The following is a 57,671-nucleotide window of genomic DNA, read 5'->3' as shown; positions in this document are numbered from 1 at the left end:
CGTGCCGCAGGCTTTGACTTCTTTTTGCAGGTGCAAACCAACCCCCTCACCATGCCCGTGGAGGATTCCACCATCCTTTGGCGATCGCCTCCAATTAAAGTCGCAACGGTGGACATTCCACCCCAGACCTTTGATAGCCCAGCTCAGATGAGCTTTTGTGAGAACCTCTCCTTCACACCCTGGCATGCGCTACTGGAACAACGTCCCCTGGGCAGCATGAACCGCGCTCGTCGTCAGGTTTATCAACAGACAGCCGAGGTTCGACACCAGCTCAACCAGGCTCCCCTGGAAGAACCTGGACCTGACACCTTTTCACCCACCCTTCTCTCCTTGGACAGCCCTGCTACGGCTGCCAGCAACCAATAGAAATTTCATTGGTTTTCGGAAACTGTTGTAAATATAGAGCAAACTTGCGGCGATCAAAGCTGCGCGGATCGAGTCGCGATCCGGACCGATCCACCGCCTGATGGGTTGTAATTCGATCGTCCGACACCCCAGTCTTAGCAATCAGCCAAGCCAGAGATGCATACTGGCGGTCCGTATAGCCGCTGTGGGTGCGACCATTGTGGTTGCCATCCGGCGGCGTTTCAAAGGAAATATGGTAGGCAAAATTATTGACAGAGGCGGAAAACTTGGGATTGGTTTGCGTGGTTTCTGGCCCGTTGGGACTGTTAAATACAGAATTTCCCGCACCAAAGGCGCGCTTATCGGGCGGCACCAGATAAAAAATGGATCCATCTCGCTTGATGAGGGCATGGTAGCTGGCTTGATCCGCATCATTGTAGTGAGCGGTCTGAAAAAACCGCACCGTTTGCCAGCCTGACACCACGGTTTCGTGGAGCACAATCAGCGGCGGACGGGCAGCGGATCGGCCCTGAGCATCTAAAAGGAATCTCTCCCCAAAATTGGTGGGATGGGCCAGAGCCACCTGTTCTGGCGGTTGATAGGTTTTGACCCAATCCGGAGTGTACTGAGGCCAGGATACGGGCTGTAGCGCAGATCGGAACCGATCTAAGGACAAGGTTCCAGGCTGAAAGCGAATATCGGGATCAGGGTCGGGATTGGGCTGAGCCGCACAGCCTGGGGCTGGAATCCCTGGTGGAGTGTACCACTGTCCAGCACTGGCAACGAGGGTTGGAGGATGCTGGGCCAACACCGGCTCCGTAACCCGGAGGGGATGACGCCAAGGGCTGAAAAGAATGAGAGCGCATACGCTAAGGCTCAGACCCAGGAGCAAGCTCTTTTTCATGCAAATTGACCCGATTAAATGGAAATACCCTACCACACTTAAAAATCCAAGGGGCTAAGCCCCCCTGATTCCGTTTGATTTTGCCAGATTGACTCCGATTCCGCAGCCCGCGGCTGAATTGCTGGAGTCTCTGGGTAAGGCGACGGCACCAGCTCGAGTTGACGCTGAGGCGCCTCTCCGGGTTTCCGATTGCGCCGTTTGGAAACATTTTCTTCAGTCGTGCCCTGGGCAATCACTTCATACAGCAGGGCCAGCTTGCTGTCCTGCTGACCTTTCCGCAGCACACGTCCCAAACGCTGCACCGCTTCACGTTTTGACCCTGTTCCCGAAAGAACAATGGCCACGCGAGCCTCCGGCACATCCACCCCTTCATTGAGCACCCTCGAGGTGACAATCGTGGGATAGTCGCCCTGCTTAAAGGACTCTAGAATCCGATGACGCTCCTTGACTGGGGTTTGGTGGGTAATGGCCGGAATCAGAAATTCCTGGGAAATGCGGTAAACGGTGGCATTGTCATCGGTAAAAATCAGCGTTTGCGCAGGGTAATGCTGATGGAGCAAATCTGCCAGGATGCGTAGCTTACCAGCGGTTCCAAAGGCGATGGCCCGCGCCTCCCGGTGGGCTAGCATTGCACGTCGGCCAGCTGGGGACCTTGCGCTCTGACGCACAAAGTTTTGCCACCCCTGCAAACTCCCCAAGAAAATCCCCTTGTCTCGCAAGAAGGTATTACGGAGTTCAATGAGCTGATCGTAGCGATCGCGCTCCTGGGAGGATAGAGTCACCGCAAGCTTAATATGGCGATGCTCTGCCAGAACTTGCCCCGACAGCTCCTCTGGGGTTCTGCGATACACCTGAGGACCAATCAACCAATCTAGATCTTGATGTCGACCGTCGCCTCGCTCAGGCGTTGCCGTTAGCCCTAGACGGAAGGGAGCAATGGCATATTCCGCAATCACCCGATTAAAGTCACTGGGCAGGTGATGACACTCATCAAACACCAACAGGCCGTAGCGGTTGCCCAGGGACTCCGCATGGATTGCCGCGCTATCGTAGGTCGCCACCAAAACCGGTGCGCGATCATGGGATCCGCCCCCCAACAGTCCCACCTCCACCCCAGGAAAGGCATCCAACAGATTCGCATACCATTGGTGCATCAGATCGAGGGTCGGCACCATAATCAGCGTGCTTCGCTGCGTGGCCTGCATCACCATTTGGGCCAGATAGGTTTTTCCCGCCGCTGTGGGCAGGACCACAACACCTTGCCCCCCCTGACGCTGCCAGGCACTCAAAGCTTCTAGTTGATGGGGATAGGGGCGGTGGGATTGAGTTTGGGCCAGGGTCAGCACTTGATAGGCCCGCGCCTGATCTTGATAGGCCACCTGCCCCTGATTGAGCGCCTGAATCAACCCGCGATATTGAAGGGCCGGAACCCGAAACTTTTCAATGCGATCATCCCAGGTCGCAAAATCAATCCACTCCTTGCCACGGGGGGGAGGATGCAAAATGAGTGTGCCTCGATCAAAGGAAAGCAGGGGAGTGCGAGCCATAGCTTCAGTAGCGCTGCGCCATTATCCTATATCCGCCAGACTTCCCGGCCAGATGTCCTTATAGTAATGGGCAAGGCAATGGCGGATCACCTCATGATGATAAAAGGCCAGGGGCATCGCCAAGGCCTCGGAGAGTTGGAACCATTTTGCCTCAATCACCTCATCCACACCCACCTGCGGATTGAGCGCCGGCAGATCCTGAGTTTCTGGGAGAAAAAACATCAGCGGGAATCTCAGGGTCACATTTTGACGATTGCGCGGTAGGGTCAAAACGTAGTAGGGCTGATCGAGGGATCCTTCAAAGCGATACTTCGATTGCAAATCTGGAATATTCAGGCCCATCTCTTCCCAAATCTCCCGAATCACTGCCTCTCCCGCCGTTTCGTCATAGTCCAGATAGCCACCCGGCAAGGCCCATTTTCCACATTCGTCGGGTAACCCATATCCCCTTAATCCCAGAGGGACATAGGTCTGTTCACCTTGGACCAAGAACAGGGCAGGCAGTACCGTTACGCTGCGACTAATCCACAGCTGCTCTCCCCCAACCGCAATGCAGCGATTTTGCCGATTGTTAAACTTCATCCCTAAAGGTCTCCCGCCACCCGGCCAAACTCCTATGATTATGAGGGATGAACGAGACCAGGGAAAGCGTAGGGTCCCCCCCCTGTGGGCCTAGGCCTTAGCCCCATGGCTCAATCTCCTTCCCCACGATCTCTCAAGCTTATGCGCAACAGACATGTCCTGCTCACTGGCGGCTCCGGTGGCCTGGGCCAAGGCGTCACCCCGCTTTTGCTGGCCCAGGGTGCCCTGATTACCTTGCCCTACATCAATCAAACGGAAGTGGATCAGCTCCGGCAATTGCTAGCTCCCGCGGAGCTAGCTCGCATTCGCTTTGTCGAAGCAGACCTCAGCCATGAGGGACAAGTACAACAGCTTGTCGATTCAATGTCCCATCTGGACGTCCTCGTTCACCTCGTGGGCGGGTTTTCCATGGGCAGCACAACTGAGTATGGCCTGGACCAATGGCATGCCAACCTTCAGATCAACCTCACCACCACCTTTTTACTGTGTAAGCACAGCCTGCGGCGCATGCAGAGTCACGGCTATGGCCGGATTGTGACCGTGGGATCGGGCGCTGCCCAGTCTCCCCCCGCTCAGATGGCGGCCTACAGCGCAGCGAAGGCAGGGGTTGTGGCATTTACCCAGGCGATCGCCGCCGAGACAAAAGGCACTAACATCACCGCCAACACGGTGTTGCCCAGCGTCATTGACACCGCTGCCAACCGAGAGGCTCTGGGGCAAGCGCAGGCAGATCAGTGGGTCACCCCTCAATCCCTGGGACAAGTGATTTGCTTCCTTGCCTCTGAAGCGGCCCGGGATATTCGCGGCGCAGCAGTTCCTGTCTTCGGCAACGTCTAGGTCAACGCGGTTCAAAAAATAGATCCGGCCCAAATCTAAAGCCCCTGATAGATTTTCTTTATTCAAACGGCGTTATTTCAATATTTTTTTGTATCTAACCCCACCCCTCTCTCCTGAAAATCTCAAGCCCTTCCCAGGAGAAGTCCGATCTGAACCCGTGAAAAAGCCCTCCTTACTATCAATTCTTCCAGAAAATCCCCTTTTATTCTCCATCTACTCTCCAACCACTTCAATAAAATTGGCTAGTCCTGGATAACTCAACATTGTGTGCCTCTCACTCCTAGCCACGCATAGTCCGCTCCCCAATCCCTTAATTCAACCTTTGTTGATTGTCGATTCCAGCTCTGCCCGAATCTGTAACCTGATTACGATATGATGATTGGGGCTAGGTTTGGCTTTGTCGTTTTAATTTGAAGAATTAAAGAGGATAGGACGCAGTGGTTAGAGTAGCAATCAACGGTTTTGGGCGAATTGGACGAAACTTTATGCGGTGCTGGTTGCTGCGGGAGAATAGCAACCTAGAAGTGGTGGGTATCAATGACACTTCAGATCCAAAGACCAATGCTCACTTGCTGCAGTACGACTCCATGCTGGGCAAGTTAGATGCCGACATTGTTGCTGGACAAGATACCATCACCGCGAACGGTCATGTTGTCAAGTGCGTTTCCGACCGTAATCCGGCCAATCTTCCCTGGAAAGAGTGGGACATTGACCTAGTGATTGAGTCCACGGGTGTGTTTGTTACCAAAGAAGGTGCCAGTAAACACCTGGAAGCAGGTGCCAAAAAAGTGTTGATCACCGCTCCGGGTAAAAACGGGGTGCCCATGTATGTCTATGGCGTCAACCACGAAGCCTACGACCCCAGTGAAGCCATCATTAGTAATGCCAGCTGTACCACGAACTGCCTAGCACCTGTGGTGAAAGTGCTCCATGAACAATTTGGGATTATTCAGGGCATGATGACCACAACTCACAGCTATACAGGGGATCAGCGGATCTTAGATGCCAGCCATCGAGATCTGCGTCGCGCCCGCGCAGCAGCGATTAACATTGTGCCAACCTCGACGGGAGCCGCTAAAGCAGTGGGGGCTGTGATTCCTGCCCTTCAGGGCAAACTCAACGGCATTGCCCTGCGCGTTCCCACCCCCAACGTGTCCGTTGTGGACTTTGTTGCTCAAGTCGAAAAACCCGTAATTGCTGAGCAAGTCAACGAGGCACTCAAGATTGCGGCGGAAGGCAATATGAAAGGCATTATTCATTACAGCGATATTCCCCTGGTATCCAGTGACTATCGCGGGCACGATGCCTCCTCCATTGTGGATGCGGACTTGACCCTCGTTATGGGCAGCAATATGGTGAAGGTTGTAGCCTGGTACGATAACGAGTGGGGCTACAGTCAGCGTGTTCTGGATCTAGCGGAGCTGGTTGCTCAAAAGTGGTCCTAGGATCAGTTTTTCTCGAAAGTTCGGAAGTTCAATCCACTTAAGCAGAAAACCTTATGGTTAAAAAAAGAGCGGTGAGTCACCGTTCTTTTTTTAACTCATTCTCTGCCGCAGACCAAACCTTACCCCGGCCTTGCCCAGTCCTCTCTATCCCTGGACCTCTCTTCAGGAGGTTTCGAGCCAATCGTAAATTTGACTGAGCTGATCGAGGGTCAAAAACCCATAGTTCCATAACACAATGGGAAGGGGTCCAGGATCTTGCTCCCGATGTTTAAGCGCAAGACTGATTGAGGCGTGGGAAACCTGGAGATGGGTTGTTAAAAATTGCAAGAGTTGCTTTTGCTTACCTGTTTCCATAACCATACCCCCTAGGCGCTAACATAACCTTTACGTTGTAAGCGTCTTCTAGCTAGAAGACGCTTGATTCAGGCACCACGACTCATGGGAACGATGGGGACCATCGGGCTAAACCCCATACTCCACGCCTTGCCCCTGCTGTCATCCCGTTTCCGTCAGCCAAAGGGCAGTGCCAAACCAAACTTTTAGGTCACTCCTCAAGGGCAAAAATCCCAGGCTTTTAAGCTCTTGCAGCCAAAGTCCAAACGCTCCTCAGCCGACTTGCGATTTTCGCCAATTTTTAATAAAGCAACTTTACGCGAAACTTTTACCAAAGCGGCATTTCTTTAGATTTATTTATGCTGAAACCGCAGATTTACGGCAAGCCTGAATTATTTTCCAGGAAAAAATAATTTCTGTGGGCTGGTTCCTGAGCTTGTCCTTGTGGCTGCGCTGGAGATACACTTCCTACCAGGTGGGATCGGAAAACAGCTGTACCGTCACTTTTTTGTGCCCCGCCGGAACCGCGGTAATACAGGCACAGACTTCACCAATCTCGGTTAGTTCCACCTCACAAGCATGACAAGATCCCATAAGACAGCCCGTCGGAATTGCAATGTCGGCCCGTGCCGCAACCTCCAGCAGCGGCTCTCCTACCTCCGCTTCCACTTGAACATTGTCAGGTAAAAAACAAACCGTAACTGTCATAGCTCATGCTTGAGAGCGTTCAAGGCAGCCCAGCGCTGATCCACGGGGCTATTGCTTCCGGTAGAAGGCGTGGGGCTGCTCAACCCTTCACAGTTACCATCACAGAGCTTCTGGAAGGGCAACTCTAAACAGAGCTGCTCGTAGAGCCAGAGGTCAGGCTTAAAAAATCCGGCTGGGTCTAAGGTCTCCACTAAATCTTCCAGGGGCACTTCGACCTCTACCCCAGGGACAGCCTTCGCAGCGGTTGATTCTAGCCAAATCAATTCGGAGGTCTCAACCTTGAGACGATGATTGTACTGCTGTAGACAGCGATCGCAGGTCAAGGTCACAATGGTGCTAGCCTGGGTTACCACCTCCAAAAAGGTACCGCCATGGGTCACCTTCACCCACCCTTTCACAGGCGTTAAGGTTTCCAGATCGGGAAAAAAGGTCTCAACGGTAACCGATTCTGTCTGATCGGGAGCTTGCAGAAGGCGGGGAAGATAAATTGAGTAATCCATCAGGATAATTGCACTGGACAAAGCACGAGGCGGCGATCGCGATCTTGCCCCCGACTGACCGTTTCTAAATCTTGATCTTCAACAAAGAGCGTGTGTACCAGCTTGCGCTCCACGGAGGACAGCATGGGCATCACCACCTCCTGCTGAGTCTCGCGGACCTGCTCAGCCGCTTGATGGGCCATCTCCAAAAGCTGTTCATAGCGGTTCGCGCGATACTGGTGGGCATCCAAGGTAAAAATGTGCTCGGGAGACTCCGGATCAGGATTAAAGGTGGCATTCATCAACACCTGTAGCGCCTCCAAATGCTGACCGCGATCGCCAATCAACTGCTCCACAATCTCAGGCGACAGATGATCGGTGGAAATCTTAAACCAAGTTCCCCCAAAATCTTGAAAGTGTTCTTGGCAAACTTTGGGTTTCTCTTGCACCACGCTTGCTTCAATCCCCAGACGGGATAGCACAGACTCTAGCCAGCTCTGGGCTGCTTCGATAGTGGACGAATCAGAGGTCATGATGAACGACGCTTCGCACGATTTTTACGCTTTTTCTTAGAGGCTGACTTGGGGGCCACTTTTTTAGGAGCAGGTCCCTTGGAGGCGGAAGGAGGTGTATTGGCAGACACTTCTTGAGCTTTTACGTCAATGGTTTGATGCGCAGCCTCCGAAGACCCCTGTCGCTTTGCCTGCTCTGCGGCTTGGACCTCGGCCAAGGCTTCCTGAAATCGTGCCTTAACCGATCCAAATAGTCCCCCCCCTTCCTCACTAGGGCGAGCCGCATCGGCGGCGGCAGTCCTAAAACCAGAAGGCTTCGCATCAGAAGCTTTCGGAACACTGGATCCGGTTTCTAAGGCAAAAATTTCGTTCTCTTTGGAAATTGTTTTAGTCTTGGCCTTTCGCTCCTCTTCATCCAGAATTTTTTGCAAATTTTCCGGCAAGGGCTCGCGGGCAAGAATCGCAGACTGAACCGTTTGGAAAATATTCCCAATCAGCATGTAGAGAAGCACACCCGAGGGCAGGGGGAAAAATAAAAACATTCCCGAGAAGATAATGGGCAAATACTGATTAACCGCTTGCTGCTGTGCATTGTTAGCAGCCTGCTGCTGCCCGGTCAGAAGCTGGTTAATGTACAGGGAAATCCCGAAACCCAAAACCATGAGCAGAATATCCCAATGGATGGCATCCACATTGAGCTTCGGTCCCGCCTCGGTCTGGGTGATTAATTCTCCATCAATGGCACCGACGCGACCCAGAGCTTTGATGAACAGAAAGCCGTTTTCGGCAGCAATACCGGGAATTTTTCCCTGGATCGTGACATCTCCAGGCTGAAGCGTTTGAAGATGACCTGATTCATCTAGAGAGACTCGATCTTGGCCTTTCTGTACAGTCCAGGTAGGCTGAATGTTGACATCGGGATGCTCAGCCAAAAGCGCCGACAGCGGCTTACCAGACACCGTTTGATAGTCCAGGGTAGCAGCCTGGCCCACCGCTAAGCGATTGCCCTTATCTAACACAGCCGCCACCGGATAATGTTCCCCGTCGGCCACATAGATACTCTGGGGCTTCGTCGAAAATGGCTGCGCTTCGATTTGAGCCACCTTCTCCGGCGGCAAAATTTGCAAATTGATACTGTAGGTCGAGGCTGCAAAGGGCGATCCCCGCAAGGTTGCAAACAGCGCAAACAAGACGGGCATTTGAATCAACAGGGGAAAGCAGCCAGCCAGGGGATTTCCAAATTCCTGAATCAGCTTTGCCTGCTCCTCTTGCAACTTCACCGGGTCGCTTTTGTAACGCTCACGGATCTCTTGCTGACGCTTTTGCATCACGGGCTGAGCCACGCGCATGCGCCGCATGTTGCGAATTTGACCCGCGCTAACCGGATAAAGGGCAAAGCGAATCACAAACGTCAGCGCCACAATCGCTAGACCATAGCTAGGAATAATTCCATAGCAAAAGTCCAGAATAGGCAGCATGACGTTGTTAGAAAGAAATCCAACTCCAAAATCCATGCGCTTTTACAATACCCCTGCCTTCAACAACATTATTTAATCACTGCTCGGTCATCTAGGCCGCTGCACCCGCTGCTTTACTGGGAGACTTGATTTTGTCTTGAATGTAGGCGGCCACCTCTCGAAACTTGGGTAAGGCCTTCAGTTCCAGGCGATTCCCATCCTTTAAGGTCAATACCATATCTCCCCACAGGCCAATTCCCCGCGGTACGGTCACAATCTTGACGATCTCAGAGTAAATAACATCGGAGCGATCGCGTCCGAGCCATCCCCCTGTAATCGTAACCCGTCGATTTGTAATGCGGTAGCGAAGCCAAAGGGCTCGGACAATTGCCCCCACCGTTAGCGGCAGGCAGATAACGGTGAACCCGAGCAAAATATTGACGATTAAATCGCCCCAGTGAGGCGGCCCCTCGAAGTAAACCTCTTCCTTAATCCCCATGCAGCAGCTCCGCATTTGTAAACAACTGTTTCAATTGTCGCAGAAATTCTGAATAGTCGCATTGGGTGGCAGCCGACCTTGCCACAATCACCAAATCTTGCCCCGGAGAGAGAGAGGGTAAATAAGATCGACAGGCAGACCGGAGCCGGCGCTTGATGCGATTTCGGACAACCGCACGTTTACTCACCTTAGCCCCCACGGCAATGCCAATGCGAGTGGGCTGTGCGCCGTCCGCCCGCTCACAGGTACAGAGTGCTAAGCCGTCTGCCCGGAAGCGCTTTCCATGCTTGTAAACATGGGAAAAATCGCGAAACCTTCGAAGCCGATTTGCCTTTGCCAACACGAACGTTGCCGGTTAAGGGGAAAAATTACACGGCCAAGCGAGCCCGCCCCTTTCGACGTCGAGTTCGAATCACCCGTTGACCAGTTTTTGTGCGCATCCTAGCCCGAAAACCGGAGGTTCTTTTGCGTTTACGGTTGGTACCGCCAAGCGTACGTTGAGTCATAGTCCTTCTGTGATACTGTGCCGTCTCCGGTGCTTTACGCCCCCCGGAGACAAGAAATGGTGGCTAAAATTTGCCCAAATTTACATTGTAGGACAAGTCCGGAGTTCATTCAAAGGCAGAATGAAATGGTTTGAGAATCGAAAAATAAGCCATGACTTTCCGTACTCAGTCCAGAGTCCTCCATTAGGATAGCAATACGGTTTTTAAGGCTCCCGAGTCAGGATGCCCCCTTGACCGAGGTTCTGTATGGAATTCTGGTCTATGGGGATACAAGAGCACCCACCGGACTCATTTTCACGCTTGGTCATTGAGGTAAATTGTGGATATTTCTCTGGAAGATCTTTGGAATCAGGTGCTAGACAGGCTTCAAGGTCAGCTTAGTCGTCCCACCTTTGAAACCTGGATCAAAACCGCAACGGCGGAGCAGCTAGAGGATCAGCGTCTGACGCTGAAAACACCCAATCCCTTTGCTAGAAACTGGATTCAGAAATACTATGTCAAAACCATTTCCGACGCTGTGCAGGAAATTTTAGGCTATGGGGTAGACATTCAAATTGATATTGCCCAAGAGGCCGAGACTCTCCCGGAACAGGCGGAGGCCTTGACCACGATTCCCACCCCGATTCGTTCCCCTCAGGTGGAGGCCAGCGAATTGACTCAGCCAGGGGATTCTCCCTCCAGTCTCCCAGCCACAGCCACCCCAGCCAAGCCGGCTAAGCCCCAAGCCCTCAATCCCCGGTATGTTTTTTCTCGCTATGTGGTGGGTCCCAACAACCGCATGGCCCATGCAGCCTGTTTAGCGGTAGCCGAATCTCCAGGACGCGAGTTTAATCCGCTTTTTCTATGCGGGGGTGTTGGATTGGGAAAAACGCATTTAATGCAGGCGATTGGACACTATCGCTTGGAAATTTGCCCCACCTCCAATATTTTTTACGTTTCAACCGAGCAGTTTACCAATGACTTAATTTCTGCCATTCGCAAAGACAGTATGCAGGCCTTCCGAGAACACTATCGTGCCGTGGATGTCATCCTGGTCGATGACATTCAGTTTATTGAGGGCAAAGAATATACCCAGGAGGAGTTTTTCCACACCTTTAACACCCTGCACGAGGCCGGAAAACAGGTTGTGTTAGCGTCGGATCGTCCGCCCAGTCAGATCCCCCGCCTTCAAGAACGATTGTGTTCTCGGTTTTCCATGGGACTCATCGCAGACATTCAACCCCCGGATCTCGAAACCCGCATGGCCATCCTCCAAAAAAAGGCGGAATACGAAAACATCCGGCTGCCTCGGGAGGTGATTGAATATATTGCGGCCAATTACACCTCTAACATTCGAGAACTAGAGGGAGCATTAATTCGAGCCGTGGCTTACATCTCAATTTCTGGCTTACCCATGACCGTTGACAATATTAAGCCGATGTTGGCGCCAAACACCGCCAAAATTACGGCTTCTCCCGACACTATCATCCATGCGGTCGCCGATACCTTTGGCATTGCCGTCGAGGATTTAAAGGGGAATTCTCGTCGTCGGGAAATCAGTCTTGCCAGACAGGTGGGCATGTACCTGATGCGGCAACACACAGACCTGAGCCTGCCCAAGATTGGGGATGAGTTTGGGGGCAAGGATCACTCCACTGTTATCTACAGCTGCGAAAAGGTGTCCGAACAGCAAAGCAAAGATACCGAGCTGGCTCAAACGCTCAGGCAGCTCAGCGATCGCATTAACCTGGCTAGCTCAGCCGACCCGGCATGACCGGCATGACCACAGTTCTCCTGTACTGACTTGGCGCTGTAAACTAGTACAGGAGAACTGTGGAAAACTCTGTGGAAAACTCTGTGGAAAACCTGTGGAAAACTGAGGATGCCTGTGGAAAAATTAAACTTTATTCACAGCCTGTGGAAAACCTGGCCTGTTTTTCCACAGGTTTTCCACAGGGGGTCAGCGGTTCAAAGCATTGATTTTATTGAAGTTCAGATCTTTTTCCACATTTTCCACAGGACCTACTACTACTACTATCTTTTAAATTTAAAAATCGGATTCTTAGTTTAAAGGGGTGAGGTGGGGTTAAAAACGCTTCTGCCCAAGCTCAGCTCTCGGGAAGAGCCGCAAAATTTCAAAACCCATAGGGAAAAACCGACATCAACTCTGAAAAAGATCAAACCGTTCCCCGGCGCGGCGGTTGAATTTTCCACAGGTTTCGCTTGCTGTGGGACGGTGATGATGCTACTGTAGGAGTTCCCAAAACCGCTTAATCCTCTTCGCTTCGTAATGAAACTGGTCTGCGCCCAAGATGCGCTGAGTGCAAAGCTCGCTCTGTTGAGTCGAATCGTCCCGAGCAATCCTTCCCATCCTGTCCTTGCGAATGTGCTCCTGCAGGCGATGGAGGGGCGTTTAGGACTCACGGTGTTTGACCTGAGTGTGGGAATGCAGGTGTGGATGTCTGCTCAGGTGGAAGGTGAAGGATCCCTGACTGTCCCTGCTCGATTTTTGAACGACATTGTGTCTCGATTACCCAACCAAGAGGTTGAAATTGAAACAACTGATAGCAGCGTAACGCTGGCCTGCGGCACAGGGCAGTATCAGATGCAGGGGCTGCCGGCGGATGAGTTTCCGGCGCTGCCGAATTTGGAAGAGGCAGGACCGGTTCAGCTTGAGGCTGCAACGCTGCTGGATGGTCTACAGACGACTTTGTTTGCGGCCAGTACGGATGAGAGCAAGCAGATTTTAACGGGACTGCATTTTAAGGCAAGGGAGCGAGATTTAGAGTTTGCCACAACGGATGGTCACCGACTGGCCATTACCCGCTGCGTTGATACCCCCGTCTCATCCGAAATTTGCATCACCATCCCGGCTAAGGCGCTGCGTGAGCTGGAGCGCATGCTCACTCGCCATCCCACCACTGTGACCATGCGCTCCGATAGCGCTCAAGTGGTGTTTGACTGCGCGACGGAGCAGGGCGTTGAACGTCTCAGCTGTCGCCTTCTGGAGGGCCAATACCCCGCCTACGAGCAGCTGGTTCCTCGTGAGTTTATTCGTGCCATGAGCGTAGAACGGCAACTTTTGATTAGTAGCGTTGACCGTATTGCTGTACTGGCTGCTCGTAAAAACAACATCATTCGTCTTAAGTTAGATCCTGTACATGATCGTCTGGCGATTTCAGCGGAAGCGCCAGAGTTTGGTAGTGGCGAAGAATACATTCCCGCTCAGATCACAGGGGATCCCTTAGAAATTGCGTTCAATGCAAAATATCTCAGTGATGGTCTGAAAGCGATGAATAGTACAGAGATTCAGGTTCAAATGAACTCTGAGACCATGCCGGCCGTTTTGACACCCTTATCTGGCCCTAAAATGACCTATTTGATTATGCCGATTCAAATTCGCAGCTAGTCCTCTTCTGCTAATGGGGCCTGCCCTCCATTGCTGCAGGAGATGGCCGCATGTTGATATTCATGACCTTTGCTTGGGCCTGCGGGTTCCATTGGGTAAGATAGTGATTAGGGATGTTGAAAAAAAGCTGATCTTTCCCCCACCCTTACTCATGATCTAGGTGCCAGCGGCAACTGGTATGATTCCCCTCACCATGATGCTCAAACTCCTTGGTATTAGCATTGCTCTCTTCGGATTCAGTGGCCTGCTTCCGGCTCAGGTTCACTCTCCTGTGCTAGTCAATAATCTGTGGTCAGAGGGCACTTCCTCCCAGAGGGGAGTAAACGCCACCGGGAATTTCTCTAAACTTCAAACGTCGCCCCTACAGTCCACCCCACAAAGGTCCTCCACCCCACAAAGGTCTACCGTGTTGGCAGATGTTCCGCCCTCCGATGATTGTTACACGCCCGATAATCGCACCTCTTGCTCCTCAATGAGCGGATTGTGGGGGTAGGTGGGTCGGTTGATTAGGAAAGCCGTTGAGTTCTTTTAGAGTATAAAGGGGACGGCCCTGAACTTCTTCATAGATGCGGCCAATGTAGGCTCCAAGAATGCCAATGCAAATGAGCTGGACCGCGCCGATGAAGAAAATTGCAATGGTGATTAAGGTAAAGCCGATGAGCCGATCCGATTGCTGAACAATGCGCCAGTATAGCGTTAGGGCCGCCATCACTATGGCTGCTCCCGCCGCAAACAGCCCGAGATAGGTCGATAGGCGTAGGGGCAGGGTGGAGAACGCTAGGATGCTGCTGATGGCTAGGGAAAGCGATTTGCGCAGGGTGTATTTGGCTGTTCCTGCGAAACGATTGGGTCGATCAAAGGGAACGGCTGTTTGGGGAAAGCCAACCCAGGCCCGTAGACCGCGAATATAGCGATGTTTTTCCGGCATTTGGTTGAGCAGCTGCACTACATCGCGGTCCATGAGGCAAAAATCACCGGTATCTGTGGGAATGTCCACCTCAGTGAGCTGGCGCAGAAGTCTATAAAATAAGAAGGCTGTGCCCTGTTTGATCCAGGAGTCGTCTCTGCGTCGCCGTTGTGCGTAGACGACCTTGTAGCCCTGGCGCCAGTGATCAATGAGGACGGGAATGAGCGTTGGTGGATCTTGTAAATCCCCGTCCATTACAATGACGGCCTGACCTTGAGCAAACTGTAGACCTGCAGTGACGGCAATTTGGTGCCCAAAGTTACGGGCGAAGCTCAGATAGCGCAGGTTTGGGTTGTGGTGCTGAAGCTGTCGGAGGATTGCCAGGGAGCGATCGCGGCTGCCGTCATCGACAAAGATAATCTCGTAGGCGTCTGGCCTTGGCCCGAGGACGGCTTGAAGTTGCTGATGAAGCGCAAGGAGATTATCGGCTTCGTTATAGATGGGAATAACAATGGAATAGGTTAGGGGAGCCACAGGAGATTTCAGGGGGGCCAGACGGATCGGCGTCGGAAAGAAAGAAAACAACGTCCTCCGGTTCCGCAAGGAGCGCAGGCCTGAGGTCGTGTCCCGGCGAAATTGATTATAGTTGCCTCAGACTAGAAAAAAATATCGTGTCCCCACCCTCCCGACAAAAAGAAATTTTTGATGTTCTGCTGCGCCATGGCTGGAGCTATATGCAGCAAGTGTTGTCCCTTGGTAAAACCGACCAGCCAGAGCTGCCAACGCCGACTGTGCTGCGAAATATCCTCACGGACCTAGGTCCGGTGTACGTCAAACTCGGGCAGCTTTTAAGTACCCGGCCAGACTTGCTTTCCCCAGATTACATCGAAACGCTCAGCCAGCTTCAGGCTAACGTTCCGCCCTCCCATTGGTCTGAGGTGGAAACTCTACTCCAGACCGAACTGGGTCACCCCCTGGAGACAATTTTTAAGACTATTCAGACCCAGGCGATCGCTGCAGGCTCTATTGCCCAAATTCATCAAGGAACGCTCCTCGATGGCAGCACGGTGGCGATTAAGATTCAGCGCCCAGGCTTGACGGCCTTAGTGGAACGCGACATTGCCTTGATCACGCAGGTGGCCCAGCTTCTCTCAGGGACTGACTTTGGGCGGCAATATGACGTGGTGGCCCTAGCGGCAGAATTTAGCTCAGCGCTGCGGGCTGAACTCAACTTTACCTTGGAAGCGACCTACACAGAACAACTGGGCCAGAACCTGCGATCGGGCAAATGGTTTGACCCCAATAAAATTACAACGCCCAAGGTCTATTGGAACCTCACGACCCCCAGGATTTTGACACTAGAGTGGTTAGAAGGAACGTCCCTGTTGACAGCGGGAGACAAGGGGGCGCTTGAGCCTGAGCAACGGGCACAAATTTCGACCCTGCTGGTGCGGGCGTTTTTCCAACAGTATCTGGTGGATGGCTTTTTCCACGCAGACCCCCATCCAGGCAATTTATTGCTGCTGCGTGATGGCCGCCTGGCAATTCTAGATTGCGGCATGATGGGGCGTTTGGACAGTCGAACCCAGGCGGCGCTGGTGGAGATGGTGCTTGCAATCATTAACCTGGATGCCCAGCGATGCATGCAGATCACCCTGGATCTGGCTGAGCCAATGGAGCCTGCCAACTTGGCATCCCTTGAATGGGAATACCATCGACTGCTACGAAAATATGTCAACTTAAGCTTGACGCAGGTGAATACGAGTCAGGCCTTTTACGAAATTCTTCAGGCAGCCCGTCGTAATCACCTACGCTGGCCCAGCAATATTGGCCTATTTGCCAAGTCTTTGACCAATCTAGAGGGAACAGGTCGGTTATTTTATCCCGAAATTAATGTGGTTGCAGAAGTGCGTCCCTTGATGAACGACATGTTTTGGCGGCAGCTGGTTGGTGATGATCCCCTGCAATCTGTGTTGCGAACGGGGCTGGAATTTAAAAATTTATCGCTCCAGTCGCCGCGTCAGCTTAGTTTTTTGCTTAATCGACTGAGTTCTGAAACCCTAAAATTTAACCTCAATATTGAGGATATCAATGGGTTACGCCGCAGCCTAGATAGCTCCGCAAACCGCCGATCCTTTAGCACTGTTGTGGGGGCCTTGGTGATTGGTGCTGCCATTGTGTCCACCAATGCCACAGCGCCGCAGTTTCAAATCTTGAGCAATATTTTATTTGGTGCCGCGAGTTTCCTGGGAATGTGGTTGGTGGTGACGATTTTACGCTCGGGGCAGCTGAAGTAGATTGGGCTAACCTCCCTCTGGCGCCAGATTGCCAGGGTTGTTGACGGTGGCGAGGCGGAATATCCGTGAATGTACGGACGCAGGGGTAAATCAGGCCACAGCATAATACAGTTGCCTGAGCATTGTGTTGATTTATCCCCTTCAATGACTACCGTACTCGTTGCCGATGATAGTCGGGCCGCCCGAGAAATTCTGATTGCTCTGCTACGTTCCAGCAACTTTCAGGTTGTAGAAGCCTGTGACGGTAGAGAGGCCAAGCAGCTCATTGAAGCCAATCGCCTTGATTTGGTGATGACCGATGTGGTGATGCCTGAAATGAATGGATATGAGCTTTGTCGTTGGATTAAGCAGCACGCGGCCCTGCTTCCCGTAATTTTTTGCTCGGTGAAGGGAGAGGCCTTTGATCGGCATTGGGGGCATAAGCAAGGATGCGATGCCTATATTTGCAAACCCTTTGAATCCGATCTGGTTTTGCGCACTATCCATCAGGTGCTCCAGGGACCTGGCAAGGCGTCCTGAGGGAGTCTAATCCAGAAATGGGAGCGAGACCTGCAATCCCTTCCTCCGTGTTTTCCGGGCGGGAATAGATTCATATTCCGTTACAATAGCTGACATGACTGTCCTTCTCCTTGCCAGCGTCAGCTTTGTTTCCTGGTTTGTCAGTTTATTGGCCGGTGGCGGTAGCCCCCTGTTATTGATTCCCCTCGTTTCTTTTCTGTTGGGGCTGCAAGCGGTGGCACCGGTGATTACCGTTGGGTTACTCATTGGACACCTGCAGCGAATTTACTTATTTCAGGAGGAGATTAACTGGGAGAGTACCTATTGGTACATGCCAGGAGCGATCGCCGGTGCTGGGATTGGTGCCTATGTGCTGAAGCAGATTCATTGGGATGGATTGCAGATTATCTTGGGGCTGGTTCTCGTGGGCATGGCGCTTTACCATTGGTGGGGAAGATTACAGCCGTCTTGGGCTGTCCAAGCCTGGTTGTTTTTGCCGATGGCGCTGGTGAATGGAGTTGGATCAAGTCTGATAGGTAGCACGGGACCGCTCACGAATCCGGTGTACCTCCAGTTTGGTCTTCAGAAGGAAGAATTTTTGGCCACCAAGTCTTTGCATACGTCCGTTCTCCATTTGGCCAAAATTTTGTCCTACCTGCTTCTGGGGCTGCTGCAGCCAGACTACTTTTATTACGGTATGGTCATTGGAGTCGCTAGCTTTCCCGCAAACTGGTTAGCCAAAAAAGTGCTAGCCCAAATGAGTGCTGAGCACTTTACAAGGGCGGTATTTGTTCTCATGGCGGTGACGGGGGTTTGGATGGTGTGGGACCAGTGGCGGGGACAGCTTGCGGTCTAACTCGCGCTCCATAATGATGAAGGCGATGAAGGCCGTCCTGTTTCGGCGGAGAGATGAATTTTCACTATACTGAGGAGCTGTACTGTGCCTAGTTTGTCAACCCCGCAGTCTGATCGATTGCAGTGGATTGTTCTAAATCCCCACCCCGGTGCCTCGGAGCGAGAGGGCGCGGACGTTTTGGAAGGCTTGAGTCAAACTCCCAAAACCCTGCCTTGCCGATACTTTTATGATGATTTGGGATCGCTGTTGTTTGAGCAAATTACAGAGCTGCCGGAATATTATCCAACGCGGCTGGAGCAGCAGATTTTGGAGCATTCAGCGGCCGCGATCGCTCAGAGAACCGGCCCCTGCGATTTAATTGAGCTAGGGAGTGGCAGTTCCCGCAAAACCCGCCTGTTGCTAGATGCCTATTGTGAAATTGATCCTCATCCCACCTACTACCCAATTGACGTAAGCCGGGGGATTCTTAAACAGACGGCCCATCGCCTACTCACGCAATATCTCAGCCTGTCAGTCGTCGGCCTGGCGGGAACCTACCGCCAGGCCTTGGAGCATCTGCCTGCGCCTGACCAAAAACCACGCCTCTTAATGTTTTTGGGGAGTACCCTGGGGAACCTAGATACCCAGCGCCTGGGACAAGCCCCCTCGGAGCAGGATGTCTTTTTTCAACAGGTGACATCAGCCCTGAATCCAGGGGACTATTTGTTGCTGGGGGTTGATCTACAGAAGCCGGTCACGGTTCTAGAGCGCGCCTACAACGATAGTCAGGGAATCACCGCTCAATTTAATCTGAATATTCTGCGCCACCTCAACCGTGCCTTTGCTGGAACGTTTAATCTGGACCAATTTACCCACTGCGCTCGCTACAATCCCCTTGAGCATCAAATTGAAATGTATTTAGAAAGTCAGCGTCAGCAGGACGTTTGGCTCCGTACCTTAGATTTCACCCTCACCCTTCAGCCGGGTGAGCAGATTCGAACCGAAATTTCGCGGAAGTTTGAAGTGGAGGCCCTGACGGCAACGCTGCTCCGGCATCATCTCCAACGGGTCAACCTTTGGCAAGATCAACAGGGCTGGTTTGCGGTGCTGCTGTTTCGCTACCAGGGTTAGTCTTGGACCCAGGGGGGCGCAATGGGATAATAAAAGAAATTTTGACCGTTGCAATCCTGCGATTGAGGGATTATGGCTGATTCGCTCCTGGAACAATATCAAGCGCTAATTGCAGAATTTGTGGAGATGACCTTAAACGGCAAGTTTGCCTCAAAAGGTCAGGTGGCGCGGACCCTGAAAACTCGTCTGGAACCTGGCAGCGGAGAGTTGTTTGAGCGATCGCTGCAAGGGGTGACCCAGCAAGCGGACCAAGCCGTTACCGCCGCTGCTGATGAGATCAAGCAGGCTAAGGCGCTTCGGCGGCGGCGTGCCCTCAAGATGATCCAGGAGGCCTGGTCGGAGGTCCATCAAGATTTCATCGCGGATCATCTCCAGGCGCAAATTATTCGGCAGCTGATCCGCACTGAGCCAGAGGCAATGCTGCGGCAGTTTCTGATACTGATCGATCCCAATTTAGAGTCGCAGCTCAACCGCGATCAGCTTCAGCAGCTGGCCAAGATGATCCTGGCAAGGGGGGAATCGCATCCTGAGGCCCAGACCCTTGACCAGATTGGCAAGGGGGTCACCCAAGCCCTCCAGCGCTGGAGTGAACTGGAGGCGGATTTGCTGGGATGGATTTACGAAACGGCTCAGGGGAGAATCGGCTTTGGAGGTGCCCCAGGAACCACGGGGCCATGGGTCTACTGGCAAAAGCGGCTCTCCCCCTCCTGGGTCAAGCAGGTGCTGGGAACGCTGAGTATGCAGCAATCTCTGGTGGAGTGGCTAGAAGCCCAGCCCAAGGTTGACCTGGCAGATTGGGTGGAGATGGGGTTAGTGTTTCAATGGTTACAGCGAGGGCTGATTGCTTGGTTTGATCGCCAGGCGTACGATCCCAAAGCCGGACCAAGGCTCTCCATTTCGGTCTACCTAACCTTTGCGACCCTGTGGGCGGAGTGTGCCGAGGGCTTTCGTCAGGCAACTCTGCTGAGCCCCAGTACCCGCGATTGTTTGGCCGAGGCCTGTGTTCTGTGCTCGTTGCAGTTGCTTCGGGCCTTTACACGCCAGCCTTACTTTCCTCTCTATGGAGGGATCTTTGCTGCCTTTAGTGGGGGTTACTTAAAACAAACCTTGGATTATCTAGATCTGCCGTTGAAATGGGTCGAAGGGGTGCAGGAAAAGGCGCGGCTTTTAACGCTGATTGGGACTTCTCAACAGGTACTTGGACAACTGCCGTCGGCCATTGCGTTCCATCGGCAAGCCCTAGAACTGGCCCAACAGACCCAAGATAGTGCCTGTGAGATTGCTAATCTGAATCATCTGAGTCGAGTTGCCCTGGCTCAGCAGGAATTTCCTGAGGCCATAGACCAAGCGCAGCGGGCGCTACTGGTGAGCCGGGAGCGAGGCGATCGCCAGGGCCAAGCCCACGCCCTAGCTAATCTCGGATCCAGCGAGGTCGCCCAGGCCCAGCAGCAGGAGCGATCTCAGGGGTACGATCAGGCCATGGCCTACCTGGAACAGGGGCTGAAATTGGCTGAGCAAGATGGTGATCGTCCGAGTGAAGCCCTTTGCTGTCTCCATCTCGGCCTGGCCTATCTTAACCAAGGCCAGGCTGAAGTCGCGCTGCGCTATCTGACTCAGGGACTAAACGCAGCCAAACAGGTGGGCGATATGGCCCGATTGGGACAGCTTTACACTCAGCTTGCAGAAGCTCACTATGCGGTGGGGCAGATGGAGGCTGCCGTTTGTCAGGCCGTCTTGGGCATGTCCCTTCTGAATCAGATCCAATCCCCTCAATGGCGACAGGCTGCGGGATTGCTGTCTGTGATCCAGGGCAAGCAGCCCGATCACTTTTTGCAGGATTTACAGAAGGCCCAAGCAGACATTAAAGCCGTCATTGGCATTGATGGCTACGATGCGGTCTTAGATCTCATTGAACAGTATCGTAAGTCTTGACATCCTCTCCCTCTGACCTCTCAGGGACAGAGAGAGCTTCCTGGGGTCGCCCCAAAGATTTCCTGCTTCAGTGCCAGTGGACTAGAATTCATGACTGAACTCCCCGTCACCCCGACTCCACAGGCATTTTCTATTCCCCGTTGCCCACGGGTACAAACCACTTGAGCCGCAGCCATGTCGCTTGGCTTGATTGACCCACATTCAAGACAGTGAGAGATTCTGATACTCAAGTCTTTTTTGACTTCGGCACCACAATCAGGACAGTCTTGACTCGTCCCTCTTGGGTCAACCTTGCCGTAATACACCTCTCGCTTGAAGCACACCCCAGGCAGGATTTGATGAGTGAACTGTCCCCATCCTGCATCCAACGGATACTGACCCAGCATTCCTTTGGCCATAATCCGGAAGTCCAGATCTTCCCCGAAAATCATCCCTGCACCGTCGCAGAGGTGATGCGCCAGCTTGAAATGCCAGTCTTTTCGAGTATCGGCAATGCGTTGATGGACCGATGCCTTACGGACGATTCGGGCTTGTTTGACCTCAAACAAATCGGAGATACGCCGTGACCACCGAACCTTGACCCAACCCAGTTGCGGCAGCTTCATCCCTTCATTACTGATGCAGGTCTTGAGCATCTGAGGGAACCCAAAGGAGCGCATCCGATTCGGCTTTTTGAACCGAGGGAAGCCAGATCGTTTCAACCGCCACGACTCCCAAGCGCCATCGAGCTTCCTGAGAACTTGCTGAAGCACCTGAGCATTCACGGTCTTGAGCCTAGGGAAGTTAGCCTTGACCGCAGTCAACCGCTTTGCCTGAACGTGGTAATTCGGGAAGGGCGCATCCGCTGGCAAGAGAAACGCTTGCTGAATCGAACAAGCATTCACGGGTGACTTGCGGGAATCGAGCCAGTCTTTGCGTTCCCGCAGCGCAAAGTTCCAGACATTGCGGCACACATCCAGAATGTGCTCAATCTCTGAAACCGGCTCGGCAGTCGGCTCCAACTTGAATTCCCAGGTCATGTTTAGCATGCCTACGCTACATAACAAAACTGTGTAGATTTCTCCCTGTGGTCGCGCTTCGCTACAGCACCAGCCAAGCTTTCAGCTATGGATGGAGGACTGCGAAGATCTTCGATAGACCCCTTACAGAAGATTGACGAACTGACGGATGCCGCCTGGCCCAGTTCAGGAAAAGATGGCTCCTAAAGAGAGTTTTCCACAGTCCCTGTGGAAATTGTGGATGACGGTGCCAAGACCCAGTCTGTCCAGATTGCCCAGAAATAGGATCCAGCCAGGAAACGATACCGGTCCCCAGCGCGATGGCTGCGTTTCTGGTCTGCTTGATCCTGGGCTGTGATTTACAAAACTTTGCATTATTAATGAAAATAATTTTCAATAATCCTGGTAGGATGTGGGGGCGATTAATTGAGAGCTATCGTCAATTAATGCAAGGAGAGTCAGACCCCCTTAGCCCTCCTCTCTGGTTAAGGGTTCGACGTCTTGCCAGAGCGTGGCCTCAAGAAGTCGTAATCCTCAGGTTGCGTTCTGGCAAATCCTCTAATTTAAGGTTTGGCGGCGATCTGTTGCCTGGAAAATCGGGGAATTCAGTTGAGAATCTATCCTTTTTAATCAGCTGGTTTCCACGGCCGGGGCGGAGTTTGCCTCTACATGCTTTATTCAGGAGTTTTAGATTCACTATGCAAAGTTACGGAAAGTCAACGGTCACCTATGATTGGTGGGCAGGGAATGCTCGTTTTGCGGAGTCGTCGGGTTTATTTATTGCCGCCCATGTGGCCCAGGCAGCCTTGACGGTTTTTTGGGCAGGTGCCTTTACCTTATTTGAGTTATCGCGCTATAACCCTGAAATTCCGATGGGAGAGCAGGGATTGATTTTACTGCCTCATTTAGCCACCTTAGGCTTTGGGATTACCCCCGATGGCGCAATAGAAACTTACAGCTGGTTTGTCATTGGATCGATTCATTTGATTTCATCAGCGGTCCTCGCCGCCGGATCCCTGTTTCATCTTTTGAAAGCTCCGGCTGATTTATCAGAGGCCTCAGCGCCAGCGAAACGGTTTCATTTTCGGTGGAACGATCCAAAACAGTTAGGCATCATTCTTGGACACCATTTGCTGTTTCTCGGTGCGGGGGCGTTGCTGCTGGTGGGAAAAGCCATGTACTGGGGCGGATTGTACGATGCCACCGTGCAGCAGGTACGCCTTGTGACGAAGCCCACCCTAGATCCCTTTGTCATTTACGCCTATCAAACCCACTTTGCCCAGGTGAATACCCTGGAAGATTTAGTGGGGGGACATCTCTACGTTGGTCTTTTGCTGATTGCCGGTGGGCTGTGGCACATCCTTCAGGCCCCTCTTCCCTGGGCGAAAAAGGCGTTGATTTTTTCCGGGGAGGCAATTTTATCCTATTCCTTGGGGGGCATTGCCTTGGCAGGGTTTGTGGCGGCTTACTTCTGTGCCGTGAATACCCTAGCCTATCCGGTGGAGTTTTACGGACCGGTGTTGGAGGTCAAGCTGGGAATCGTCCCCTATTTTGCGGATACCGCCGTGCTTCCCAGCGGTGTTCATACGGCTCGCTGCTGGCTGGCAAATGCCCACTTCTTTCTCGCCTTCTTTTTCCTGCAAGGTCACCTTTGGCATGCTCTGCGTGCGATTGGCTTTGACTTTAAGCGAGTTGAACAGGCCTTAGATCCGGCAGGAAGTTAGACAGTCTGTTGCCTGGTTGGAGCCTGATGGTTCAGCGATCTGGATGGCTGAAGCGAGTTTGATAGCCCAAGCAAGAGAGCACCACAGGCTCCAGGCTGTTGCAATGCAGAGGGGTCACGATATATAGGGAAAATAGAATTGTGAATGATTCAGGTCTAAACAACTTAACTGCTCGCTGTGGTCTACGCAGACCAGAAGAGAACTTGCTGAGACTGTGGGTTGCTCGGTTGCAGACCTACTATCAGGAATTTCATCGCAGCGATCGCATCTTAATTGATCACCTGGTAGTACGGGCATTGCCAGAAATTTTAACCAATTATCCCTCTCTGGGGTCTTTAACGCCTCTGGCCCCCGTGAACCAGCTCACCAGCGTCATTCGCTCTCGCTGGTTTGATCAGGAGGTCATTGCGTTTCTAGAGCGCTATCCCGATGCGGTGGTGGTTAATCTTGGTGCCAAGCTTTGCACCCGCCGCTGGCGACTGCCCATCCTTCCTCAACACTGGTACGACGTGGATGAGCCGGCAGTGATGCGTTTGCGTCAAACCTACTTCACCATTGCCCTGCGTGAGGAGGATTTGGTCTATCATCCCCTCGATTTTTCCTGGATGCAGGCGGTAAAGCGACAGCCAGGACAGCCTATGGTGATCGTTTTAGAAGGCCTTTGTATGTACCTGGATCCGGTCCAGGTTGGTGCTTTATTTCAGGCTGTGGCCCAGACTTTCCCCAAGGCCCATCTCTTGTTTGATACGGTCAGTCCTCGGCTGATCACGCTAGATCAACGGACATTTAGGGGATGTAGTGGAGGCTGCCATGGTCAGCCCAACTTTCTTGGAGACGGACCTCTGCAATTTAAGTGGGGATTGAGCGCTGTGGAGGAGTTTGAGTCCTGGGGCCTTGAGGTGTCGGTGGTTCAAGTCATGCATTACTTACAGCAAATTGTGGATTATCCCGAACGCATTGATACCTGGATGATTCAGTTTTGGCCGCTGCTAGAGCCCCTGTTACGGGATTCGGCTCAAATTTACCACCTGCAACTTTAGGATCCAGGGGGCACCAGATCCTGTCTGTATTCGCTCATCAGAGCTTGCTTGAGGATGACTGTAAGTCGAAACCCGAGATTTCATCTAGTTCTAGAGGTTGGCCTTCACGCCCGAAATTTCTTTAAAATGTGGTCAGTCAATTCCATCAGGCCCTTGATTTAGACCCATGAAAGCAACGAAACAACTTGATCTAGATCCGGGCGTTCGAGATCGCATTATTGAAATGGCCTGGGAGGATCGAACCCCCTTTGAGGCGATTGCTCAGCAGTTTGGGCTTTCCGAGCAGCAAGTCATTGCCTTGATGCGACGGGAAATGAAACCCTCTAGTTTTCGGATGTGGCGAAAGCGGGTATCTGGACGAAAAACCAAGCATGCTGTCAGGCATCCAGAGCTTGGATCTCGCCTCCACTGTGCCACTCAAAAGCAGCGCATGTACGGTCCTCGGCGGTGACGCTGGCCTGGAACAGCCACAAAGATGGATTGGGGTTTAGAGGCGTCTGATCTGTTGATAAGGGATGAATCTTCCGAAAACGTGAACAATGAAGCCAATGGGCAGGGTAGACTGGAATAGTTTCCTGTCTGTTAACCCCGATTCTTTGTCCATGAGTGATACTAGAGCCGCGCGGTGCTTGCGCGATCTCAGCGGTCTGATTCAGCAGCTGGCAACCGCAACAGGTTTATCAGCGGCCTCAATTCAAGCCAAGATAGATCAGCTTGATTATCGGACCTATCAGTTTCAAAATCGGGTTTTAGTGGATCCTGAAGAGTTTGAAGGCCTTGTGGATCACTGGGCAGCGCAGATCAAGGCGCAGCTGCGATCTGCTCAAGTTGCGGATCTCCCAGCAAGGAAGCCGAATGAGGCCTCTGAAGCACCAGATCTAGATCCCTCCGCTGATTTAGGGCCGTTGGGCAATGTCGCCGAGGTTGGATCGTTGCCCCTGCCCGAGGGCTATCGCGACCGGGTGTCTCATCTTTACGGTCCAACCTTGAGGCGAATTATGCCCCAAGAGTTAGCGGATCAGGGGCCGTTTCTGACAGCGATCGCCCATGAAACCGCTGCAGGCCAGCAGCTTTTAAATCATCTATCTGAAATCATTGCCGAAAAATATCCTGGAAAACTGTCGCCAGAAGTGATTTACAGCGGCCTGCAATCTAAGGCTGCCATCCTATTGCAGCAACAGGAGACCTTGCCCCAGCCGCCCGTTCCAGAAGGGCGCCGATCTACCTCAAGGGCGAGGAACAAACCAGCCAGTGCGCCTGCGATCTCCCCGCTGCTCTCGAGTTTAGATCTGCCCAAGGGGTATCGCAGGCGCGTCAGTAACCGCTATAAGCCGACCTTGCGAAGCGTTCTGCCGGAGGATGCAGCACTGCGTTCGGCCTACCTGCAAGAACTGGTATCGGAGTCTGATCGGGGCAAGGAGTTTCTAGAGCGTGTCGCTGACAGCATCAAAATTAAGTATCGCGGTAAAATTACGCGCCAAACGGCCTACGAGGGACTGCTGAAAACGGCAAAGGAGCTAGAGCAAGAGTGGGGGTAGAGACTAGAGTTGAGTGAGAGACTCCCGCTCACGATGGAATCGGGCGGCGACGGTGAGGGAGGAATATAGAACCCTAAGTGGGTCGCTACAGGGCGCTCGGTCATAGGCTATATTTCTGCTGTGGGCAACGCTGCGCTCTGAGATCCGCCGAGCTAAAAAAAGAGACCAGACGCGAATCTGATCTCTGACAACGGTGAGTTGAATAGAAGGATAAGTAAGGTTGTCCTAAAACAGAGCTTCCAGGAGGTAAGCTGCTAAATCCCTTGAATCAATCACATCGTAGGCTCTCTCCCAGGGATTATAGCGATAGTAGCGATCGTTCTCGTAGTAGAAGTCACGTCCGCGTACGGTTCGGCGAACGCAGTTTCTCGGGAGCTGGCGCACCGTTCTAAAGCGCCGTCGCCGGACGGGATTTTTTTGCTGCCGGTTCCACTGGCCCCACGTTTGCTGAAATCCTCGCCGCTTTTGTTGAGATTTGCCCCGGTCATCATCATCATCATCCCCGTACTGACGGCCGTAGGGATAATCGCGATAGAATCCTCGCTGTTTGGGACGGGCATCTAAGCTCAGCGCTGATGAGGCAACGATAAAGGTTGCAAGTCCAAGGGCGATTGTGGCTTTGCTCGTGATCCGTTTCATGTAATATTCCCCTCCCCAATGGTTCGACACACGATTTTTTCCAGACCTGCCTCCACTGGATAAGGCTGATCCCAATTCTTGGGATCAGAAAAGAGTGGACAGATTGGTCAATCATAGGTTAAGCCTTTGCCCCCTGCATGTCAGTCCCCCTAAAGTGGAATAAAAAATTTTTGAAGTAGAAAAAACGGGAGGTCATGGGGAACAGCTGGAGAACCGCAGCTGCGGGTGTTGGAGTCGATAATCTGCTAACCAGTTACAGCCCTGCCGCAAGAGATAATGGAGTCGAGATGCAGCTGAGGCCGTGGGAGGCCAAATCTGGGGGGCGCGATCTTGCTGCCCCAGGGAAATTAACTCCTGCTTGGGAGAGAAGATCACATCCATGACGAGGGAGGGGTGGCCCTTCATTTGATCTTGAAGCGTACCGTCTAAGGTCCAGCGTCGCAGCATCCCGTCCTTCGATCCGGTAACCAACTGCTGGCCCTGGGGATGAAAGGCCACGCGAAACACCAGCCCATCGTCGTGGGGAAAGATTTGCCGTTGCTCTCCCTGGATTGTCCAAAGGCGGGCAGTCCCATCGGAGGAGGCCGTCGCCAACGAGCGACTATTGGGGCTAAAGGTCACCTGATGGACCGGACCCGTATGTCCCTTCAAGGTGGTCTGGATCTGGCCGCTAGTGCTCCAAAGCTTAATGGTTTTGTCACCAGAGGCCGTTGCAATCCACTGACCATCGGGGCTGAAACTAACGTCGTAGACCGCATCCTGATGCCCCTGGAGTGTCTGCTTTAGCTGTCCCTGCGCTGTCCAGAGCTTGACCAGGCGATCGCGGCCACTGGTGGCCAGCACTGGCTCCTGGGGATGGGCGCTGACGCTGTAGATCAGATCTTGGTGGGCCTGAAACCGGCGAATTGACTGACCCTGGAAGTCCAAGATCCGAATGCTGCCATCTCCCCCGGCCACCGCAAGCTGGGACTGGCCGGGAATGAGGGTCAAGTCGTAGAGTGGGTTGACGCCGCTTTGAACCTGACGGGTGCGCTGGGTGCGGCGGTTGTGCAGGCTGAGTTGCCCCTGGGTGAAGGCAGTGATTAAATACTGGCCGTCTGGACTAATCTGCAGGGCGGCTGCCTCTGAGTCGGATGTGCGAGGGTGACTGAGGGGATGATGCTGCAAATTCCAAAGCCGCGCGTGCTTTTCATGGGAAGCGGTGGCCAGGGAATGGCCTTGCTCATCAAAACTGACATCGTAAACCGCGCCTTGATAGCCCTGAAACGTAGTAATTTCCTCCCCTTCCACGGACCAGATGCGAACGGTTTCGTCTGCCGATGCCGTGGCTAGAAACTGGCCGGTGGGATCGAAGCTAACGTCGTAGATCTCTCCGGCGTGGGCTGGAATGGTTTTTTTGAGCTGACTGCCTGCCCAAAGTTGAATCTCGCCTGTTTGTCCTGCGCTGGCCAGAATCTGCCCATTGGGGCTGAAGCTGGCGCTATATTGAATCCCTAGACCCGATCGCGATCGCACCAGGGTTCCGTCCAGCCGCCAAACCTTCACCGTGCGATCGCGAGAGGCGGTGACCATCTGCTGACTGTTGGGATGAAACTGAATGCTATAGATTGCCCCTTGATGCCCCAGCAGGGTGGCCCGGTGTTCCCCCTGACTGGTCCAGAGATGGGCTGTCCCATCCTGGGCCGCAGTGGCGATCCATTTCCCATCCGGGCTAAAGCTCACGCTATAGACTGCGCTGCCAGGGGAGAGGGTGAACAGTAGTGATCCGGTCAAGGACCAAACCTTGACTGTGCCATCCTTAGAGGCGGTGGCCAGCCTGCGGCTGTCGGGACTAAAGCTCACGCCGTAAACGTCCCCTTGATGGCCCGTTAAGCTCCTATGCTCTTGGCCGCGCAGGGTCCACAGTTTCGCGGTGCCATCCCGTGAAGCGGTGGCCACCCAGGCTCCATCTGGACTGAGGCTGATGCCATTGATGGGCTGCTGGTGGCCCAGGAGGTGGTTGCGCTCTCGTATCTGGCTTAAGATATCCTGGAGCGCTGTGAGCGGGGCAACCGTGGGGTAGGTTTGCAAGGGCTGGTTCTTCTGCACCAGGGCCTGTAGCGCTTCGCCAGCCTCCATGGCCGTCACTAAAGAGCCAAGCTGATTGAACTCAAATTGGCTCAGGGCGCTTTTTCCGGCCCATTCGAGTGCCTGGACTCGCACCTGCCGCTGCCGGTGGAGAACATAGCCCAGCCAGCCCGTGGCAATCACTGCCCCTAAAACGGAGAGGGTGAGAACCCCGGAGGCAATGCGGAGCCGTCCTTTGGCCTGAGCATAGGCCTCTGCAAGGGCCTGTTTGGCGTGCTGCTCCGCCATCAATGCCGTGGCCAACCGCTCCACTTCCCGCTGGCGTCGTTCCTGTTCCAGGGCCCTCTGATTATCCAGGACCTGACTGGCCGCGAGAAACTGGAAATCTTGAGCGCTCAGGCGTTGGGAGGTTGACCAGTTTAGAGCATCCTGGAGTGCCTGTCCCCGCAGCAGCCGGGAGTTGTCCTGGCGCTGAGACTCTTCCCAGGCATTGAGGGCTTCGGCATAGGGGCGAAGCTGGGCCAGCTGCTGACGTATCCATAGATCGTCGAAAATCTCGCGATAAATGCGGTTGGAAACCCGTAGCGACCCCTGATGCTGCACCACCAGTCCCGAGAGTCGCAGTTCGCTTTGCTCGGGGCTATCATCGGTTGGGCAAGCCCCCTGCTGCCAGATGTGCTGATAGAGTCGCAGAAGTCGGGCCGTGCGCGACGGGTGGCAAAGTAGGCGATCGCGAATCGTTTTTAGATGCACCGGTTCATCCTGGGTTTCCCAGTGATCGACAAGTTGCGATCGCACCAGGGTGTCAATTTGCTGGGCTGACTGAGTGCGGGGAATGGGATGGACGCGCTGGGCGACGAGCTGGCAAAGCTTTTGGGTCAAGAAGGGTTGCCCTCCCGTCCAGTCGAGAATTGCGTCAAGTACGGCGGCGGTATCCTCGCAGTGGGCCGCCAGACCCATTGCCAGGGGCTCAACCTCTGACAGGGAAAACCCCGTAAGTTCAACGGCTTGGCCGATATTAAACAGCGTCTGAGTCTTATCTTGAATCAGGTCGGAGGGGGTGGCCACGCCAAACAGGGCAAAGGTTAATTGCCGCAGTGCGGGTGTTTCGGCCCGCTGATTGTAGAAGTATCGAATCAGGGCAAACAGGTCATCGGCTGAAAAGTTCAGACTTAGAATTTTGTCAATTTCATCAATAAAAATGTACAGGGGGCGTCCCCCGCTGTGGGGTAGCACCTGATCCATCAGGAACTGTTCAAGCTGTTGGACCGGGGACAGATGCTGATGGGCTTGGATCCATGGCTTGATCTGGGTTTTGCCCACCAGGGAAAATCCTTGAAAAAGTTGGGTAATGATCCCCCCGTACCACTGTTGGGGCTGCGTTTGACTGCCCAGGATTGACAGATCGATCGAAGCACAGCTCATGCCTCGCTGGGTGAGCTGGTGCATTGCTCGAACCCGTAGGCTCGATTTTCCCATCTGCCGACAGTTAAAGACGTAGCAAAACTGGCCCGCCAGCAGGGACGCCAACAGCCGGTGATCTGCCTGTCGGGTGACATAGCTCGGATGATCAAGGCCCAAGCAGCCGCCGACTTTATAGTATTTCGTCTGAAAATCTGGGGCTTGAGAAGAGAAGGTGGGCATAGGATTCGGTGCTCTACCCTGGGTCTAAAGTTGTGTCTGAAAGTATTGCCGATAAAGTGCACAACTAAGGGTGACTTCATCTCCCTTAAGCTTGACTAACCCCATACTTTCTAACCGGTAGGTTTGGCTGGGAGCCAGGGTGAGAGAACCCTCGGCGATCGCCAATTCTCGGAGGATCTGGGCGAGTTCCGGCTGCCCCTGGAGCCTATCCCAAAGCTCGCGCAGATGGGCTCCATAGATGCCCCCTTGGGTGGCGGCTTCAGCCCGGAGATGAGGCCAGTCCTGGCGACCGGTGGCAAGGGCCTCAAGGGCCAGCTTGACGAGATAGGGATGACCGCCGACCAGATCGACTAGCTGGTCGGCAACCGCTGTGCCAATCCGCGACCAGTCCAGTCCCAAAACGGTGCCCAACCGCTGCACCTGAGCGCTGGTAAAGCCTGGAAGCTGGACCGGCCAGCCAATATTAAAGGGAGACTGATTGACATCTAGCTCAACGTATACCTCTGTGGAGTGAGCCAACACCAGCCGTAGGGTCTGCCATATCTCAAGCATATTGGCATCTTCATTCCAGGATCTCAGCATGGGCAAAAAATCTGCGGCAATCTGGGGATATTCAAAGATTCGATCCACATTGTCCAGCCCCAGGACCAAGGGCTGGGTGAGAGGCTGCAGAATGGCCCCTTGAAAGTAGGATTTACAGCTCATGAGACTGCCATACAGGTCCTCTGCCCAGAATTCATCGAGGTGGGGGGGAATATCCAGAGCGCGACTTACATTGGCGCAGAACCAGCGCAAAAATCGGTCTAGGTGATTGAATACGGCAGATTCTGCCTCTTGAAAGTTCAGATAAACGGCGTGATGTTGATGGGTTTGGGCATAGGCCAAAATATTTTTCAACAGGGACGTTTTGCCGGTTTTTTCGGGCGATTTAATGCGGATGAGGGTGCCAGGAGCTAAGAGTTCTCGGTAGCAATCGGCTTCAATGGGCGGACGTTCAATGTAAAGCCGAGATTCAATGGGAATCGGGGACTGCCAAGGGATCAAGGAGGGAGAGGAGCCGGGCCCCTGACTTTGGCGCCACCATTCTGGATATTTTTGATCCTTTAGCCATTCTTTGAGGATGGTGAACTTGCCGGGACCCTTTCCCTGCAGGTCTAAATCAGGGCAGCCCTGGGGCTTATCATTGGCGAAGCAGGCGTAGATACTGGTCATCTGCTTTTTATAGGTTTCTAGGCTGGCGGTTTCTGCTAAGTCCCACACCTGCTTGTCGGGCTTGCGCCAGTTTTCGTAGGCAAAGCGCACGAGGAAAGTCTCTTTTAGACGGCCCTTGAGCTGATATTCATCGGCAATATGCTTCAAAAACAGATCCCAGCTCTGCAGTTTCATGCTCCCACGACCAAAGGGTTAACAAGGATTGGGGAATAATTCTCCAATCCGATCGAAGATAAATTCTATCGAAGATCCAGAGCCATCACCTTCACAATAGAAGTTTAGGGCCAAAACTTCTACTTATTTCGATGCACATAGAAGCTGGGATTCCATTAATTGAGGGGGATAGGGTGCCCTTAATGGACTGACATGTGCCTGGGGGCTTGCTACCTTGGTTGATAGAGAGTGATCTCCTGTGCAGCGCACTCTCAAAAAATGGTGATCCATTTTTGCGGGGGAGGGTCAGCGACATCAAAAAACGTCTGGGGCGTTTCGCGCTGTCGCTGCTCCAATCCATGGAATTCCATAGAAATCTATAGAAATCCATGGAAACATATTCACTTCAAAGCCAACTAGCCTTTCAGGGCAAGTGAGGGAGAAATTCGATGAATCGTACCTGGGTTAACCCTCTTGCAACTCTCGCTATGGTCGGAGCCATCAGTGCGACGTTATGGCTCTACCATGGCCCTGGGGGGGTACTGCGGCCACAGGTACTGGGTGCAGGGGGAGATCGCTTCGCTAAATCCTGGGTTGTCCACTCATCAGGCGCAAACTCATTATGGATCGAGGCGGATCTCGAACCGCCCGCTACCCAGCAGCGATCGCCAGATTGCAAGTATCCGCCCTGTGATTGAGGCCCCCCTCTCGTTTCCCCCTGCCTGCCGAAGCAAGCTTCAGCTATGGTTTTCTCTAGGCGCAAGCTCCTAGTTTTGGGCGATAGTATCCGAACTGCACCGCCCAGAGACTAGAAAGGGCACTGTTTTGGTAAAATTATTTCCCGATCCTGGCGTTTGTACTTCTATATGGAGGTGGGGGCCAAGACTCCAGCCGGAGTTGCCGCTATAGCCAATCAGTTCGCCGGTGGTGACCCATTTCGCTTCATGGAGATTCACGCTGGCGTTGAAATCTTGCTGGAGATGCATATAAACTGACCGGTGTCCATCTTGATGCTGGATCATGACGTAGTTAAACTTAGAAAACTTGGACCGGTCGCCACCGGTGTCGGGATAGCGATCGCGTAGGCCGACCACCTGACCACTTTGCATGGCATAAACCGGGGTTCCAATGGGTACGGCTAGATCATAGGCGTAGGCCGACCGCCCTCGGTGAGTCAAGCCGTTATTGCCCTGGCTCAGGTAGCCAGCCCCGTTGGTGGGATGGCAAAATCCTGCTAGTGGTGACGAAATAGCTATTCGAGCTGAATTTTGGGAAAATAGCGGTAATTTATGGGAGGGTGGCGTTAATCTATTTGCGTTCGCCTCTAAATTTTGCTTTGAGGCAGATAGATTGAAGCTCGATAGATGGGCCGGCATCTCTCCACCGCCGATTGGAGAGGTTGGCTGAAACTGGCCAGTTGATGCAAGTGGCTGAAGCCCTGGCTGCAGTGAGCTGGCAGCCAAACTTGAAGCCAGCAAAGCCGTTGCTAACTGTTTCAAAACGATATTTCCCCCGCAATTACGACAGTTCTATACAGAAACTGTTTTCGTTAAGGTAACCTAAGCGTTCGCAGGAGGGAACTGCCGTATCAGGGGATACATTTACATCCTCTTCTATAAAGGAAATCCTACTCTGTGGACTGTCCAGAACTTCCAGGGGGATTGACATGGAGGCCTATCGCTGCGTGAGTCATCTCCTCAGGCTCGGCGGTAGAAAGGACGGTCTACCACTTGTGCAGCATTTTCTTTGCCACGAATTATCACGTTGACTGGCTGGCCAATCTGGGTGTAAGGGGGGGCAATGTAGGCTAGAGCAATGGCATCGCCCAGGGTGGGAGAGATGCTGCCGCTCGTGACGATGCCGATTTCATTGCTATCCACCACAATGGGGTAGCCATGACGGGCGATCGCGCGGCCTTCCATTTTGAGGCCGACGAGTTGACGAGTAAGCCCCTGTTCTTGCTGAGCGATCAAGGCATCCTTGCCGATAAAGTCTCCCTGATCAGCATGAATTAACCAGTCCAGTCCAGCTTCTAGCGGGGTCGTTGTTTCATCGATATCTTGTCCGTAAAGGGCCATGGCCGCCTCTAAGCGCAGGGTATCTCTGGCCCCTAAACCACAGGGCGTCACCCCTTTATCCATGAGGGTTTGCCAGAGATCTAGCCCCGCCTCTGGCGAGAGCATCAGCTCAAAGCCATCTTCTCCGGTGTAGCCCGTGCGGGCAAACCAGCAGGTATAGCCAGCAATCTCACCCCAGGCATGGCGATAGTTGCGGATTCGGGTCAGATCACTAGAGGTCAAAGATTCAAGGATGGCGATCGCCTGGGGGCCTTGCACCGCAATTAAGACGCGGTCTTGGGACCAGTTCTGAAATTCAATGGTAGCGTCAAGATGCTGGGTGATCCATGCACGATCCTTGGCGGTCGTTGCTGCATTGACAATCACCATCGCCTCCTGGATGCCGTGATCAGCGCCCAGGTAGTACACGATTAAATCATCGAGAATTCCGGCCTGGTCGTTGAGAAAGACCGTGTATTTGGCCTGACCGGGCTTGAGGCGCCGGAGGTCGGAGGGTACCAGTGGCTGTAGCTTGTCCAGAAGGTCGCTGCCCCGCAGATAAAATTTCCCCATGTGGGAGATATCAAACATGCCTGCCCGCGATCGCACCGCCTCGTGCTCTGCTTTGATGCTCTGGTACTGGACGGGCATGCTCCAGCCGCCAAAGGGCATCATTTTGGCACCAAGCCGTTGGTGAAGATCGTTGAGGGGGGTGATCTTGAGATCTGAATTGGACGCGGTAGCCACAGTACAACGGTATGAGAGAACCCTCGAAGTTTACCAAATCCTGACGGTCCCTCTCCATAGAAGGAGTCCCGGAACGGGTTTCCCTGCTACGAAATAGCGGAACGGTTGCTGCAGCCGTCTGATAAAGGATCTGATGAAGTATCAGAAGAATCTCATCTAGATGCTGCGTCAGACGGTGGATGAATGGGTTCAAAAACAAGTGGAATCGAAAGAGAGGGAAATGGTGGCAGACCAGCTCCAGCAGTCAGAAGACTTTCAAAACCAGCTAGAGCAGATCCAGCGATCGCTGTTGAATCTTCTGATGGCCTTCAGTCAGACTTGGGAAGTGTAGTCCGAAGCGGTATCGAAGGAGTTGCTGTTCATCATCAGACAGACACCCAGACTGCTGTCGGAGTTGCTGAATTTCAGGGGATTCAACTTTTATCGGTGAGCAAGTGTGTGCCTGTGCCTGCAGCTTTAGCGGGTTCCCCCCCGCGATCGCCTGGATTATCTAAAGATTCATTGGTGTTCCGGTTTTCCTCTGAGACAAAGTTGCTGTTTATAGCAACTTATATTGCGTCTCGCATTTACCAGAATGCATAGGTAGAACACTTATGCCCCTTCTCTGGGTCAAATCGCTGAGGAAATTGTCGAGGCGTTGGATGGGGAAATTGTGATCCGGAAAAAGTACGAGCGCGTGGTGAAGGGATATCAGGAAATTAGCTTGGATGCCTCTGCTGAGAAGGTCACAGAGCAATGGCGAGAAGAGGAGTGAAACCTTGCTAATTCCCATAAAATAAGCTTATTGCACCTTTGAAACGCTTATTCAGAGACTTTGAGCTCAGACGTCTCGCATGAATGTCTACAGGATGAAATGTAGTCCATGGTTACTCAAGGCCTAGAAAAGACTATCCCTAGCGTTTTATACATGAAAACTCACAAAAATATTTTTTGACACCCATGGAGGTCTGGTATAAGATTGCGGTATCGCCCTTAGATTGTATTATTGTCCTTCGTGAGTTTTCATGTAGGGTAAACAATGAAACTCAAAAAAAGACTCGCAAACCCTTAGATCAGCGAAGCCTCGTTTGTGTTTATTTCTTGTCCTCATCCTAGCACTTTCCTGATTACCTCTTTTGTGGGCAGCTGCAGCGCTAGGGTTCTTTGAGGTTTGAGGGTCTGAGTTTCTAGCCCATGGTAAGCCTCTGCCTTCCCCATGGCTCTGAAGTGGCGATGTCAAGGCTAATCATGATTAGAAACAAGGATGACACTGAATGGATTCAACTAATCCACTGGGTTTAGAAAAACGCCCTAGCCCCTATGTCTGGGTGACCTGGCTCGCTCCGTATCTCTCTGGGGAGAGTCAGTGCAAATTTAGTTTGTGGAACCAGGGTAATTTTCGAGTTCCCTCCACTAACGATATGCCCTCTGACTGGCTGGTACAGCATCAAAGCTTGCTCAATGAAGTGGCCTACGACCTGCGGGAAGACGGCTACGACGTCGAGGAAGAAGATGCCAACAGCTTATATTTGAAGACCTCTGCGGGGGTAACCCTGGCAGGCAAGCCCGATATCGTTGCCCGCAACGGACAAGGCCTGGTAGTTGACGTGAAAACGGGCAAGCCGCGAGGCAAAGACCGGGCTCAGATCAACCTCTACCAGGCGTTAATTCCGGCTCAAAAGCTGCACGGAATTCAGGAAGTTCCCTGGGGGCGCTTGGTTTACCGTAGTGGTGAGGACAAGCTGACTCCTCCTACTGAGGTAGACGAGTCCTTCAAGCAGTCAGTGCGGGGGCTGATGCAAGTCGTGGCCCAGGAAAATGCTCCCGATCCCCAACCGAGCCTGAGTGAATGTCGCTTTTGCAAGTGTCGGGAAATCTGCCCATTTGCCCAGACCGAAGCACCGGAGGCTCGGGAAATGGTGGCTTGGCTGTAATCGTCAAGTCGAGCCTCAGTCCCAGCCATGCTGCCGGGGCTGAGGCCCAACCTCTATTTTCAGGATGATGACAACCATGCACTCTACCGTATCCAAACTCGATGGCCCTCGGGTCAAGCAAATTCCTCCAACTCTGTTGGAGCAGGAGGCGGTATGGGGTGCCGATCTATATTGTGGCCCAGCCGCCCAGATCCTCTTGGGTCAGGGGCTACGCAAGACCTTAAAAGAGTTGGGGGGGCATTGCTTTGAGGGGTGGCGAGTCAGCACGAACCCAGAGGCCTCAGACTACGACGATCGCGTGGAGCACACACCCCTTTACCGCCAGGGAAATCTGGAGCCCATGCGTTTCAGTTTAGAGGCTGAACATTGGCAGTCGCCCAGTGTGAAAGTGGCGTCGGAAGCGTGGTGTGTGCAGCCGGGGGATGTGGTGCTTAACAAGTTAGTCCCGATGCGAGCCGTATTGGTGACCGATCGCACCTATCGCCATCCGGTAGATGCGAACTGTTTATTAGTGCGAGGGCTAAATCGGGTCACCAGTGCTTGGGTGGCTTTCTGCCTCAATCAAGCACCCTACGAAGCCTACTTAACTCAGCATCAGGGACAGGCTTTCTTACCGCGAGTGAGCCTGCGAGAACTGCGACAGTTGCGGCTACCGCCCCCACCCGAAGCTATGCGGCGGTTAGGAGAAACCTTCTGGAGTTTGAATGATGCGTTGCTGGAAATCGAAGAGCTGATGATGCGCTGCATGGAGGGGGTGGAAGCATCCATCCAAACTAATCTTCAGACACTAGAGGCTGAAGGATCGTTCAATCGTTCAGATTTGGGTACCGGTCGGTTCCTTCCGGCAGAGGCGATTGAAGATTCTTTATTGCCCAACCATGTAGAGAATGCCTATTGGCGACGACAGCTACGCCGACAACTCCAGTGGCGATCGCTCAACCAGATCAGCCAGAATTTTGGGGTGAGCCGGGAACGGCTCAATCAAACCTCCGAAGATATCCCTTATCTGAGGCTGGGGGATGTGGGGCAAGACTTAATGGTCGATCACGTCCAGCCTGCCCCTGTGACCCAGGCAACGCGGGTTTTTAAGCAACCCTTAGGGTCGGGCGAAGTTTTACTTTCGACCTTTGCAGCCAATTCCAGGGTGGTGTTTGTGGATAGTGGGCTAGAGGAGACCATCTATGCCACGGACCACTGGGAGCGCTTGCGGTTCCCTGATACCCCAGCGGGCTGGGCCTTAGTGTTGAACTCGCAGCCGATCCGAGAGCAGCTAGAGGGTCTGGCTATGGGCACGGTACAGCAGTTTATTTACGCCGATCGCCTGCAAAAGTTACTGCTGCCGCCGGTTCCTCTGGAGCAGCGCCGAGCCTGGGAGCAGGTGGTATTGACCCATCACCAGCGCAAGCGCGAACTGCACCAGAAGTGGGAAGGGCTCTGGCAGGAAACCCAGCAGTTATTTGATGAGGTTCATGCATTCTCCAAAGACCGTAATCCCATCCATCGGGCGATCGCTTCGCCAGGAGACCCCTCATGACGCCAGATATTTATCAGGATGTCACAGTCCAACTGACCCGCTCGCCCCAATCCCTATCTCAGTTGCACGAGTTAATTCAGGAACTGGGCAGTGATTGGTCGGTCGATCAGCTCCAGCTCTTTCTCACCTGTATGGCGGGGGTAGACCTCACCGCTGAAGGGCAGGTGCGATTGGGAGCTAAGTCGCCTCAGGAAGCACTGTTGGAAGCGGTGGTAAATGTGGTGAAATCCCGAGGGGGCAAGCCTATCCCGGCGGCGCAGGTATTACGGCTATTGCCGGGGCAATTTACCACCAGCGAGGCGCAGATTAAGGCGTTGGTAAAGACGAGTCGTGAGCTAGAGCTATTTGGGCCAGGACTGCTGCGGCTGAAGTAATTTTGATAGGAAGGTGAACTGAAATGGCAAAGACGGCAGACAAAATTGAGATCCCGCTACAGGAATCGGTGCTTGAGCCCTATTTGAAGAAGCTGAAGGCACAGCAGTTCGATCGCATTGAGCCCTTGGAGGTCAGTGAGCCTGATCAGGCGGCAGCGATCGCCTGGGGCAGCCATCAGGGAATTGCCACTCCGCGCATTTTTGTCTGGGCGTTGGGGCCGGGGCAGTGGGATAAGGCGAATGCCAACGAAGTGCAGGCTGCATCCTGGGACTTAACGCCTCCCGATACCCCAGAAGATCAATACCCTCAGTTTGGTGTTGTCATTGATGGAGAGCACACGTCTTTCTTTGATATTTCAGCGTCGTCTTTGCCGGAAGAAATTGATCGGCTACCGACGATTCAGGAAATTAACGAGTACAAGCGGATCAAGGCAGACCCCACCTATAAATGGTCGCTGAGAATGTACGACCGTTTGATGCGAGGCTTTGATGCCTTTCATGAGCAGGTCTACCAAAACGTGAAGGATCGGGTGTCGAGTAAGAACGACATTATTTTGGAAGTGGCGAAGATCCTTTATCTAGAGTCATTTCGCCTCAATCACGATCCTTCAGCCCTAGAGTTTCCCTACAAGAATCAAACCTTACAGTTGGATCAGGTCTTCACAGTAAGCTACGTGCAAGAGCACCAGGACGAAGCGGTTAAGCAAATCCAGGCGGCGTTTGATCATTTCAAGTCCCATCCCGATTATGTGGTGACCACGGATGCTGGAGATGCCCATGCCATCTTTGATGAGCAAACCCACCTGTTGCTGGCCCGTCCTCAGAATTACGAAACCCTGTTGGATTTGATTCAGAACTTGGGGCCAGTCACCCATAATTCCCATCGAGCAGACAAGCCCAAAATTGTAGACGCCAAGGGGACGCTGTCTCATATTGCCGGAGATGTCTTGGGCAGGGTGTTCGACGTTTTCCTCCGAGGCAATTTTGAGTCTAAGGGAGGCTTGGGGGTTTACCTGACCCCAGCCCCGGTGAAACAGGCCATGTTGTCGATCGCCTTTCATGACATCAAGACGGAAACGCCGGAACTCTTGAGTGCGCGGGATGCGCAGGGGTTGCCGCTGTTCCGATTCTGTGACCCGGCCTGCGGTAGCTATGGCTTTGGGGTGGTGGCGATGGGACACCTGGAACGGGCTTTGATGGAAATTTTGGGTAAGGAAACCGCCCCGGATGCTCGTCGTAGCGACCTATTCCAGGAAATGTGTGAGCACAGTTTTGTAGGAGCAGACTCGGCTCCGACGATGATCACCCTAGCGCGGGTGAATATGGCGATGTTGGGAGCCCCCAAGGCCAAGATTTTCTACACCGAGGATTCGCTGGTCAGCCCCCAACTCCAGCCCTGTTCCTTTGATTTGATTTGTACGAATCCGCCCTTTGGTACGCCCAAGTTTAGCAAGAGTCAGGTGAAGGCGAAAAAAGCCTATGAGGAAGCTAAGGAGCGCATCCTGGCGGAGTTTCGATCGGATTTGCAGGAACGAGACGGCAAGCGGGAGGCCTATGACTATGAGCCATCGGTCTCCGGTCGGGCCATGGGAGCGAAGCCGGATAGCAAGGGGGTTTGGAAGCCCGTAAAGCCCACCAGCATTGACCCGGCGGTGTTGTTTATTGACCGTTGCCTGCAATTGCTGAAGCCCGGTGGACGGCTGCTGATTGTGGTGCCGGATGGGGTGCTGTGCAACTCTGGAGACCGCTATGTGCGGGAGTACATCATGGGCAAGAAGGATGAAACCACTGGGCAGTTTCATGGTGGTAAGGCGATCGTGAAGGCAGTGATTAGTTTGCCGTCGGATACGTTCAAGCTGTCGGGGACGGGAGCGAAGACGAGCATTTTGTATTTGCAGAAGCGGAAAGCGCGGCAAGATGATCCGGAGACGTTTCAGGATGAGCCGCAAGGTTCGGTGTTTATGGCGGTGGCGGATACGCTGGGCTATGTGGTGAAGAACAATGTGGAGGATTACAGCACAGGGGTGTCGAATGATTTAGCGGCGATCGTGGGAGCCTATGTGCGAGGTGAATAGATGACGCGATTTCCCCATGATCAGTTTGCCAAGCAATATCTAGAGGAACTGCTGACCTCGGTGGGTGAGGTGCGGGTAGGGTTGGAAGTATTAGGCGAGTCGCGCCAGGTGGATGTGTGGTTTGCACCGGATGATTCGCCCCAGAGGGAACCCAATGCCCTGGGACTGCTGGGACGAATGGCTCAAACTCCCTGCCTGCTGGAACCGTATCGCAATGCACCCACCCCAACGGATATTCGCAGTTGTTTGCTGAAGTTGTTTTTGGTGCAGGCCGACAGTCAGCGCAAGGCGCGGCGAGGGGGGGAACGGTCTGAGGAAGCCACGCTGCCCTATCTCTGGGTGCTGGCGACTACGGCCTCGGAGGCGCTGGTGCAGGGGTTTGGGGGCCAGGTGGATGAAACCGAGTGGATTGCCGGGGTGTATCAACTGCCTCGCTGGTTACGGACGGCGATCGTGGCGATTAACCAGTTGCCGGAGGTACCAGAAACCCTGTGGTTACGCATTTTGGGCAAGGGCGAAACCCAACGCCGCGCCATTGCAGAATTGGTGACGTTACCCAGGGATTCCCCGTTTCGGGCCAGTTCTTTAGAGTTGCTGATTAACTGGCGATTGACCTTAGAAACAAGCCAAGATCTAGATGAAGATGACCGGGAGGTGTTTATGAACTTATCGACCGCCTATTTGGAATGGCGCGAAGCCACCCTGGAAGAGGGGCAACGGCAGGGGCTTCAGCAGGGGCTTCAGCAGGGGCTTCAACAGGGGCTTCAACAGGGGCTTCAGCAGGAGCGACAAGAAACTGTGGCGAATTTGCTGAAGGCTCGGTTTGGCGAACTTGATGAAGAATTAGCAGCACGGGTGCCAGCAATCGTGAAACTGTCGCCGGAGGAATATATGCCCCTGCTGGTGAATTTGTCGCGGCAGGAGTTGTTGGAACGGTTTCCGGTGGAAACAAGCAATGAGGCGGGGCAGTGAGGATGACCGAGAGGTGTTTATGAACTTATCGACGGCTTATTTGGAATGGCGCGAAGCCACGCTAGAAGAAGGGCTTCAACGGGGGCAACGGCAGGTTGTAGAAAACCTGCTGAAGGCAAGATTTGGAATACTGGATGAAGCCTTAGCAGTGCGATTGCCAGCCATTTTGAAGCTGTCGCCTGAGGAGTATATGCCCCTGCTGGTGAATTTGTCGCGGCAGGAGTTGTTGGAACGGTTTCCGGTGGAGGAGGGGGATGGTTGAGCTTTCGCATACCGAATTGGCGCAGTATCGTGCTACGGCGCAGCGGCGACAGACCGCCCATGCCCAGCAGCAGGTTCAACGGCAGCGGCAAGGGTGGCAGGTGGCACGGCAGGCAGCGCGGGTGTTGAAGCAGGAGTTTGGGGTGCAGCAGGTGTGGCTGTTTGGCTCCATGCTGGAGGCGCGGCGGGTGCGGCTAGAGTTGGATATTGATTTAGCGGTGGCGGGGTTAGCAGATGACCGCTACCTGGAGGCGGTGGCTCAACTGCTGGATTTGTCGGCGTTTGCGGTGGATGTGGTGCAGATGGAACACGCCAAGCCGAGGCTGCGGGAGGTGATTGAGCAGCAGGGGGTAGAGCTATGAGCCATTGTGTAATTGATTTAGCGGCGATTGTTGGGGCTTATGTGAGGGGGGAGTAATGGCAAGCATTACGTGGTTAGAGGCCGATCGACTTAAAAATCGATTAGACGCAGTTTATTATCATCCATCTTTTCTCTCAAATGAGGATCGTCTCCTTCAATCAAATGTCGATATTCTGCCTCTCAAAGTTTTTGTCAAAGAGGGTCGAAGGGCGATTTATTTCAGTACTCAGACCTTAGAGGCTGAAGAGGCAGATAATACCTGGGTGCCCTTTTTGACGGCGGATGATTTTGGGGCTGACGGTTTTTTCATAGATCTCAATTCAAGAAGACGGGTATCGCCTGAATTTGCCGATAAGTATCCTAAGGGAGAATTGAGAGAAAATGAGATTTTGGTCAAGGTAAAGGGGCCAAATCAAGTCACTGCTTATAATTCAAACGAGCCAAGTAAACGAGTTCTAGTTAGTGGAACTATTTGGGGGGCTTTAGTTCGTATAGAAAAGATAGATCCTCAATATTTAGTCACAGCACTATCATGTCCTTATGCCGCCATTGCACGTTCTAGATTAAGAACAAACACAAATGTTGAGTTCTTGGCTCCCGATGACCTGTTAAATCTAGAGTTGCCAATACCTGATGCTAAAGTTCAGGCGTACATTGGGAATAAGGTGCGGCTGGCGGAGCGGTTGAGGGAGCGATCTCAAAAGGTATGGCTAGAACTCCGGGATAAAATGCAAAAGTGCTTTCGAGGAAAGCCGAAGCCACCACAAAATAAGTTCAGTAAGGTTCCTTCCAATAAATTAACAGGGAATCGTTTAGAGTCGGAGTTTTACACGCCACTTGTACTTTGGGCTGATGAAGAAATCAAGGGAACTCCTTGGAAATATCAACCACTTTCTCAACTAACTCATCGCATTAAAGATGGTCCCGGTGGCTGGGGAGTGTCAACCGGAGACTATGTGAACTATGGGATCCCAGTTGTCCGGGCTGTTAATTTAATAGACGGAGAATGTGATTTATCAGACTGTGTCTTCATCTCTCCTAAAAAACATAAAGAACTTATACGGCATCGAGCAGCAAAAGGCAGTGTTCTTTTGTCAGTACGTGGAACCATTGGAAGAGCTGCGGTTTTTGAGTCTGAGGACTTTGAAGAAGCCAGTTTAAATGCAGCAGTTGTCACCATCGACTGCAAAGACGAGATATTACCTCACTATTTAGCTGAATTTCTCAATACTGAAATTGGCAAAATCCAGAGTAATCGAATTGCTAATGGTGCTGTTCAGCTAAATATGAATCTTACGGAGACAGGTAGTAACTTGATTGTGGTTGCTCCAAAGGACTTTCAAGAAGAGATCTCCACATTAAGGCAGCAACGACTTTTATTTAAGGCTCTATCCTACAAGCTCATCATTGCCGCAAAACTCCTCGTTGAAGCCCTGATCGAAGGCAAACTCAGCGAAGCAGATCTGAAAGCAGCTCAGGAAGGGTTAGAACAGGGCGACTCTACCCTCGACCGGGCTATCCTGGCTCGCCTCACCCGCAAAGGCATCGACTATTCCAACGAGCCACCCCTCTTCCCCGACCTAGATGCCCTCTACACCGCCCTCGCCAATCTGGACGCTAACCAGGACCTTGACACCGCCGATTCTGGCAACGGTCAGGCTGCCAAGGTTTATCCCTTAACCCGTTCATCCATTCCCCTTGCCAGCGAAGCCACCCTAGATGCCTATGCATCCACCGAGGAGGTGCCGGGATGAATCGCTGCATTGATTTGTGTTCGCGTATGAATCCCTGAGGAGATCCCTATGAATACCCAGCTTGTTGAATCCCTAATTCAAACCATTCTTTCCCTCCCCCTTGAGGAAAGGCAACTGTTTGAACAACGCCTGAAAGAAATAGAAAGCCCTGAAATAGCAAGCTCCCCTGCCAAGCCCAAGGCGGTTGATTGGAAAAAGCATCCTTTCTTTGGCATGTGGAAAGATCGCGAAGATATGAAAGATAGCACGGAGTGGGTACGAAATCTCCGCCGCACGGAGTGGGAGAGAAACTATGAGTAGCCATATTTTGGTTGACACTGATGTGTTAATTGACTTTGGTCACGGCATTGAGGAAGCAGCTAACTTTATTGAGGCTGAAGAAACACAATCCAGCCTCGCGATTAGTGCCATTACGGTCATCGAACTTCTAGCTGGAGCGCGTAACCGTAAAGAACAACGACAGTTGAAAGGATTTTTGCAACCTTTTGAAATTGTTCATCTCAGCGAATCAATTTCTAAAGAGGCGATCAGGTTAATCGAACGATATCGCCTGAGTCATGGTCTGCTGATGCCGGATGCACTCATCGCCGCCACCGCAATCCAGCGAAACCTATCACTCATCAGTAAAAATCAGCGAGACTTCCGCTTTATTAAAACGCTTAATCTGCTCCCGTATCCCTAACTGCTTGTGAGGCCAACTGCCATGCCTTCTCCCTTTCCCGGAATGGACCCCTACCTCGAAGGTTATCTCTGGCCCGACGTGCATAGCGCCCTGGCCAACAAAATTCGCCAACAGCTTACCCCCCTGCTGCGTCCCAAATACACCGCTCGACTGGAAGTCTATCTCGCCGAAGCCCCCTTTCCAGAGGGCGAAATCGGCATTCTGTATCCTGCCCAGATTGTTACCCATCACTCCCTCTCGCCCCAGGTTAGGAGAGAGGGCCGGGGGGTGAGGACTGCCGTGCTGGAACCTCCAACCTGTCGGCTTACCCGCGTCGAGATCCGCGATACCGCTCAAAATCGACTCGTCACCAGCATTGAAATTCTGTCCCCCGTCAACAAACGGGAACCGGGGCTGACCCGCTACCGCCAAAAGCGCCAGCGACTCTACCAGGCCAATGTTCACCTGTTAGAGATGGATCTGCTGCGACGAGGCACCCGTCCCTTTGCTCAACCGCGCCTGCCTGCGGTGCCTTACTGCATTGCCCTCACCCGCGCCCAGGCCAAACAAATCGAATTCTGGCCCCTGGAGCTGCCGACCCCGTTACCCGTCGTGCCCATCCCCTTGCAAGATCCAGACCCCGATGTGCCCCTGGATTTGCAGGCCGTGCTCAATACCATCTACGACGAAGCCGCCTACGACCTCTCCCTCGATTACGATCAGCCCCCGCCGCCGCCTGCCTTCTCCAGCTCCGATGCGGAATGGCTCCAGACTCAACTCTCGACCTCATAAACCCACGTCTACTTAAGAAAAACAATAAGGAAACCGATGCAATACACCATTGACCTTCCCAAAGATGTTAGCGATCGCCTTCAGCAATACCTCAACGAACATCCGGGTGAAACTCTGGAGCAGCTTGTCCAAGAAGCCTTAGAAGTACGATTGGCTCCTAAGAGTTTAGATAAGCTTTTGAGCTTAGCAGGCATAGTTACGGATGCGCCTCGAAATGCTGCTGATATCTGAGACTTCCTCCTATGTCGTTCACTCCTGCCGTTCTCGATGCCCTCAAGCAACTCCTCACCCTGGGTGAAGTGAGCCAAGCCAAGCTGGCTGATTTGCCCACCGGCACCACCCTGGGACTGTGGACCCCATCTGCCGATCAGCAGCGAGCCGTGGCCACTCCCGCCCTGGTGCGGCTATTAAGAACCCTACCCACCTCAGCGGAGGCGATCGCGGCCATCCTCAGTTGTGAACCTGAGATTCGCCAGGCTTGGCAGCGCATTGCCAGCGCTCGACTACAGGAGTTAGGCCAACAGCGGGATGCCGCTGGGCTCTGTGATGCGATTAGTGCCCTGGGTTTCTGTGCGACCAAGCTCCTGGAAACCTTACCTCAGGGAAATTTAGACGCGACCCCCTTTGCCGCATTCGAACGCAACCTGTTTGAAGTCCCCGCTGAGCAGGCGATCGCCACCCCCAAGCTCTATCGGGTTTTGGGGGCGACGGCTGCGTTAGTCGAAGGTCGCCAGGGCAAACCCGGTACCCCCTTACCCAACGTTGACCCCTTAAACCCAGCCCAAAACTGGCTCAAAGGGCGACTGATGCAGCCGCCCAGGGCTGAGATGGACGGCAATGCTCCCCAAAAGCAATGGCGCACCACTTCGATTCTGTCTGGGAGTTGGGCAGACTATACACCTCCAGACACCGAAGAACGCCCTGAACTCGCCGAAATGTATTGGGTTCTGGCTCGCCCCTGGTGTTTTCTGCTGGCCCAAATTGTGTTCACCCAAGAAGCCTGGGCGGCAGAGCGCATTTCAGGAGAATTGGCTCTGGAGCTGGACCCCAGTAATGGCTCGCTGGCGTACCGTCCGCCCCAAATCTCGGTAGTGATCACCAGCCCAGAGGGAAATGAAATTCTTTGCGGTTCCCTGGGAGAACTGCTGTTGCGCGTGCTGCAGCAACTCGGTGTTGAGCTTCTGACTCCTTCCGTAGAGGGAATCGATGCTCAATTAGCCCCCGTGATTGAAGTCTTGATTCAGCGGCAAGTGTGGCAGTTCAACCCTGGAGCCGGAGGCTACCGTCCCCACTACACAATTCATCCCATCTTTTCAGACACCTGCTACCGGGCGCTTGGCAGCAAATACTTTAATCGGCTTGCCAGTCCTGTGACCGCCACCATTCGCAGTACCAGCGAACAGTGGGCCAAAGAGCGCCAAATGACCGCGCACCCTCCCCAAGCACCCCGATTCGCGATGACCTCCTAGCCCCCTCCTGAGCAGACGCTAAACACTCTCGATGAAGCCAACCACCGACTGACCTATGAGCCAAGCACCTGACCTACAGGATATTCAACAGGACTCTAAACAGCATCAATGGGCTGCGGGTGGAGTCTCCACCTATCCCCTGACCCACCCCATTGTGGGGCAGGGAACCTTTTACAACACGTTTAAGCAGTTCATCCATGTGGTGGATCAAGAGTCAGAGCAGTTTGCCCATGTCTTTGCCATCATTGCCCAATGGGGGATTGGTAAATCCCGTCTGGCCTATGAACTGATTAGCCAGATTAACGATACCTCTCGGGGATGGTATGTCCGCAATGAAGCTGGGACACTGGTCAACGCCAGTTTGTTCAACGATGAACGCGATCGCGAACAGTATCTAGGGCTTTATATCCGCTACAGCCAAATTGCCAATGAGCACCACAACATCGACAACTGGTTTGGCTATGGGCTCTATAAAGCGCTGCTGCCCTTAGCCAGGGGAGAATTCGATCGTTCCATCCAGGGGCAGATTGCCCAGGAAGGGTATGACCGATTGCTAACCCAGGGGTTTGATGAAGCCCGCTTGGCCGAGCTGTTAGAGGTCAATGCAAATCACAGCGATGCCACCCTTTATGAAGATCCCTACTTGGTCACTCGCCTATGCCAGGCAGCGTACAATTATCTTCAGGAATTTGGCATTCAGTACATCCTTGTGGCTCTGGACGAACTGGAAACCGTCGCCGAAACCAGCACCTATGGACTGGAAGATCGCGACATCAAGCATATGGATGGTCGCGCCATTAAGCTCTTGGGCAAAGCTATCAAGGAAGAAGACCCCCGCCGCAAGCTACCGTGGTTGCGTTATGTGGCGCTATGTTCTCCGGCGATCGGAGATGAACTGCGGGAAATCCAGTCCACCGCTCGACGCTTTGAACTGGTTGATCTTTCCCAAAATGCCTTTGCAGATGTTAGCGATTTTGTCAGAACCCTAGCTCAAGAAGGCCGCTTGAGCGAACAGTACCCCCCCGGTCTGGTGGAAGCCGCCTATGCCATGAGTGGGGGTAACTTTGGTTGGTTCAACGTGATCATGGCGAATGTCGATGGCCGCCTCCGGATTCGGCGTATTGAGAAACAAAAAGATGGAAAAGGGCCGGGCGATCGCAGCCGTGAAGAGCCCCTAACCGTTGGCACCCTGTTTGATGAACTGGTCAAAAGTTCCAGCCGCATTCGTGACTATGTCCTTGACGACAACGCCATCAACGAACTGCAGATTCAGCGCGCCTACTTGCCTGCGGCAAAAGAACTCCTCTATGCCCAACTGCCCGTCCCATTGAGCCAGTGGCAGCCAGACCCATTGCAAGCTTTACTGACCGCCCAGAACGAATATAACGAGCCCGTCGCCCTCCGCTACCGACAAATGAGCTGGGATGAACTGGAATGTAGCCAAGCATTACGGGCCGCTAAGTTTGAGCGTAAACCCGAGGGCTGGCAACTGGCAGGGACCTCTCAGTTCCTCGACTTGCGTCAGCTTTTGGACAACCTCAGCACCTATGCCATCTATGCCCATCAAAATGAAGAAACCGATGGGTCATTCAACCGTACTGCCGATGGCAAGCGCATTCTACTCGTGCCCTTACACCAGTCAGACTTTATTGAGTTAGTCAGCTTCCTCTATCCCCATCCCTCAGCCGAAGATGCCGCCCGTGCCCTATGGCAATACTTCCTCGGGGCCACGGATATTTCAGAGGACACGGCAACCCACATTGGCCCTAGCATTGCCATGCTGGAACGGCTCGATCTGCGCTATCGCAAACGGAGCCAGACGTCGTTAATTTTCCGCGATCCGGATCAGAGCAGCGCCCATGAACAGGCGATGAGCGATCGCAAACAGCAGCCTGCCCACGAACGAGCCCGTGAAGTGCTCACCGGCATGATGCGAGTACTGGATCAAAACTGGGGCTATGACCCCGTTTCCCCTGGCTTTACCGGAGACTTTGTGGCGATCGCCACACCACGGGGTAGCCGAGGACGGGATCAAGGGGGGCTGGCGACCTGTGACGCTTTGAAGCTCCATCCTAAGGGACGAGCCATTCTCGTCTGGGTACAAAACGAGCCGGAACTGGAAAGTCTGTGTGAGGCCGTCAGTCGGCAAAACGGTGTGGAAGGGAAAACTCCGGTCATTGCATTCACATCATCGCGAGCATTGGTAGATCGTTTGAAAAATCCGGCTGCTTCGAAGTTAAAAGCCGCCCAAGCCTATCTATTGCTATATCAACTCTCAGCCAATGAAGAGTATGTCCTGCATCGAGTAGGTCTTCGAGGGCAAGATCAGCAGGGCTTTCAAATTGAGATTGCCAACTTCAATACGACCTTTACCCAGCGGATTAACGCCTTTCAACGGGGACTGCTTGAAGAGGTTCAGCGATGGCGACACAGCCTCAATCAGCGAGGCTGGATCGCTTGGCCATTGCGACCGAGTGGTTCCTTGAAGGCAGACGAGAAAGAACTTCTCAGGCAAGCCTGGAAATACCTGTTACTGAAAACCTCGGAACATTCGCTATATCAAATCGATGAAAGTAGCGGCCTAAACATTGAGGCGATTACAGCCGTCTTAGAAAAATTGGGTTTATCCCGGAGTATTCGGGCAGCAGGCTATTCCCATGAAGAACGGGCCACGCTTTTCTCCGGTCACGAGAGTAACGACAAGGCAGAAATTCCACCCTTTTTAGTCAGAGTGTTGGACCGTTTTGTTGCAGAAAAAAAGCCCACTTGGACGGAAGACTTGGCTAAACAGACCTGGTTCTGGGGCTATACCTGGGAAGGCGCTAAGCCTAAAGACACCTTTAATGATTGGCTGAGTCTGACAGTCGATCTGGGGTTTGCTGTTTCTAGCCCAACTGAAGGATTTAATTTTCTCCAACTCTCGACCCTAAATAGTCGTATCCAAGCGGCTGAAAACTGGCTAACGGATGAGTATCCCAACATTGTCCTCAAAATTCAGGAGGTCTTTGGCGAAGGTGCCATCAATGATCTCTTTGGAGCATTGGAGGGTACTGAAACTGTAAAGGCTCGATCCAACATCCAACGGGCTAAGGAATGCTATCGCCGATTGAGCGCTGAGGAAGGCAACTACACTGACACCCTAGATTTATCCCAAAAGCGATCGCGGCTCCTCGAATTTTCCCAGCAACGTCTAGAGCTGATGGCAGCCATTGAAAATGTCTACAACCAAGATGCTTATGGATTGTTGATTGAGGAAAACGTCAGAACCCTGGAACTACGCAACGACAAAGATTCATTGTGGCGTCGTATTCGTAGAGCGGAATTATTTGCTGATCGCATCCTCAGGATTCGCGATGAAATTATCCGACAGATCGATCATCTGCAACCCAAGATGCATGCAGAGGCAGCTGGCCTGTCCCATTTTCCCACTCAGCTCTTCACCCTTTCCTTGGAAAAGATTCGCCACATTTTAGAAGGGGCCATTCGGGAAAAAACACCCCTGGGCAGTACCGCACAACAACAAATGACCGATGCGAGCGCCTTAGGTCAATGCTTGAAAGGACTGCGGGTTGCGGATGCTATGAATCGGCTAACGCAGTTGAGCCGAGAGGTAGGCCTGAGTATTGAAGGTGCCAGCATCATAGATGTGCCCTTTGAAGACATTGACGGCCAAATCGTTAGCGGCTTTCGCCGATTCAAGCAAGCCTTTGAAAACCTGCAAGGCCAACTGGAGGAGGCTAAATCTCGCTTAAATAAGCTGGAAAAGCTATTAGAGGATGCGCCAGAGGATTTTTCCTATCCTCCTGGTATTGACCGTTTTGAGCAATTGCAGCTCAGGCCCAGCTTCATTGAAGACAGCCTAGCCGCTATCCAAGAAGATGAGGTAGACACACTCAGAGACGATCCACTCTACGACCGGCCTGCCAAGCAAGGAAATTTTCAGCCTCTAATGAAGGCGGCAGACTCATTATTAAATGCTCCCCGACAACAGCTTAATCAGCTCAGAACCCAGCTCTTAACACTTGACAATGCGATTGGTGGTTATATTGGCGGGCTGGTCAATCAGTCTGATATCCAGTTAATTGAAACCAGCTTTAACCAACTGCTGAAGGCTAAAGGGCAACCGCCTCGACCTCCGTTAAGTCGCTTGGAGCTAGAACAAGCCGATAGCTTAAGGGCGGCGATCGCTAAACTCGAAGCTCGACGGCACGATTGGGTTCAAGAAGCACATGAACTTTTACCAGAGGCTGTTAGCTTTGGCCGATGGCAGCGCATCGTGGCAGCGATTGAGCAAGGAGCAGATCCTGCCCTCGAGCCTCAGGAAGAAGAACAATTGATTCGTGCCGGTCTCCTGGTGCGAACGTATCGGTTGGGAGGTCAGTAAGGTGGACAATTCAACAAATCCAGTTGCCCAATATCAAGTTTGGCTGGGTGAGTCCCTGGCTCATCACCGTCGTGGACGAATTCTTAAGACGGTTGTTCACGCTCAACCGGCAGAGGGTATGCCCGTTGGGAGCGGCATCTGTCTACTCTTTGGTTCTGACTTTCAGAAAGCCTCAGAAGAAACACAACGAGCCTGGATAGCTTGGTCTCAAGAACCTGGACGAGTGCTACTGCTGATTCCCCCTTTCAAGTCTATGGATTGTTTATTGCCGACTTCATGGACAGTGAAGCGCCGACAGGATCCAGTGACTGCTAAACAGGACGTTTTCCTCAATGCTTTAGCATCAGAGATGCAATATCAGCTACGAGGTGATTTGCAAATTGCCCATCCAGCAGGCGGCACCTGGGATGATCAAAGCCTCTGTACCGCCTATTACCGGAAGCATCCCCATTCGGGTATCTTTGCGATCACGTGCCTACCCCTTTGGTCCTTGCTGATTTTAGATTGGGAATCAGCACTTCATCAGTGGTTAGACAGCTTATTTCATATCGTTGGCAATTCTAACTGGACGAAGCAATCTGAACCTGAGATCCCTGATTTTTCGCCTTCTGTTGATCATTTCACGCTCTTGCTTCATCTCCTAACAGCAGATTTCAACTCTGATATAGAAGCTCTGGAAGCCCTTCTGCACTCGACCATCTTTTCCCTTGATTTCTCTCAGGCAGCTCATTGTCTCGACGATCTAGAGACGCATGGTCTGGTGAGTGCTGGAAATTTAACAGACGCTGGACGCCAATTTCTCCGGCAAAGTCAATATGCACCCTACGCTGAAGAACTGGAGGCACTATCCCTATGACAAAAACATTTCAGCCTCAAGGCCGTTCCGTAGCCCAGTCTTTAGCTATTCAATCCCAGATTCATCTGCCGGGGACGGTAGGGCGAATCTTGAGCCAAATTCGCAGCATTGAGCAAATTGCACCGCTCTTTGCAGAGGCAGGATTAGTTCGAGCCGTGGATCGACCGAACCCTCTCAATCTCAGAGTTGCAGGGATTTCAACCCAGTCCTCGGTGAAAAAAACACTAGGAGGATATCTCTACGTTTCGGTAGCCTCTCGGTTAGATGTTGCGATCGACAATAATGCTGTATCTACAACGGGTCAAGACAGTACCTGTGAACTAGATGACATTAACTTTGAAGACCAGTCCAAGCGGCTACAGTTAATTGGCATTAGACAAGCTTATGAGATAGCAGATGCAGCCTTGAAGTCTGGCGAACCCTATAACCTGATTTTGCTGGATTGTCCGCTTACCCTTGAGCGCAGTATGGTTCCCCAACGATCAGCGCGAAGTGGAGAGTTTGGGGATTCTTTTGAACAAACCTTTCAAACTATCTCAGCATTCTGGAAAGCCCATCGCCATAAATTGATCCCTTGGAATCCTCAAGGTACAGCTGTTTTAGGGCTCACCTCAAAGCGCTATGGCGCAATTGTTCAAGTAGCCCAGCAAGACTTACGGACGACCGTCGGGCACCAACAAATTTTACCGACTGAACGAGTTGATCAAGATCGACTTAAACAACTCGATGATATCTCCCATTCTATGGCAGGGATTGGTGAGCGACGTTTTGTTTATGGCATTGTGGGCAGCTATACCCGTACGGTCGCCTTTCAGATGAATATTCAGACACCCCGTATGGAGCCTAGTGATGTTGTTGATCTAGGGGTGCTCGGCTTACACTTTCGAGCGGGACAAAATACAGCCCCCCGATTGATGCAGTTAATTGGAAATGCACCCGATTGGAACACGGCATTACTAGATCGTGTTTGTGGCCAAGTCATGGCTCTGATGGTGGTAGGAGGACAGGATGCAATGCCATTACCGATTCAGTTAGCCGCACGGGAACAAAAAGGACTGAGCAATTTTTTGGACTATTACAGCAGAAGCATTGTAGAAGCCCTAAAACAGCGAGAAGTCGAAGATATTTGGTTATCCGGTTTGGATGAGGAGTAACAAGCATGAAACCGCAAATACTGGGCAAGCTAGTCGGCAACACCGGGGATCCTAATAATCTCACTATGGTGCTCTCCTCATCCTTTGCAGGAAGACGAGGTGAGTTTGTCCGCATCCGGCATAAAGAAAGCATCGATGAGCCCGAGACCGATGTTTTGGGTCGCATTGTTAGTGTGACGCGCTCTAACGTGCTGTATAACTCCGAAATGGGGCAATCCGTGAATGACTTGGAGCTGCTGCCAGGGGCTCAAGTCACAGGCGAAAAGGTCATGGCCAAATTAGAGCTGATTGGCTACAAAGATCTGACTACAGGACAAATTAAAATTCCTCGGCGAGCCCTTGATCCTGGAGCCAAGGTAGAAACAGTTGACTACTACTTTCTCAGCCAGTTTTACGAGTTTGACGAGCAGACCAGCTTGCACATTGGTAATTTAGTGGGCTACGAGCATGGTGAAAACACCGTTCCAGTCTATCTGGATGTGAACCGTCTCGTGACGGAACACCTAGCTGTTCTGGCTATGACGGGTTCAGGTAAATCCTATACCGTCGGCAGGATTATCGAACGATTAGTGGCGCTGAATAACGGCTCTGTTGTTGTCTTTGATCCCCATGGGGAATATGGGCGAGCCTTTCAAGGAGGGCAGCTACAGTTCAACTGGCAAGACAACGCTAATGAGGATGCTCGAGATCAGCAGGCTATTCAGGAAATTCAGGCAAGCTTTAAACGACTCACTGAGGCTGGGGCAGGATTGGAAGTTTACACCCCCCAACAACAGTCATTTCGAGATAAATATGCTGGCAAAAATCGGGAACTAGCTTTACAATTTGATCGATTTGAGATGGATGACATCGGTGAGATTCTACCAGGATTAACAGAGCCTCAGCAAAGGGTTCTAGATGTTGCCATTCGATACTGGCGATTAATGGAAAAGAACGATCCTCGAGATATCAATTTACTTCGTTACTATTTGGGGGACGGACTGGAAGACTTGAAGGAATGGGATGAACTGAGCCAAGCCGAATCGTCAGCTCTGAATGGTCGGAGTGCTGCCGTGGCTTCTCTCAAACTCTCGCGAGTCCTGAATGAAGCCCAGAGTTTTTACTCTGCGGCACTGGCCAAATCAACCGATATCTATGAAATGATAGGACGCCCTAGCGATAAACGAGGCCGATTGGTTGTAGTTGATTTGCAAGGGCTCAGTGATACCGCAAAGCAAGTTGTTACGGCGTTGATCTCCAGTGAAATTTTAAGAGCAGCATCCAGTAAAACAGACCCAATTCGTCCCTGCTTTTTAGTTTATGAAGAAGGGCATAATTTTGCGCCTGCAGGACAACCGTCTGTGAGTCACCGCATCATCAAAAAAATTGCCGGTGAAGGACGTAAATTTGGGGTTGGTTTTGCGGTGGTGAGCCAACGCCCTTCTAAATTAGATTCTGATGTCACTTCCCAATGTAATACCCTCATCACGATGCGCCTTAAAAACCCGGATGATCAGCGATTTATCACTAAGACTTCCGATATGGTGAGTAAAGCAGACATTGATGAATTGCCCAGCCTCTCGACTGGAGAAGCGCTCATTTGTGGACGTTCTATCCCAGCCCCTTTGCTAGTGAAAGTCGGAACTAAAGCGCTCCTGCATGGAGGGCAGTCACCGGAAGTCTTGAAAGTATGGGGGAGGTTTACGAGTGGTAATTCGTGAAATCTCCGATGCTATTCAGAATATTGATCAGGTCCAACAGATGTTACCGATATGGACAGACTGGGGAATTGCTGATATCAGCTGTTCGATTCACAGCGTGGGTATTTCTTTTTTGACACATTTGGGACAAACGCTAGGCTTTGTAAGTGTTTCCGAATTCCCCGTGCCTCGGCAAGGACGATATACGACGACTGGAGATGATGTTCGTTGTGACTCTGTCTGGTTCGACCGTCAAACCCAATCTCCTGTTTTGATTGCTGAGTTCGAACGCTATTCTGGTATCACTGATCAAAGAAAGCTGGAAGGAAAGGTTGAAAATTTACTTTTAGCACACCATCGATTGCAAGACTTCGCTCGGTGGTTAGTTTTGGCCTATTGGACAGAGGGATTGGCCTCTCTCCCCAATCATTCACGGTTTCACCAAATTATTAGGCAAGGCTTTGAGACAAACGAGCGACTGAGGGTTGATGGCAGTCATAAAGGCCGTTTGCTTTGTTTTCAGTTCATCAATGAAGTAACGCCCCATCAATCGCTTCGATTAGTTAAGATTGTTCAGCGAGGTACTCATGAGTTCTCGTAATCGCTACTTTATCCCTAGTGCCGATCGCAAGTTGGGCGATCGCTATGAGCTCTTAGAATGCCTGGGAGATGGTTCCTATGGATGGGTTTGGAAAGCGCAAAGGCTTCAAGATGATGCGATTGTCGCGGTCAAAATTCCAAAAGCGCAGGGCGGTAGGAATAGCGAACTGGCTGAAGGTGAACATCTATTAAACCAGCCCGCTCACCCAAACGTGGTAAGTGTGTTTTGGATGGGGCGTGTTCCGCCAGAGCGGGAATGGTATGCCATTGAGATGGAGTATTTTCCTAGTCATACTTTAGCTTGGTTACTGGATGAAGGGGATCAAGGATTCACAGCCAGCTACAAAATGGTTCTTGATCTCTATGCTCAAGTATTAGCTGGAGTAAAATATCTCCACGATTTAGGAATGTCTCATGGAGATATCAAACCACAAAACATTCTTGTTTCTGGAGACGTAGCAAAGCTGACTGATTTTGGAAGTAGTTTGCTACCAGAAGAAATTTATACTCGCACCCGTGAAAATGGTGGAACTGTACTCTATTCAGCACCGGAATTTGCAGGTGCAATTCATAAACAAAAAGATCCTGGTCGAATTTTTAAAGGAGACATGTATAGTCTAGGAGTACTTCTTTATCACCTTGTAACATCCAGACTTCCCCATGATACCTTAAGCCAAGTCATTCGCCATACGCCCTTTCCTCGTCCTAGAGAAATCAACACCTCTGTTTCTCCAGCATTGGAGGATTTTATTCTACGTTGCTTAGAGCTTGATCCAGAAAAGCGCTGGGACTCCGTGGAAACGCTCTTGAATAAGTTTCAATCAGTGAAACAATCACAACTGGATTATCATCCGGTGAGACTTGTGCCGAGTCCACGAATTCGCTATGAAGATTGGTCTTCTCAAGCAATTAGTCTCCTAGAAAAAGGCGACTATACTCAGGCTGAGTTGGTTGCAAGTGCTGAATTTGAGAACCATAAAGACATCAATGCTTTCCGATTAATGGTTTCAGCAGCCTTCAAGGATGAAAGGTATTACGATTGCTTGAATTATCTCGACAGATTTCCTGAAATGCTAAGTTTTCAATCTCCAGCAACGAGAGATCTGCATAGAATTGCACTGAAAGCGTATCTAGAGACGAGACAGCTTCATAAAGCAGAGATTATGCTTGAATGGTGTTTAGCTGAAGATGGGGAAACACCACAGCTACTTTTGAAAAAGGCCTCTATTCTTGGTGCTCAAGCAAAGTATAATGAAGCAGCAGAAATATTAATTCAGCTCAACTGTCAGAAACCATATGATCCAGCAATACTTAAGAGATTAGTTCTTGTATTTGAGCAGCTTAGAGATATTGGTAAAGCGCGTTCATTTCTAAGGGTTTATAGTAGGCTAATATCTGATGATTTATGGGCTAAGAGGAAACGAGATTATTTTGAACATTTATTGTCATAAGGTGATTTCTGTACAAAAATATACTACTCTTCCCCTTGATTTAGATTATCTTGTTCCAAAGCACAATTTTTAGAGTTAATTCTTGAGTCCAGCCGTTTCCTCACGTCACCTCCTGAGCCAGGGTAATCGCACCTTAATCGAGTGCTCACATTGATAGGCTGAGGGATAAAATCAGCGGGTTAATGCGGGTTTACTCAGGCCTACGGCCCCGTCATTATCGGATATTCGGGTTAATTACCTCCTAACGAAAGCAGTTGACTTTATCTCAGGGTGACTATCGTGTTGGTCGTCACGCCTCATCCATCCCACTGGCAGCCAAGATTTTGAGCATAAAGTTATTGTCCATCGCGGCAGTATAGCGCTTCATCTTCAGACTAAGCTTCGACGGTTCGCGCTTCAGTAAACTGACACTGAGCCGAC

Annotated in this window: 52 protein-coding genes (1 of these 52 running past the window's edge); 34 read left to right on the top strand and 18 right to left on the bottom strand. The window is 52.3% G+C overall.

Annotated features, from left to right (window positions below; translation table 11 throughout):
• Positions 1-366, top strand: partial view of a catalase family protein gene (locus QQ91_RS18415; protein ID WP_166277112.1) — the 3' end only. Its footprint begins 756 nt before the window's first position; only the last 366 of its 1,122 coding nucleotides appear in the window; the start codon falls outside the window, past its left edge; its stop codon occupies positions 364-366.
• Here QQ91_RS18415 and QQ91_RS18410 read toward each other — a convergent pair.
• Genes QQ91_RS18410 through QQ91_RS18400 form a run of 3 tightly spaced genes read right to left on the bottom strand, consistent with a single transcriptional unit; the run spans position 344 to position 3,378 of the window.
• Complete coding sequence (locus QQ91_RS18410; RefSeq protein WP_166277109.1) at positions 344-1,249, bottom strand: peptidoglycan recognition protein family protein; 906 nt, start codon at positions 1,247-1,249, stop codon at positions 344-346. The two genes, QQ91_RS18415 and QQ91_RS18410, sit on opposite strands and share 23 nt — an antisense overlap.
• A gap of 38 nt (positions 1,250-1,287) precedes the next feature.
• The gene (locus tag QQ91_RS18405; protein ID WP_166277106.1) at positions 1,288-2,796 is read right to left on the bottom strand and encodes a DEAD/DEAH box helicase family protein; all 1,509 of its coding nucleotides are present in this window, start codon (positions 2,794-2,796) and stop codon (positions 1,288-1,290) included.
• Positions 2,797-2,817: 21 nt separating this feature from the next.
• Positions 2,818-3,378, bottom strand: coding sequence for an NUDIX domain-containing protein (locus QQ91_RS18400; RefSeq protein WP_166277103.1), 561 nt, complete (start codon positions 3,376-3,378; stop codon positions 2,818-2,820).
• Positions 3,379-3,519: 141 nt separating this feature from the next.
• Between QQ91_RS18400 and fabG the strand changes: the two genes are divergently transcribed.
• Positions 3,520-4,215 carry a 3-oxoacyl-ACP reductase FabG gene (gene fabG, locus QQ91_RS18395; protein ID WP_166277100.1) on the top strand — a complete coding sequence of 232 codons (696 nt, stop codon included), beginning with the start codon at positions 3,520-3,522 and terminating at the stop codon, positions 4,213-4,215.
• Positions 4,216-4,652: 437 nt separating this feature from the next.
• Positions 4,653-5,660, top strand: coding sequence for a type I glyceraldehyde-3-phosphate dehydrogenase (locus tag QQ91_RS18390; protein ID WP_166277097.1), 1,008 nt, complete (start codon positions 4,653-4,655; stop codon positions 5,658-5,660).
• A gap of 162 nt (positions 5,661-5,822) precedes the next feature.
• On the opposite strand, the gene QQ91_RS18385 is transcribed toward QQ91_RS18390, so the two are convergent.
• From QQ91_RS18385 to rpmH, 8 genes are all read right to left on the bottom strand, one after another.
• Positions 5,823-6,014, bottom strand: coding sequence for a DUF2949 domain-containing protein (locus tag QQ91_RS18385; RefSeq protein WP_201277190.1), 192 nt, complete (start codon positions 6,012-6,014; stop codon positions 5,823-5,825).
• 447 nt (positions 6,015-6,461) lie between these two features.
• Positions 6,462-6,701 carry a 2Fe-2S iron-sulfur cluster-binding protein gene (locus tag QQ91_RS18380; protein WP_166277091.1) on the bottom strand — a complete coding sequence of 80 codons (240 nt, stop codon included), beginning with the start codon at positions 6,699-6,701 and terminating at the stop codon, positions 6,462-6,464.
• Positions 6,698-7,201 (bottom strand): YceD family protein, encoded by a 504-nt coding sequence (locus QQ91_RS18375; protein ID WP_166277088.1) that lies wholly within the window; start codon positions 7,199-7,201, stop codon positions 6,698-6,700. Before QQ91_RS18375 ends, QQ91_RS18380 begins: the two co-directional genes overlap by 4 nt.
• Positions 7,201-7,713 (bottom strand): Jag family protein, encoded by a 513-nt coding sequence (locus QQ91_RS18370; RefSeq protein ID WP_166277085.1) that lies wholly within the window; start codon positions 7,711-7,713, stop codon positions 7,201-7,203. The genes QQ91_RS18375 and QQ91_RS18370 overlap by 1 nt, the downstream gene beginning before the upstream one ends.
• Positions 7,710-9,206: a membrane protein insertase YidC gene (gene yidC / locus QQ91_RS18365; RefSeq protein WP_166277082.1), complete on the bottom strand. Its 1,497-nt coding sequence runs from the start codon at positions 9,204-9,206 to the stop codon at positions 7,710-7,712. The genes QQ91_RS18370 and yidC overlap by 4 nt, the downstream gene beginning before the upstream one ends.
• A 55-nt stretch (positions 9,207-9,261) precedes the next feature.
• Positions 9,262-9,648, bottom strand: coding sequence for a PH domain-containing protein (locus QQ91_RS18360; protein ID WP_166277079.1), 387 nt, complete (start codon positions 9,646-9,648; stop codon positions 9,262-9,264).
• Positions 9,638-9,991 carry a ribonuclease P protein component gene (gene rnpA / locus QQ91_RS18355; RefSeq protein ID WP_166277076.1) on the bottom strand — a complete coding sequence of 118 codons (354 nt, stop codon included), beginning with the start codon at positions 9,989-9,991 and terminating at the stop codon, positions 9,638-9,640. Before rnpA ends, QQ91_RS18360 begins: the two co-directional genes overlap by 11 nt.
• Before the next feature lie 25 nt (positions 9,992-10,016).
• Positions 10,017-10,154 (bottom strand): 50S ribosomal protein L34, encoded by a 138-nt coding sequence (gene rpmH, locus QQ91_RS18350; RefSeq protein ID WP_166277073.1) that lies wholly within the window; start codon positions 10,152-10,154, stop codon positions 10,017-10,019.
• Positions 10,155-10,473: 319 nt separating this feature from the next.
• On the opposite strand from rpmH, the gene dnaA reads away from it, so the two are divergent.
• Together dnaA and dnaN are read left to right on the top strand one after the other, a co-directional pair.
• Entirely contained in the window at positions 10,474-11,907 is a 1,434-nt protein-coding gene (gene dnaA / locus QQ91_RS18345; protein WP_166277070.1) for a chromosomal replication initiator protein DnaA, read from the top strand.
• A gap of 516 nt (positions 11,908-12,423) precedes the next feature.
• A complete protein-coding gene (gene dnaN, locus QQ91_RS18340; RefSeq protein ID WP_166277067.1) occupies positions 12,424-13,542 on the top strand; it encodes a DNA polymerase III subunit beta in 1,119 nt (372 codons plus the stop codon).
• 469 nt (positions 13,543-14,011) lie between these two features.
• On the opposite strand, the gene QQ91_RS18335 is transcribed toward dnaN, so the two are convergent.
• Entirely contained in the window at positions 14,012-14,983 is a 972-nt protein-coding gene (locus tag QQ91_RS18335; protein WP_166277064.1) for a glycosyltransferase family 2 protein, read from the bottom strand.
• A 137-nt stretch (positions 14,984-15,120) separates the two neighbouring features.
• Between QQ91_RS18335 and QQ91_RS18330 the strand changes: the two genes are divergently transcribed.
• The 5 genes from QQ91_RS18330 (at position 15,121) to QQ91_RS18310 (ending at position 21,142) form a co-directional block, all read left to right on the top strand.
• Positions 15,121-16,746 carry an ABC1 kinase family protein gene (locus QQ91_RS18330; RefSeq protein WP_250833402.1) on the top strand — a complete coding sequence of 542 codons (1,626 nt, stop codon included), beginning with the start codon at positions 15,121-15,123 and terminating at the stop codon, positions 16,744-16,746.
• Positions 16,747-16,890: 144 nt separating this feature from the next.
• The gene (locus tag QQ91_RS18325) at positions 16,891-17,265 is read left to right on the top strand and encodes a response regulator transcription factor (protein ID WP_166277061.1); all 375 of its coding nucleotides are present in this window, start codon (positions 16,891-16,893) and stop codon (positions 17,263-17,265) included.
• Positions 17,266-17,359: 94 nt separating this feature from the next.
• Positions 17,360-18,100 (top strand): sulfite exporter TauE/SafE family protein, encoded by a 741-nt coding sequence (locus tag QQ91_RS18320; protein ID WP_166277058.1) that lies wholly within the window; start codon positions 17,360-17,362, stop codon positions 18,098-18,100.
• A gap of 84 nt (positions 18,101-18,184) precedes the next feature.
• Positions 18,185-19,210, top strand: coding sequence for an L-histidine N(alpha)-methyltransferase (gene egtD, locus QQ91_RS18315; protein WP_250833401.1), 1,026 nt, complete (start codon positions 18,185-18,187; stop codon positions 19,208-19,210).
• A gap of 72 nt (positions 19,211-19,282) precedes the next feature.
• A complete protein-coding gene (locus tag QQ91_RS18310; protein WP_166277055.1) occupies positions 19,283-21,142 on the top strand; it encodes a tetratricopeptide repeat protein in 1,860 nt (619 codons plus the stop codon).
• Between the two features lie 20 nt (positions 21,143-21,162).
• On the opposite strand, the gene QQ91_RS18305 is transcribed toward QQ91_RS18310, so the two are convergent.
• The gene (locus QQ91_RS18305; RefSeq protein WP_166277052.1) at positions 21,163-22,170 is read right to left on the bottom strand and encodes an RNA-guided endonuclease InsQ/TnpB family protein; all 1,008 of its coding nucleotides are present in this window, start codon (positions 22,168-22,170) and stop codon (positions 21,163-21,165) included.
• Between the two features lie 668 nt (positions 22,171-22,838).
• On the opposite strand from QQ91_RS18305, the gene QQ91_RS18300 reads away from it, so the two are divergent.
• From QQ91_RS18300 to QQ91_RS18285, 4 genes are all read left to right on the top strand, one after another.
• Positions 22,839-23,864 carry a chlorophyll a/b binding light-harvesting protein gene (locus QQ91_RS18300; RefSeq protein WP_166277050.1) on the top strand — a complete coding sequence of 342 codons (1,026 nt, stop codon included), beginning with the start codon at positions 22,839-22,841 and terminating at the stop codon, positions 23,862-23,864.
• A gap of 227 nt (positions 23,865-24,091) precedes the next feature.
• Positions 24,092-24,904, top strand: coding sequence for a class I SAM-dependent methyltransferase (locus QQ91_RS18295; protein WP_166277047.1), 813 nt, complete (start codon positions 24,092-24,094; stop codon positions 24,902-24,904).
• A 166-nt stretch (positions 24,905-25,070) separates the two neighbouring features.
• Entirely contained in the window at positions 25,071-25,355 is a 285-nt protein-coding gene (locus QQ91_RS18290) for a TIGR03643 family protein (RefSeq protein ID WP_166277044.1), read from the top strand.
• A gap of 151 nt (positions 25,356-25,506) precedes the next feature.
• Positions 25,507-26,442 (top strand): hypothetical protein, encoded by a 936-nt coding sequence (locus QQ91_RS18285; RefSeq protein WP_166277041.1) that lies wholly within the window; start codon positions 25,507-25,509, stop codon positions 26,440-26,442.
• Between the two features lie 225 nt (positions 26,443-26,667).
• Here QQ91_RS18285 and QQ91_RS18280 read toward each other — a convergent pair whose 3' ends face one another.
• The 5 genes from QQ91_RS18280 to gcvT all read right to left on the bottom strand — a co-directional run bounded on the left by QQ91_RS18280 (position 26,668) and on the right by gcvT (position 34,961).
• On the bottom strand, positions 26,668-27,081 hold the full coding sequence (locus tag QQ91_RS18280) for a hypothetical protein (protein ID WP_166277038.1): 414 nt from the start codon (positions 27,079-27,081) through the stop codon (positions 26,668-26,670).
• Positions 27,082-27,273: 192 nt separating this feature from the next.
• On the bottom strand, positions 27,274-30,792 hold the full coding sequence (locus QQ91_RS18275) for an AAA-like domain-containing protein (protein ID WP_166277035.1): 3,519 nt from the start codon (positions 30,790-30,792) through the stop codon (positions 27,274-27,276).
• A 24-nt stretch (positions 30,793-30,816) separates the two neighbouring features.
• Positions 30,817-32,178: an AAA-like domain-containing protein gene (locus QQ91_RS18270; protein ID WP_166277032.1), complete on the bottom strand. Its 1,362-nt coding sequence runs from the start codon at positions 32,176-32,178 to the stop codon at positions 30,817-30,819.
• 746 nt (positions 32,179-32,924) lie between these two features.
• A complete protein-coding gene (locus QQ91_RS18265; RefSeq protein WP_236095949.1) occupies positions 32,925-33,656 on the bottom strand; it encodes a M23 family metallopeptidase in 732 nt (243 codons plus the stop codon).
• A 198-nt stretch (positions 33,657-33,854) separates the two neighbouring features.
• Positions 33,855-34,961, bottom strand: a complete 1,107-nt coding sequence (gene gcvT / locus QQ91_RS18260) for a glycine cleavage system aminomethyltransferase GcvT (protein WP_166277029.1) — start codon at positions 34,959-34,961, stop codon at positions 33,855-33,857.
• A gap of 160 nt (positions 34,962-35,121) precedes the next feature.
• Here gcvT and QQ91_RS18255 point away from each other — a divergent pair, with 160 nt between their 5' ends.
• The 20 genes from QQ91_RS18255 (at position 35,122) to QQ91_RS18160 (ending at position 57,251) form a co-directional block, all read left to right on the top strand.
• The gene (locus QQ91_RS18255) at positions 35,122-35,292 is read left to right on the top strand and encodes a hypothetical protein (RefSeq protein WP_166277026.1); all 171 of its coding nucleotides are present in this window, start codon (positions 35,122-35,124) and stop codon (positions 35,290-35,292) included.
• A gap of 922 nt (positions 35,293-36,214) precedes the next feature.
• A complete protein-coding gene (locus QQ91_RS18250) occupies positions 36,215-36,874 on the top strand; it encodes a CRISPR-associated protein Cas4 (RefSeq protein WP_166277023.1) in 660 nt (219 codons plus the stop codon).
• A gap of 76 nt (positions 36,875-36,950) precedes the next feature.
• Entirely contained in the window at positions 36,951-38,408 is a 1,458-nt protein-coding gene (locus tag QQ91_RS18245; RefSeq protein WP_166277020.1) for a restriction endonuclease subunit S, read from the top strand.
• Entirely contained in the window at positions 38,405-38,782 is a 378-nt protein-coding gene (locus QQ91_RS18240; RefSeq protein WP_166277017.1) for a hypothetical protein, read from the top strand. Before QQ91_RS18245 ends, QQ91_RS18240 begins: the two co-directional genes overlap by 4 nt.
• Positions 38,783-38,805: 23 nt before the next feature.
• Positions 38,806-40,857 carry an HsdM family class I SAM-dependent methyltransferase gene (locus QQ91_RS18235; RefSeq protein WP_166277014.1) on the top strand — a complete coding sequence of 684 codons (2,052 nt, stop codon included), beginning with the start codon at positions 38,806-38,808 and terminating at the stop codon, positions 40,855-40,857.
• Complete coding sequence (locus QQ91_RS18230; RefSeq protein ID WP_166277012.1) at positions 40,858-41,829, top strand: flagellar assembly protein H; 972 nt, start codon at positions 40,858-40,860, stop codon at positions 41,827-41,829.
• The gene (locus QQ91_RS18225) at positions 41,813-42,091 is read left to right on the top strand and encodes an RpnC/YadD family protein (RefSeq protein ID WP_250833400.1); all 279 of its coding nucleotides are present in this window, start codon (positions 41,813-41,815) and stop codon (positions 42,089-42,091) included. Before QQ91_RS18230 ends, QQ91_RS18225 begins: the two co-directional genes overlap by 17 nt.
• Complete coding sequence (locus QQ91_RS18220) at positions 42,084-42,452, top strand: nucleotidyltransferase family protein (protein WP_166277006.1); 369 nt, start codon at positions 42,084-42,086, stop codon at positions 42,450-42,452. The genes QQ91_RS18225 and QQ91_RS18220 overlap by 8 nt, the downstream gene beginning before the upstream one ends.
• A 55-nt stretch (positions 42,453-42,507) precedes the next feature.
• The gene (locus QQ91_RS18215) at positions 42,508-44,205 is read left to right on the top strand and encodes a restriction endonuclease subunit S domain-containing protein (RefSeq protein WP_166277003.1); all 1,698 of its coding nucleotides are present in this window, start codon (positions 42,508-42,510) and stop codon (positions 44,203-44,205) included.
• Positions 44,206-44,253: 48 nt separating this feature from the next.
• Positions 44,254-44,505, top strand: a complete 252-nt coding sequence (locus tag QQ91_RS18210) for a hypothetical protein (protein WP_166277000.1) — start codon at positions 44,254-44,256, stop codon at positions 44,503-44,505.
• Positions 44,498-44,887, top strand: coding sequence for a type II toxin-antitoxin system VapC family toxin (locus tag QQ91_RS18205; protein WP_166276997.1), 390 nt, complete (start codon positions 44,498-44,500; stop codon positions 44,885-44,887). The genes QQ91_RS18210 and QQ91_RS18205 overlap by 8 nt, the downstream gene beginning before the upstream one ends.
• A 21-nt stretch (positions 44,888-44,908) precedes the next feature.
• Positions 44,909-45,658, top strand: a complete 750-nt coding sequence (locus QQ91_RS18200) for a DUF4058 family protein (RefSeq protein ID WP_166276994.1) — start codon at positions 44,909-44,911, stop codon at positions 45,656-45,658.
• 36 nt (positions 45,659-45,694) lie between these two features.
• Positions 45,695-45,889, top strand: a complete 195-nt coding sequence (locus QQ91_RS18195) for a hypothetical protein (RefSeq protein ID WP_166276991.1) — start codon at positions 45,695-45,697, stop codon at positions 45,887-45,889.
• A gap of 11 nt (positions 45,890-45,900) precedes the next feature.
• A complete protein-coding gene (locus QQ91_RS18190; protein ID WP_166276988.1) occupies positions 45,901-47,127 on the top strand; it encodes a hypothetical protein in 1,227 nt (408 codons plus the stop codon).
• 55 nt (positions 47,128-47,182) lie between these two features.
• Positions 47,183-51,511: a hypothetical protein gene (locus QQ91_RS18185; RefSeq protein ID WP_166276985.1), complete on the top strand. Its 4,329-nt coding sequence runs from the start codon at positions 47,183-47,185 to the stop codon at positions 51,509-51,511.
• Positions 51,512-51,815: 304 nt separating this feature from the next.
• The gene (locus QQ91_RS18180; protein WP_250833399.1) at positions 51,816-52,367 is read left to right on the top strand and encodes a hypothetical protein; all 552 of its coding nucleotides are present in this window, start codon (positions 51,816-51,818) and stop codon (positions 52,365-52,367) included.
• Complete coding sequence (locus QQ91_RS18175) at positions 52,364-53,521, top strand: hypothetical protein (protein ID WP_166276980.1); 1,158 nt, start codon at positions 52,364-52,366, stop codon at positions 53,519-53,521. The genes QQ91_RS18180 and QQ91_RS18175 overlap by 4 nt, the downstream gene beginning before the upstream one ends.
• Before the next feature lie 269 nt (positions 53,522-53,790).
• On the top strand, positions 53,791-55,221 hold the full coding sequence (locus tag QQ91_RS18170; protein WP_250833398.1) for an ATP-binding protein: 1,431 nt from the start codon (positions 53,791-53,793) through the stop codon (positions 55,219-55,221).
• The gene (locus QQ91_RS18165) at positions 55,208-55,801 is read left to right on the top strand and encodes a hypothetical protein (RefSeq protein ID WP_201277178.1); all 594 of its coding nucleotides are present in this window, start codon (positions 55,208-55,210) and stop codon (positions 55,799-55,801) included. Before QQ91_RS18170 ends, QQ91_RS18165 begins: the two co-directional genes overlap by 14 nt.
• Positions 55,788-57,251: a serine/threonine-protein kinase gene (locus tag QQ91_RS18160; protein ID WP_166276974.1), complete on the top strand. Its 1,464-nt coding sequence runs from the start codon at positions 55,788-55,790 to the stop codon at positions 57,249-57,251. The genes QQ91_RS18165 and QQ91_RS18160 overlap by 14 nt, the downstream gene beginning before the upstream one ends.
• The last annotated feature ends 420 nt before the right edge of the window (positions 57,252-57,671 follow it).

It is taken from the genome of Lyngbya confervoides BDU141951, from assembly GCF_000817775.3.
Classification (GTDB): Bacteria; Cyanobacteriota; Cyanobacteriia; order Thermosynechococcales; family Thermosynechococcaceae; genus Lyngbya; species Lyngbya confervoides.
The sequence above is the reverse complement of the archived record's forward strand: the minus strand, read 5'-3'. Positions and strand labels throughout refer to the sequence as shown.

Excerpts from the sequence above, each read along its gene's own strand:
- QQ91_RS18405 (WP_166277106.1), bottom strand. The coding sequence starts at position 2,796 with ATGGCTCGCACTCCCCTGCTTTCCTTTGATCGAGGCACACTCATTTTG.
- dnaN (WP_166277067.1), top strand. The coding sequence starts at position 12,424 with ATGAAACTGGTCTGCGCCCAAGATGCGCTGAGTGCAAAGCTCGCTCTG.
- QQ91_RS18255 (WP_166277026.1), top strand. The coding sequence starts at position 35,122 with ATGCTGCGTCAGACGGTGGATGAATGGGTTCAAAAACAAGTGGAATCG.
- QQ91_RS18220 (WP_166277006.1), top strand. The coding sequence starts at position 42,084 with ATGGTTGAGCTTTCGCATACCGAATTGGCGCAGTATCGTGCTACGGCG.
- QQ91_RS18300 (WP_166277050.1), top strand. The coding sequence starts at position 22,839 with ATGCAAAGTTACGGAAAGTCAACGGTCACCTATGATTGGTGGGCAGGG.
- QQ91_RS18225 (WP_250833400.1), top strand. The coding sequence starts at position 41,813 with ATGAGGCGGGGCAGTGAGGATGACCGAGAGGTGTTTATGAACTTATCG.
- QQ91_RS18250 (WP_166277023.1), top strand. The coding sequence starts at position 36,215 with ATGGATTCAACTAATCCACTGGGTTTAGAAAAACGCCCTAGCCCCTAT.
- QQ91_RS18190 (WP_166276988.1), top strand. The coding sequence starts at position 45,901 with ATGTCGTTCACTCCTGCCGTTCTCGATGCCCTCAAGCAACTCCTCACC.
- QQ91_RS18380 (WP_166277091.1), bottom strand. The coding sequence starts at position 6,701 with ATGACAGTTACGGTTTGTTTTTTACCTGACAATGTTCAAGTGGAAGCG.
- QQ91_RS18170 (WP_250833398.1), top strand. The coding sequence starts at position 53,791 with ATGGCCAAATTAGAGCTGATTGGCTACAAAGATCTGACTACAGGACAA.
- QQ91_RS18370 (WP_166277085.1), bottom strand. The coding sequence starts at position 7,713 with ATGACCTCTGATTCGTCCACTATCGAAGCAGCCCAGAGCTGGCTAGAG.
- rpmH (WP_166277073.1), bottom strand. The coding sequence starts at position 10,154 with ATGACTCAACGTACGCTTGGCGGTACCAACCGTAAACGCAAAAGAACC.
- QQ91_RS18245 (WP_166277020.1), top strand. The coding sequence starts at position 36,951 with ATGCACTCTACCGTATCCAAACTCGATGGCCCTCGGGTCAAGCAAATT.
- QQ91_RS18310 (WP_166277055.1), top strand. The coding sequence starts at position 19,283 with ATGGCTGATTCGCTCCTGGAACAATATCAAGCGCTAATTGCAGAATTT.
- QQ91_RS18325 (WP_166277061.1), top strand. The coding sequence starts at position 16,891 with ATGACTACCGTACTCGTTGCCGATGATAGTCGGGCCGCCCGAGAAATT.
- QQ91_RS18280 (WP_166277038.1), bottom strand. The coding sequence starts at position 27,081 with ATGAAACGGATCACGAGCAAAGCCACAATCGCCCTTGGACTTGCAACC.
- QQ91_RS18320 (WP_166277058.1), top strand. The coding sequence starts at position 17,360 with ATGACTGTCCTTCTCCTTGCCAGCGTCAGCTTTGTTTCCTGGTTTGTC.
- QQ91_RS18400 (WP_166277103.1), bottom strand. The coding sequence starts at position 3,378 with ATGAAGTTTAACAATCGGCAAAATCGCTGCATTGCGGTTGGGGGAGAG.
- QQ91_RS18375 (WP_166277088.1), bottom strand. The coding sequence starts at position 7,201 with ATGGATTACTCAATTTATCTTCCCCGCCTTCTGCAAGCTCCCGATCAG.
- yidC (WP_166277082.1), bottom strand. The coding sequence starts at position 9,206 with ATGGATTTTGGAGTTGGATTTCTTTCTAACAACGTCATGCTGCCTATT.
- QQ91_RS18195 (WP_166276991.1), top strand. The coding sequence starts at position 45,695 with ATGCAATACACCATTGACCTTCCCAAAGATGTTAGCGATCGCCTTCAG.
- QQ91_RS18305 (WP_166277052.1), bottom strand. The coding sequence starts at position 22,170 with ATGCTAAACATGACCTGGGAATTCAAGTTGGAGCCGACTGCCGAGCCG.
- QQ91_RS18185 (WP_166276985.1), top strand. The coding sequence starts at position 47,183 with ATGAGCCAAGCACCTGACCTACAGGATATTCAACAGGACTCTAAACAG.
- QQ91_RS18175 (WP_166276980.1), top strand. The coding sequence starts at position 52,364 with ATGACAAAAACATTTCAGCCTCAAGGCCGTTCCGTAGCCCAGTCTTTA.
- QQ91_RS18230 (WP_166277012.1), top strand. The coding sequence starts at position 40,858 with ATGACGCGATTTCCCCATGATCAGTTTGCCAAGCAATATCTAGAGGAA.
- QQ91_RS18385 (WP_201277190.1), bottom strand. The coding sequence starts at position 6,014 with ATGGAAACAGGTAAGCAAAAGCAACTCTTGCAATTTTTAACAACCCAT.
- QQ91_RS18240 (WP_166277017.1), top strand. The coding sequence starts at position 38,405 with ATGACGCCAGATATTTATCAGGATGTCACAGTCCAACTGACCCGCTCG.
- QQ91_RS18210 (WP_166277000.1), top strand. The coding sequence starts at position 44,254 with ATGAATACCCAGCTTGTTGAATCCCTAATTCAAACCATTCTTTCCCTC.
- QQ91_RS18205 (WP_166276997.1), top strand. The coding sequence starts at position 44,498 with ATGAGTAGCCATATTTTGGTTGACACTGATGTGTTAATTGACTTTGGT.
- QQ91_RS18275 (WP_166277035.1), bottom strand. The coding sequence starts at position 30,792 with ATGCCCACCTTCTCTTCTCAAGCCCCAGATTTTCAGACGAAATACTAT.
- fabG (WP_166277100.1), top strand. The coding sequence starts at position 3,520 with ATGCGCAACAGACATGTCCTGCTCACTGGCGGCTCCGGTGGCCTGGGC.
- QQ91_RS18270 (WP_166277032.1), bottom strand. The coding sequence starts at position 32,178 with ATGAAACTGCAGAGCTGGGATCTGTTTTTGAAGCATATTGCCGATGAA.
- QQ91_RS18200 (WP_166276994.1), top strand. The coding sequence starts at position 44,909 with ATGCCTTCTCCCTTTCCCGGAATGGACCCCTACCTCGAAGGTTATCTC.
- QQ91_RS18235 (WP_166277014.1), top strand. The coding sequence starts at position 38,806 with ATGGCAAAGACGGCAGACAAAATTGAGATCCCGCTACAGGAATCGGTG.
- QQ91_RS18285 (WP_166277041.1), top strand. The coding sequence starts at position 25,507 with ATGAGTGATACTAGAGCCGCGCGGTGCTTGCGCGATCTCAGCGGTCTG.
- QQ91_RS18410 (WP_166277109.1), bottom strand. The coding sequence starts at position 1,249 with ATGAAAAAGAGCTTGCTCCTGGGTCTGAGCCTTAGCGTATGCGCTCTC.
- QQ91_RS18160 (WP_166276974.1), top strand. The coding sequence starts at position 55,788 with ATGAGTTCTCGTAATCGCTACTTTATCCCTAGTGCCGATCGCAAGTTG.
- QQ91_RS18215 (WP_166277003.1), top strand. The coding sequence starts at position 42,508 with ATGGCAAGCATTACGTGGTTAGAGGCCGATCGACTTAAAAATCGATTA.
- QQ91_RS18360 (WP_166277079.1), bottom strand. The coding sequence starts at position 9,648 with ATGGGGATTAAGGAAGAGGTTTACTTCGAGGGGCCGCCTCACTGGGGC.
- QQ91_RS18290 (WP_166277044.1), top strand. The coding sequence starts at position 25,071 with ATGAAAGCAACGAAACAACTTGATCTAGATCCGGGCGTTCGAGATCGC.